The organism is Roseateles toxinivorans (assembly GCF_004362525.1).
Classification (GTDB): Bacteria; Pseudomonadota; Gammaproteobacteria; order Burkholderiales; family Burkholderiaceae_C; genus Paucibacter; species Paucibacter toxinivorans.
Genome location: NZ_SNXS01000001.1, coordinates 450,459 through 506,426, shown reverse-complemented (window position 1 = coordinate 506,426; position 55,968 = coordinate 450,459). Strand labels below are relative to the sequence as shown.

The 55,968-nt window shown below is 66.0% G+C and carries 52 protein-coding genes and 1 tRNA gene (2 of these 53 running past the window's edge); 15 read left to right on the top strand and 38 right to left on the bottom strand.

Annotated elements, in window-relative coordinates:
• The 6 genes from DES47_RS02325 to DES47_RS02300 form a co-directional block, all read right to left on the bottom strand.
• Positions 1-14, bottom strand: the beginning of a protein-coding gene (locus DES47_RS02325; protein WP_133699037.1) for a hypothetical protein. 1,240 nt of this gene lie to the left of the window's left edge; 14 of the gene's 1,254 nt are visible here — the first part of the coding sequence; its start codon is at positions 12-14; the stop codon falls past the left edge of the window.
• Between the two features lie 82 nt (positions 15-96).
• Positions 97-528: an ExbD/TolR family protein gene (locus DES47_RS02320; RefSeq protein WP_208114882.1), complete on the bottom strand. Its 432-nt coding sequence runs from the start codon at positions 526-528 to the stop codon at positions 97-99.
• A gap of 16 nt (positions 529-544) precedes the next feature.
• Complete coding sequence (locus tag DES47_RS02315) at positions 545-973, bottom strand: ExbD/TolR family protein (RefSeq protein WP_133699036.1); 429 nt, start codon at positions 971-973, stop codon at positions 545-547.
• 21 nt (positions 974-994) lie between these two features.
• A complete protein-coding gene (locus DES47_RS02310) occupies positions 995-1,825 on the bottom strand; it encodes a MotA/TolQ/ExbB proton channel family protein (protein WP_133699035.1) in 831 nt (276 codons plus the stop codon).
• Between the two features lie 107 nt (positions 1,826-1,932).
• Positions 1,933-2,583: an energy transducer TonB gene (locus DES47_RS02305; protein ID WP_133699034.1), complete on the bottom strand. Its 651-nt coding sequence runs from the start codon at positions 2,581-2,583 to the stop codon at positions 1,933-1,935.
• A 700-nt stretch (positions 2,584-3,283) separates the two neighbouring features.
• On the bottom strand, positions 3,284-4,465 hold the full coding sequence (locus DES47_RS02300) for an aspartyl/asparaginyl beta-hydroxylase domain-containing protein (protein ID WP_133699033.1): 1,182 nt from the start codon (positions 4,463-4,465) through the stop codon (positions 3,284-3,286).
• A 165-nt stretch (positions 4,466-4,630) separates the two neighbouring features.
• Here DES47_RS02300 and DES47_RS02295 point away from each other — a divergent pair, with 165 nt between their 5' ends.
• Positions 4,631-5,926 carry an aspartyl/asparaginyl beta-hydroxylase domain-containing protein gene (locus DES47_RS02295; protein ID WP_133699032.1) on the top strand — a complete coding sequence of 432 codons (1,296 nt, stop codon included), beginning with the start codon at positions 4,631-4,633 and terminating at the stop codon, positions 5,924-5,926.
• 75 nt (positions 5,927-6,001) lie between these two features.
• Here DES47_RS02295 and DES47_RS02290 read toward each other — a convergent pair whose 3' ends face one another.
• The 7 genes from DES47_RS02290 to tadA all read right to left on the bottom strand — a co-directional run bounded on the left by DES47_RS02290 (position 6,002) and on the right by tadA (position 17,763).
• Positions 6,002-8,896: a TonB-dependent receptor domain-containing protein gene (locus DES47_RS02290; protein WP_133699031.1), complete on the bottom strand. Its 2,895-nt coding sequence runs from the start codon at positions 8,894-8,896 to the stop codon at positions 6,002-6,004.
• Positions 8,897-9,303: 407 nt separating this feature from the next.
• The gene (locus tag DES47_RS02285; RefSeq protein WP_133699030.1) at positions 9,304-11,154 is read right to left on the bottom strand and encodes an ABC transporter ATP-binding protein; all 1,851 of its coding nucleotides are present in this window, start codon (positions 11,152-11,154) and stop codon (positions 9,304-9,306) included.
• An 11-nt stretch (positions 11,155-11,165) separates the two neighbouring features.
• Positions 11,166-12,620: an ABC transporter permease gene (locus DES47_RS02280; RefSeq protein ID WP_133699029.1), complete on the bottom strand. Its 1,455-nt coding sequence runs from the start codon at positions 12,618-12,620 to the stop codon at positions 11,166-11,168.
• Positions 12,621-12,656: 36 nt separating this feature from the next.
• Positions 12,657-13,640: an ABC transporter permease gene (locus DES47_RS02275; RefSeq protein WP_133699028.1), complete on the bottom strand. Its 984-nt coding sequence runs from the start codon at positions 13,638-13,640 to the stop codon at positions 12,657-12,659.
• A 24-nt stretch (positions 13,641-13,664) separates the two neighbouring features.
• Positions 13,665-15,905, bottom strand: a complete 2,241-nt coding sequence (locus DES47_RS02270; RefSeq protein ID WP_243748122.1) for an ABC transporter substrate-binding protein — start codon at positions 15,903-15,905, stop codon at positions 13,665-13,667.
• A gap of 287 nt (positions 15,906-16,192) precedes the next feature.
• The gene (locus DES47_RS02265; RefSeq protein WP_133699692.1) at positions 16,193-17,113 is read right to left on the bottom strand and encodes an LD-carboxypeptidase; all 921 of its coding nucleotides are present in this window, start codon (positions 17,111-17,113) and stop codon (positions 16,193-16,195) included.
• Positions 17,114-17,178: 65 nt separating this feature from the next.
• Positions 17,179-17,763, bottom strand: a complete 585-nt coding sequence (gene tadA, locus DES47_RS02260; RefSeq protein ID WP_133699027.1) for a tRNA adenosine(34) deaminase TadA — start codon at positions 17,761-17,763, stop codon at positions 17,179-17,181.
• 65 nt (positions 17,764-17,828) lie between these two features.
• Between tadA and DES47_RS02255 the strand changes: the two genes are divergently transcribed.
• Positions 17,829-18,854 (top strand): DUF72 domain-containing protein, encoded by a 1,026-nt coding sequence (locus tag DES47_RS02255; RefSeq protein ID WP_133699026.1) that lies wholly within the window; start codon positions 17,829-17,831, stop codon positions 18,852-18,854.
• On the opposite strand, the gene DES47_RS02250 is transcribed toward DES47_RS02255, so the two are convergent.
• A complete protein-coding gene (locus DES47_RS02250) occupies positions 18,848-19,087 on the bottom strand; it encodes a hypothetical protein (RefSeq protein ID WP_243748121.1) in 240 nt (79 codons plus the stop codon). The genes DES47_RS02255 and DES47_RS02250 overlap by 7 nt on opposite strands.
• A gap of 38 nt (positions 19,088-19,125) precedes the next feature.
• Positions 19,126-20,022 (bottom strand): PfkB family carbohydrate kinase, encoded by an 897-nt coding sequence (locus DES47_RS02245; protein WP_133699024.1) that lies wholly within the window; start codon positions 20,020-20,022, stop codon positions 19,126-19,128.
• 94 nt (positions 20,023-20,116) lie between these two features.
• Between DES47_RS02245 and tam the strand changes: the two genes are divergently transcribed.
• Entirely contained in the window at positions 20,117-20,902 is a 786-nt protein-coding gene (gene tam / locus DES47_RS02240) for a trans-aconitate 2-methyltransferase (RefSeq protein ID WP_133699023.1), read from the top strand.
• A 6-nt stretch (positions 20,903-20,908) separates the two neighbouring features.
• Here the strand turns inward: tam and DES47_RS02235 are convergent, their stop codons facing one another.
• The 6 genes from DES47_RS02235 to guaB form a co-directional block, all read right to left on the bottom strand.
• Positions 20,909-21,787: a DMT family transporter gene (locus DES47_RS02235; protein WP_243748120.1), complete on the bottom strand. Its 879-nt coding sequence runs from the start codon at positions 21,785-21,787 to the stop codon at positions 20,909-20,911.
• Positions 21,788-21,863: 76 nt separating this feature from the next.
• Positions 21,864-22,709, bottom strand: coding sequence for a helix-turn-helix transcriptional regulator (locus DES47_RS02230; RefSeq protein WP_133699022.1), 846 nt, complete (start codon positions 22,707-22,709; stop codon positions 21,864-21,866).
• Between the two features lie 235 nt (positions 22,710-22,944).
• A complete protein-coding gene (locus DES47_RS02225; RefSeq protein ID WP_133699021.1) occupies positions 22,945-24,006 on the bottom strand; it encodes a GAF domain-containing protein in 1,062 nt (353 codons plus the stop codon).
• Between the two features lie 187 nt (positions 24,007-24,193).
• A complete protein-coding gene (gene guaA, locus DES47_RS02215) occupies positions 24,194-25,792 on the bottom strand; it encodes a glutamine-hydrolyzing GMP synthase (RefSeq protein ID WP_133699020.1) in 1,599 nt (532 codons plus the stop codon).
• A 19-nt stretch (positions 25,793-25,811) separates the two neighbouring features.
• A complete protein-coding gene (locus DES47_RS02210; protein WP_133699690.1) occupies positions 25,812-27,035 on the bottom strand; it encodes an MFS transporter in 1,224 nt (407 codons plus the stop codon).
• Between the two features lie 71 nt (positions 27,036-27,106).
• Positions 27,107-28,585 (bottom strand): IMP dehydrogenase, encoded by a 1,479-nt coding sequence (guaB, locus tag DES47_RS02205; protein WP_133699019.1) that lies wholly within the window; start codon positions 28,583-28,585, stop codon positions 27,107-27,109.
• 155 nt (positions 28,586-28,740) lie between these two features.
• Here guaB and DES47_RS02200 point away from each other — a divergent pair, with 155 nt between their 5' ends.
• Positions 28,741-29,268, top strand: coding sequence for a DUF4124 domain-containing protein (locus tag DES47_RS02200; protein WP_133699018.1), 528 nt, complete (start codon positions 28,741-28,743; stop codon positions 29,266-29,268).
• A gap of 76 nt (positions 29,269-29,344) precedes the next feature.
• On the opposite strand, the gene DES47_RS02195 is transcribed toward DES47_RS02200, so the two are convergent.
• The gene (locus DES47_RS02195) at positions 29,345-29,659 is read right to left on the bottom strand and encodes an RnfH family protein (RefSeq protein WP_166651811.1); all 315 of its coding nucleotides are present in this window, start codon (positions 29,657-29,659) and stop codon (positions 29,345-29,347) included.
• Complete coding sequence (locus DES47_RS02190) at positions 29,646-30,101, bottom strand: type II toxin-antitoxin system RatA family toxin (RefSeq protein WP_133699017.1); 456 nt, start codon at positions 30,099-30,101, stop codon at positions 29,646-29,648. Before DES47_RS02190 ends, DES47_RS02195 begins: the two co-directional genes overlap by 14 nt.
• Positions 30,102-30,148: 47 nt before the next feature.
• Between DES47_RS02190 and smpB the strand changes: the two genes are divergently transcribed.
• Complete coding sequence (smpB, locus tag DES47_RS02185; protein WP_133699016.1) at positions 30,149-30,607, top strand: SsrA-binding protein SmpB; 459 nt, start codon at positions 30,149-30,151, stop codon at positions 30,605-30,607.
• A gap of 21 nt (positions 30,608-30,628) precedes the next feature.
• Here the strand turns inward: smpB and DES47_RS02180 are convergent, their stop codons facing one another.
• The 7 genes from DES47_RS02180 to DES47_RS29510 form a co-directional block, all read right to left on the bottom strand.
• Positions 30,629-31,819, bottom strand: a complete 1,191-nt coding sequence (locus DES47_RS02180; protein ID WP_133699015.1) for a PLP-dependent transferase — start codon at positions 31,817-31,819, stop codon at positions 30,629-30,631.
• Positions 31,820-31,906: 87 nt separating this feature from the next.
• Positions 31,907-33,295: a 30S ribosomal protein S12 methylthiotransferase RimO gene (gene rimO / locus DES47_RS02175; protein ID WP_133699014.1), complete on the bottom strand. Its 1,389-nt coding sequence runs from the start codon at positions 33,293-33,295 to the stop codon at positions 31,907-31,909.
• 52 nt (positions 33,296-33,347) lie between these two features.
• Positions 33,348-33,947, bottom strand: coding sequence for a polyhydroxyalkanoate synthesis repressor PhaR (gene phaR, locus DES47_RS02170; protein ID WP_133699013.1), 600 nt, complete (start codon positions 33,945-33,947; stop codon positions 33,348-33,350).
• A 108-nt stretch (positions 33,948-34,055) separates the two neighbouring features.
• Positions 34,056-34,556 carry an FxDxF family PEP-CTERM protein gene (locus DES47_RS02165; protein ID WP_133699012.1) on the bottom strand — a complete coding sequence of 167 codons (501 nt, stop codon included), beginning with the start codon at positions 34,554-34,556 and terminating at the stop codon, positions 34,056-34,058.
• 14 nt (positions 34,557-34,570) lie between these two features.
• Positions 34,571-36,145, bottom strand: a complete 1,575-nt coding sequence (locus DES47_RS02160) for a DUF4331 domain-containing protein (protein ID WP_133699011.1) — start codon at positions 36,143-36,145, stop codon at positions 34,571-34,573.
• A 168-nt stretch (positions 36,146-36,313) separates the two neighbouring features.
• Complete coding sequence (locus DES47_RS29515) at positions 36,314-36,763, bottom strand: 2-oxoglutarate and iron-dependent oxygenase domain-containing protein (protein WP_279537273.1); 450 nt, start codon at positions 36,761-36,763, stop codon at positions 36,314-36,316.
• The gene (locus DES47_RS29510; protein WP_279537272.1) at positions 36,730-37,008 is read right to left on the bottom strand and encodes a 2-oxoglutarate and iron-dependent oxygenase domain-containing protein; all 279 of its coding nucleotides are present in this window, start codon (positions 37,006-37,008) and stop codon (positions 36,730-36,732) included. The genes DES47_RS29515 and DES47_RS29510 overlap by 34 nt, the downstream gene beginning before the upstream one ends.
• A 147-nt stretch (positions 37,009-37,155) precedes the next feature.
• Here DES47_RS29510 and DES47_RS02150 point away from each other — a divergent pair, with 147 nt between their 5' ends.
• Complete coding sequence (locus DES47_RS02150; RefSeq protein WP_133699010.1) at positions 37,156-37,749, top strand: RBBP9/YdeN family alpha/beta hydrolase; 594 nt, start codon at positions 37,156-37,158, stop codon at positions 37,747-37,749.
• A 104-nt stretch (positions 37,750-37,853) separates the two neighbouring features.
• Here DES47_RS02150 and DES47_RS02145 read toward each other — a convergent pair.
• From DES47_RS02145 to DES47_RS02135, 3 genes are all read right to left on the bottom strand, one after another.
• Positions 37,854-37,930, bottom strand: a tRNA-Val gene (locus tag DES47_RS02145).
• 55 nt (positions 37,931-37,985) lie between these two features.
• Positions 37,986-40,259: a RelA/SpoT family protein gene (locus DES47_RS02140; RefSeq protein WP_133699009.1), complete on the bottom strand. Its 2,274-nt coding sequence runs from the start codon at positions 40,257-40,259 to the stop codon at positions 37,986-37,988.
• Positions 40,249-41,115, bottom strand: coding sequence for an alpha/beta fold hydrolase (locus tag DES47_RS02135; protein WP_133699008.1), 867 nt, complete (start codon positions 41,113-41,115; stop codon positions 40,249-40,251). Before DES47_RS02135 ends, DES47_RS02140 begins: the two co-directional genes overlap by 11 nt.
• A 51-nt stretch (positions 41,116-41,166) precedes the next feature.
• Here DES47_RS02135 and DES47_RS02130 point away from each other — a divergent pair, with 51 nt between their 5' ends.
• On the top strand, positions 41,167-41,949 hold the full coding sequence (locus DES47_RS02130) for a 3-hydroxybutyrate dehydrogenase (RefSeq protein ID WP_133699007.1): 783 nt from the start codon (positions 41,167-41,169) through the stop codon (positions 41,947-41,949).
• Positions 41,950-41,956: 7 nt separating this feature from the next.
• Here DES47_RS02130 and DES47_RS02125 read toward each other — a convergent pair whose 3' ends face one another.
• Positions 41,957-42,652, bottom strand: coding sequence for an SIMPL domain-containing protein (locus DES47_RS02125; protein ID WP_133699006.1), 696 nt, complete (start codon positions 42,650-42,652; stop codon positions 41,957-41,959).
• Between the two features lie 147 nt (positions 42,653-42,799).
• On the opposite strand from DES47_RS02125, the gene ompR reads away from it, so the two are divergent.
• Positions 42,800-43,534 carry an osmolarity response regulator transcription factor OmpR gene (ompR, locus tag DES47_RS02120; protein ID WP_133699005.1) on the top strand — a complete coding sequence of 245 codons (735 nt, stop codon included), beginning with the start codon at positions 42,800-42,802 and terminating at the stop codon, positions 43,532-43,534.
• A 48-nt stretch (positions 43,535-43,582) separates the two neighbouring features.
• Positions 43,583-44,914 carry an ATP-binding protein gene (locus tag DES47_RS02115; RefSeq protein ID WP_133699004.1) on the top strand — a complete coding sequence of 444 codons (1,332 nt, stop codon included), beginning with the start codon at positions 43,583-43,585 and terminating at the stop codon, positions 44,912-44,914.
• Here the strand turns inward: DES47_RS02115 and ispF are convergent.
• Positions 44,911-45,417, bottom strand: coding sequence for a 2-C-methyl-D-erythritol 2,4-cyclodiphosphate synthase (ispF, locus tag DES47_RS02110; protein ID WP_133699003.1), 507 nt, complete (start codon positions 45,415-45,417; stop codon positions 44,911-44,913). The two genes, DES47_RS02115 and ispF, sit on opposite strands and share 4 nt — an antisense overlap.
• Positions 45,418-45,471: 54 nt before the next feature.
• On the opposite strand from ispF, the gene DES47_RS02105 reads away from it, so the two are divergent.
• On the top strand, positions 45,472-47,706 hold the full coding sequence (locus DES47_RS02105; protein WP_133699002.1) for a patatin-like phospholipase family protein: 2,235 nt from the start codon (positions 45,472-45,474) through the stop codon (positions 47,704-47,706).
• Here DES47_RS02105 and DES47_RS02100 read toward each other — a convergent pair whose 3' ends face one another.
• Entirely contained in the window at positions 47,707-48,450 is a 744-nt protein-coding gene (locus DES47_RS02100; RefSeq protein WP_133699001.1) for a helix-turn-helix domain-containing protein, read from the bottom strand.
• Positions 48,451-48,652: 202 nt separating this feature from the next.
• Between DES47_RS02100 and DES47_RS02095 the strand changes: the two genes are divergently transcribed.
• Genes DES47_RS02095 through DES47_RS02085 form a run of 3 tightly spaced genes read left to right on the top strand, consistent with a single transcriptional unit; the run spans position 48,653 to position 52,091 of the window.
• Positions 48,653-49,222, top strand: coding sequence for an outer membrane protein (locus DES47_RS02095; protein WP_133699000.1), 570 nt, complete (start codon positions 48,653-48,655; stop codon positions 49,220-49,222).
• Positions 49,223-49,246: 24 nt separating this feature from the next.
• The gene (locus DES47_RS02090; protein WP_133698999.1) at positions 49,247-49,780 is read left to right on the top strand and encodes a hypothetical protein; all 534 of its coding nucleotides are present in this window, start codon (positions 49,247-49,249) and stop codon (positions 49,778-49,780) included.
• Positions 49,781-49,790: 10 nt separating this feature from the next.
• The gene (locus tag DES47_RS02085; RefSeq protein WP_133698998.1) at positions 49,791-52,091 is read left to right on the top strand and encodes a penicillin-binding protein 1A; all 2,301 of its coding nucleotides are present in this window, start codon (positions 49,791-49,793) and stop codon (positions 52,089-52,091) included.
• Here the strand turns inward: DES47_RS02085 and map are convergent.
• Both map and ispD read right to left on the bottom strand, forming a co-directional pair.
• On the bottom strand, positions 52,085-52,831 hold the full coding sequence (gene map, locus DES47_RS02080; protein ID WP_133698997.1) for a type I methionyl aminopeptidase: 747 nt from the start codon (positions 52,829-52,831) through the stop codon (positions 52,085-52,087). The two genes, DES47_RS02085 and map, sit on opposite strands and share 7 nt — an antisense overlap.
• Positions 52,832-52,841: 10 nt before the next feature.
• On the bottom strand, positions 52,842-53,552 hold the full coding sequence (ispD, locus tag DES47_RS02075) for a 2-C-methyl-D-erythritol 4-phosphate cytidylyltransferase (protein WP_133698996.1): 711 nt from the start codon (positions 53,550-53,552) through the stop codon (positions 52,842-52,844).
• Positions 53,553-53,668: 116 nt separating this feature from the next.
• Between ispD and DES47_RS02070 the strand changes: the two genes are divergently transcribed.
• Positions 53,669-54,163 carry a cache domain-containing protein gene (locus tag DES47_RS02070; protein ID WP_133698995.1) on the top strand — a complete coding sequence of 165 codons (495 nt, stop codon included), beginning with the start codon at positions 53,669-53,671 and terminating at the stop codon, positions 54,161-54,163.
• Between the two features lie 22 nt (positions 54,164-54,185).
• Positions 54,186-55,968, top strand: the 5' portion of a protein-coding gene (locus DES47_RS02065) for an ATP-binding protein (RefSeq protein ID WP_166651810.1). The gene runs 779 nt beyond the window's last position; 1,783 of the gene's 2,562 nt are visible here — the first part of the coding sequence; its start codon is at positions 54,186-54,188; its stop codon lies off the right edge, out of view.

Sequence of the window (55,968 nt, the reverse complement as noted above, 5' to 3'; positions counted from 1 at the left end):
GCTTTCAGTTTCATGCTCTTGAGTCCTAAAAAAACGCGCATCTGCCTGATCCGAAAGACCCTACAGATGCGCCTTGACCTGCCGCTTAGGGCCAACTTACTTGACGAACTGCTCGTTACCAACCATGCCCAGCTTCTTCACACCCAGACGCTGTGCAGCGGCCATCACGGCTGCCACCGAGTTGTACTCGACCAGCTTGTTGGGGCGCAGATGCACCTCGGGCTGATCGGCCTCGGCGGCCACCACGGCCAGCTTCGCCTCGACGGCGGCCTGATCGGGCAGCGCCTCGCCATTCCACAGCACCGTGCCGTCAAAGTCCACGTCGATGGTGACGACGATGGGCGGCTTGGTCGGAGGCGGCGGGTTGCCGGCCGGCATGTTCAGATTGACCGAGTGCAGCTGGATCGGGATGGTGATGATCAGCATCACCAGCAGCACCAGCATCACGTCGATCAGGGGCGTCGTGTTGACGTCCATCATCACTTCCGGTTCGTCGGAGGAGCCCGAGCTACCTACATTCATTCCCATGCGTTGCTCCTAGGACTCAACCGCCACGAGCCGGGGGCTCGGTGACAAAGCTGATCTTCATGATTGCGGCCCGCTGGCAGGTGTAGACCACGCGCCCGACGGACTCGTAGCGTGCCTTGCCGTCACCGCGAATATGCACTTCGGGCTGGGGGTCCATCACTGCCACCTTCTTGAGACGCTCAAACAGGGCGTCACTGTCGGGCACCAGCGCGGTGTTCCAGTAGACGTCGCCGTCCTTGGTCACCGCGATTTCGATGTTTTCCGGCTTGGTGACGCGAACGACGTTGGTCTCTTTGGGCAGAGTCAGCGCCACCGATTGCGTCACCACCGGGATGGTGATGAGAAAGATGATCAACAGCACCAACATCACGTCCACGAGGGGCGTGGTGTTGATGGTCGAGACCACCTCGTCATCGCCGGAGGAAGATCCGACGTTCATTGCCATGATGGGCTCCGATCGGGCGGCTTAGCGCTTGGCGACGCTGCGGTTGCCCATCAGCACGCCGTGCAGATCGGCGCCGAAGGCACGCACATTGGCCATCACCGCCTTGTTGCGGTTCACCAGCCAGTTGTAACCCAGCACGGCCGGGACGGCCACGGCCAGACCCAGGGCCGTCATGATCAGCGCTTCACCCACCGGGCCAGCGACCTTGTCGATCGATGCCTGGCCGGCCACGCCAATGGCGGTCAGCGCTTGCAGAATACCCCACACCGTGCCGAACAGGCCGATGAACGGCGAGGTCGAGCCCACGGTGGCCAGGAAGCCCAGACCGCCCTGCAGACGGGTGCCGACTTCGCCAACCGAACGGTCAACGCTCATCGTGACCCAGCTGTTGTGGTCGATGTTCTCGGTCAGGGCGCCTTCATGGTGCTCGCTGGCCTCGATGCCCGACTCGGCGATGAAGCGGAACGCGCTGCCTTCCTTCAGGCCCTTGACGCCTTCGGCCAGGCTGGCCTTCTTGAAGAACGTGGCGCGCACGGCCTTGGCTTCGGTACCCATCTTCTGGGTGTCCCACAGCTTGGTGATCAGGATGTACCAGCTGCCCATGGACATCAGGGCCAGGATGGCAAGCACCCCCTTGGACACGGCGTCACCGTGCTTCAGCATGGCTTGCAGACCGTAGGGATTCTCGACGGCGGCGGCAGGTGCGGCGGGCGCGGCGGTTGCGGGAGCGGCATCAGCGGCCACGGCAGAAGCGGCATCGGCCGGCTTCTGGTCTTGGGCTTGAACCGGCGAGACGGCCAGGGTCGCGGCGAATGCAAACGCGGCGATCACAGCGGAGAGACGAGAGATCATGGAGGGGTCTCCTAGAGAAAGAAAGCGAAACTTGGGGTTTGTGAAGAAACGGTGCGCCACGCTGGTTCAGGCAGCGCCCCGCGATGTAGTCGATTCGAAAGCCTTGATCAATCGATCTTGAAAACGAATTCCTGCTGGATCTGCAAATCGGCGCCCGGGCACTCATAACCGGACATGGCGGACTCGATCGCGCTGATCAGGGCGCGCTGAGCCTTGCGGTCATTGCCGCCACGCATGTTCGCGCTCATCACCTCGATAGCCACGACCTTGCCATTCTTGACCGTGCCCTTGACGTTGAAGGTGGCTTCACCGGCCCAGTTCACGCCGGGCATTTCGGGAGTGACCATCTTGGTGCAGGCCACGCCGGCCTTGACAGGGCCGGCCGGACGCGGCGGCGGCGGTGCGGCAACCACCGGCGCCTGCACCGGGCGGATATCGGCCACCGGCGGGGGCGCCGTGGTCGTCTGCGAGATGGTCGGCGCAACGGGGGCCGGTGCGGTCACCTGGACTTCAGGCGGGGGCACGAACGGCGGCGGCGGTGCCTTCAGCTGCGGCGGCGGCGGCGGCAAGGTCTCCGGCGGCGGCGGCGGCTTCTTCTCTTCTTCGATGACCTTGGTCTCGATCGGGCCCTTCACCATCTCGACGGCCTTGCGGGCCAATCCGCTTGCAATGGCCCACACCAGCACAATGTGGATAAGGACAACGATCACGAATCCGGTGACTCGTGACGAGCTGTTCTGCTGCTGCGCAAAGTTCATGCGCGCTCCTTCATTTGACTACGGATCTCGTTCATCAGGCTCATATGCGACGGGAGGGGACGCTTCAGTAAAAAAACCCGATACAGGCGCTGAGCTTCAGATGGCACACCCAAAGCTTTGGTAGCTGAACCTGAGCGCGCCTCAAGCCGACGGCACGCATACACCGAGCGCATCTCTGATCCATGCCAAACCTTTGCGGTTCGCAGGGAGCCGCGCAACAAGGCCGGCCCGAGATGCCTCCTGACGCCAGGATGGACATGACTACTCAACACTTTGGGCGTAAAACCCAAACTCAACAAAAATGCCCGCCGGCTGATGGTTACCCATTTGGCCGTCGGGCGGTCCTTTTCGACAGGCCAGACTGTAACCGAATACAGCCCCAGTCCAACCCCGAAGCGACGCGATCATAAACGCATTCAGGGTGAGCAAGCACATGGGGCTTTCCCGGCCCTTACCGCTGTTACAAGCCTCCGAAATCGGTCGTTTGCACAGCGCCAGCCCGGTAAAACTGCAGGTGGTATTTTATTGGTCTGCCCATTGATTGACAATGCCGCAGTGCAATATACGGCCGCGGGTTTACCCTGATCCTGACCTCCGTCGCCGCAGCGGGACACACCGCCTCACCTGCTGACAAGGCCCTCCAAGCGCCAGGAACAAGGGCGGGCGGCCTCGGATTGATGGAACAAAGTTACATCGCAGACTAGATGCTCCACTCCCCCCTGCCACCCTGGTATTGGTCAATCACGTCGAACATCGCACTGACCATTTCGCGCTCAGCCAAGCTCAGCTCCGGGCGCCAGATCTCGAACAGCAAGACCACGCGCGTCTGATCGCTGCGGTTCCAGGCCTCATGCTCGATGGTGTCGTCGAACACCCAGGCCTTGCCGACCTCGCACTCCCGCGTTTCGTTGCCCACGCGCAGCGCGCAGCCGGGTGGCACGATCAGCGGCAGATGACAGATCAGCCGCGTGTTGATGAGCCCATGGTGGGGTGGGATGTGAGTGCCCGGGCGCAGCAGCGAGAACATGATCGAGGGTGAACGCCCCTTCAGCCGGGTCAGCGGCACCTCGGCCAGGGCGGCCATCGTCTTGGGACAACGCTCGGCGTTCTCTCGTACCGCCTCGCCATTGCGCCACAGATGGAAGGCGCTCCATGCCGGGTTGTTCACCAGGCCATCCTGGCGCTTGCTCGGGCGATTGGACTGCGACTGCACATAGGGCTCAAAGGGTGCGCCCTCGTCGAGAATCGCCAGCAACTCTTCGCGGATGGCGTCGGTCGCAGCCTCCAGACGCTCCAGCCAGGCGAACTGGCCGGGATCGAAGAACTGGTTTTGAGCCAGCCCGGGAAAGTAGTAGACCTTGGGCTGCTGGTAATAGATCTGCTTGCTGCCCGACAGCAGGTCGAGCGACTCGGTGAAGCGCCTGGACTCCGCGCCCAGGTCGGCGCAGGCACGGGCCATCTGCTCACGCAGATGCGCATCGAACTGCTGTGCGTAGCGTTCACACATGGCCTGCGCGCGGGCAAGCTCCTGTTGCAGCTCGCGCGGCAGTTGCGCAGGATTCGGTGCAGCGCCGATCGCCGCCCTGTAGAACATCGAAGCCGCCCTGGCGTCGCCGGCCTGATCCATGCGGTCGGCCTTGAACAGCAGCGCCTGCACATTGCCTGGTTCCAGTCGCAGTGCGGCATCCACGGCCACCAGCGCGCCCCCCTGATCCTGCAGCGCCAGACAGGCATAGGCCAGACCCAGCTGGACCGAGGCATCGGCGACCCCGCCGGCAAGCACGCGTTCAAATGAAGCACGGGCGCTCCCGGGGTCACCGCCCTTGAGCGCGGCCATGCCGGCCTGGGCGATCGTGCGTGCGTCGTTCGGGCTCATCTGCATGGGGTCGGGTCGGGTTTGAAGCGGACCCCATCATGGCCCGAATCCGGCTCCGCTGCCCTCCGGACAAGCCCCGAAAGTGCAGCCCTCCACTGCAACAGCTCAAGCTTAAATGCAAGCCGCACTATCGGCATGCCGGCACGGCGACGGACGGTTCAAAATCACGCCATGCACAATCCACACACCCAAGCCGAGCAGATCAGGCAACTCGAAGCCGAGGCAGCGCAATGCCTGCAGTCCGGTCGCCCCGACCTGGCGCTGAGCCACTGGCAGAGCGCACTGGAGCTCGATCCCAACCATGTCCGCGTGCTGATGGCCCTGGGCCAGCATGCCTTCCGCAGCGGCGAGACGCTGGCGGCAAGAAAGCTGATGGAACGGGTCGTGGCCATCGACGGCAGGGATTGCCAGCAATGGGTCAATCTGGCTCTGGCCTGCCAGCGCCTGCAGGACGAAGCCGGCGAGGAAGACGCCATTCGCGGCGCCCTTCGCGTCGACCCCGGCGATCTGCTGGCTCTGATCCAACGTGCCAGCCTGTTTGAGCGGCAGGGCAAGACACACCAGGCGGCCAAGGCCCATGGAGCCGTGCTGTCCGCATCGCCACCGCTGGAGCGTCTGCATGTCCATCTGCGTCCCGCTGTCACCAAGGCAATGGCCTTCCGCGAGCGCTATGACAGGGAGTTCGGCGCCTTCCTGGACCGCTACCTCGAACCCACCTATCAGGCCTTCGCCGGCGAGCGGATGAATCGGTTCCGCGACTCGCTGGACATCATGGTCGGCCGCAAGCGGCGCTTCGACTCGCAGCCCGCCACCTACTACTACCCGAATCTCGCGCCTACCGAGTTCTTTGAGCGCAGTGACTTCCCCTGGCTGGATCAGGTCGAGGCGGCCACCGACGAGATACGCAGCGAGTTCCTGGACATCCTGCATGCGGAAGAAGGCTTCACGCCCTACCTGACCTACCCGGACGACGTGCCGCACTTCCAGTTCGCGGAACTCAACAATTCGCCGCGCTGGAGTGCCTTCCACATCTATGAGAACGGTGGCTTGGTCGAGGCCAACGCCCCCAAGTGCCCCAAGACCGTCGCGATGCTGGCCGGCTGCCCGCAGCCGAGCCAGGCCGGGCGCACGCCCACCGCGATGTTCTCGCTGCTCAAGCCGAACACGCGCATCCCTGCGCACACCGGCGTCACAAATGCCCGCCTGGTGACCCATCTGCCCCTGATCGTTCCCGAGCATTGCGGTTTTCGTGTCGGCAACGAAACCCGGGCCTGGGTGCCCGGCAAGGCCTGGGTGTTCGACGACACGATCGAGCACGAGGCCTGGAACAACAGCGACAAGCTGCGTGTCGTGCTGATCTTCGATATCTGGCATCCGCAGCTGAGCCTGGCCGAGCGTGCCTTGATTTCGGCCATGTCGGAGGCGACGAATGCCTTCTCCGCCGAGGAGGGCAGCTTCGGCCTTTGAACCCTTGGCATGGCGCGCATGAAGAAAAACGGGGAGCCTAGGCTCCCCGTTTTGACTTGCCGAGACCGGTTCGACTTAGAACTTGTAGGTCGCGCTCAGGAAGATCTTGCGACCCAGGGCGTCATACACCGACGGGTAGGTGTTGCCGTTACCCGCGCCTGTGGCCAGTTGCGAGGTGATGGGCGGATCCTTGTCCAGCAGGTTGTTGATGCCCCCGCTCAGTGTCAGGCCCTTGGTGACCTTCCAGCTACCGGCCAGGTCCAGGTAGTTCTGCGCAGCCAGGTCGCGCTCCACGGCATTGACCGTGCCCTTGAGCAGCGGATTGTCGCTGGCGGTCTGCAGGGTCACCTTGCTCAGGTAGCGCCAGGTGACCGACAGGTCAAAGCCCCAAGGCGAGGCCCAGGTACCGCGCATCTTGTGACGCCATTCCGGGTTCGGGCTGCCGCACTTGTTCGGTCCGTACAGACCGACGCAATCGTAGGTGCCCTGCCCCTTGATCTCTTCGGTTTCCAGCTTCTTCAGCAGGGTACCGACGAAGCTCAGGCCGAGGCTGCCGTAGGCGCCAATGCGGTGACCGTAGTTCAGGCCGAAGTCGAAACCGGAGGTACGGGTGCTGCCCAGATTCAGGTTCGTGCCCACGATGGACGCTTGCGGCAGCAGCCACAGGGTGCCCAGGCGGTCACGGGTGATCAGGCTGCAGAAGATCGGATCGCCATTTTCCAGGCACTTCGCCAGCGTGGTGGTCGGGTCGATATTGCTGATCGTGTCCTTGACCTTGATGTCGAAGTAGTCGACGGTCACGGACAGGTCACGCATCGGCGTCAAGACCACACCGAAGGTCGTGCTCTTTGCGGTTTCGGGCTTCAGGTTGGGGTTGCCACCGGCCAGATAGTTGTACTGACCTGCGGGGCTGTCCTGAATGGTGCCGTACTGGGCCGGGGTGACACCGGTGCGCGCGCAAGCCGCCAGGCTGGCCGTCGGCGTGGCGCCGGCGCAAGGATCGGCATCGTTGTCATACAGGTTGTTGCCCTGGGCCTGGAACAGCTCGACCACGTTCGGTGCACGCACGGCCTGCTGGTAGCTGCCGCGGAACTTGACCGCCTTGACCGGTGCCCACTCGCCGCCGACACCATAGGTGTTGGTGCTGGTGCCGGTGCCGTACTCGGAGTGACGGTAGCTGCCGTTCACGCTCAGCAACTCGGCCATCGGCTTGCCTTCGAGGATGGGCACGCGCACTTCGCCGAAGACGTCGTTGACGGTCGTCTTGCCAGCCAGACCCTTGGTCGGACCGCCCGAACCGGACAGCTCGCCGGCCGCGGTGGCCGGGTCGGTGGACAGTGCCAGTTCGTCACGGCGATGTTCCAGACCGAAGGCCACGCCGACGCCGTTCTTGGCGCCCGGCATGCGTATGCCGTACTCACCCAGATCGGAGGACAGCGAAGCTCCTTCCACGGCCAGATTGGTCGTGCCCTTGCGGAAGCCAGGCGTCTGCAGATAGTTGAGCTGTGCAGCGGTCACGCCGCCCAGCAACCAGGGGTTGTAGGGCACGCAGGAAGGATCGCTGCCATTGACGACGGAAGCGCAGGTGGCGACGCCGTTGACATTCACCACATCCATGGCGCGGTCGATACGCGGCGACAGGAAGTAGTTGTTTTCGTTCTGGCTGTAGATCACCTTGGCGCGGATGGCAAAAGCGTCATAACTCCACTTGCCGATCTCGCCCTTGACGCCCACCACACCACGGAACGAGGTGTTGCGGAACTCGGACTGACGACCACCGCCTTCGACGTTGCGACGCTGCAGCACGTAGTCGGTGCTGTCACCCGGATTCACCAGGCCCAGTGCGGCCTTCCAGCTGGCCGACAGCAGGGGATTGTCGAAGTTCGCCGTGTGCACGCTGCCGAAGGCGCCGCCCGGGGCGATCTGGGCCACGGTCAGGTCATCATGGAACGAGAACTCGCCGTAGACCTTGGCGGTGTCGGTGAGCTCGTAGTTGGCCGAGGCGTTGAAACCATAGCGCTCCGAAGGGCGCTGATAGTGGTTGATCGGGCCGAAGTTGTACTGGTCGGTGGCATTGGCGAAGATGCGTGCCGTGCCGCTGGTATCACCGTTGGTGTAGACCCGACCCGTGGTCAGGTTGGTGATACGGCCGGTCGCATTGGTACCCGAGCCACCGCAGGCGAAGCCGGCTGCGCCTGAGGAGACGGTACAGGCGCTGAAGTCGCGCTCCGATTGCAGCAGGGCGTCGTCCTTCTTGTAGCTGAAGAACAGGGTGGCATTGCCCTTGTTGTCGGCGAAGTTGGAGCCGATCAGCAGGCTGATGTCGGTCGACTTGCCGTCGGCGCTCTTGTCGCCGGGAACCTGGAATTCCTTGGCATTCGTGGCGGCGCGGCCAGCGACCAGGTCGGCCACACCAGCGGTGCCTTGCTGGCCGTGGTTGAAGAAGCTGTGGTTGACGTCGAACTGCACGCCCTGGAACTTGTCGTTCATGATGAAGTTCACCACGCCGGCAACAGCATCCGAGCCGTACACGGCCGATGCACCACCGGTCAGTACTTCAACGCGCTTGATCAGCGCGGCAGGGATCTGGTTCAGGTCGGCTGCGGTATTGGTCGGGCTGCCCAGCGGCAGGCGGCGGCCGTTGACCAGCACCAGGGTGCGGTCGGCGCCGAGGCCGCGCAGATTCACCGTGGCCGTACCGGTCGAGCCGTTGACGACGTTGCCGCCCTGGTCGGCAAAAACTTGCGGCAGATTGTTCAGCAGACTCTCGACGTTGCGCACGCCGTCGGTCTTGATTTCCTTCTCGCCGATCACGGCCACCGGGCTGGTGCCCTCGAGGCTGATCGACTTGATGCGCGAGCCGGTGACTTCGATACGTTCCAGCTGCTGCTGGGCCATTGCAGGCGCGGTCATGGCCCAGCCGCCCATGGCGACAAGCACGCCGGTGCAAATTTTTGACTTCTTGAACATTGGAGCTCCTTAACGGCAGAAGTAGAGGTCGATAGACTCAGTTCGAAAGGCGCTGCCTCAAGCCTTGTAGGCATGGGCCGCCATGTGAACCAATTAACGATTCTCTAGGTCGGCAGGAGCAATCAAATCTAGGGAATTCCTTGACGAAGATTGAGTGCAAACCCCAAGCCCGGCCGAGAACCAGCCAGAAACATTAATAAAAACAAATACTTAGCCTGATATCCAAGCGCTTGGCGCAGTTTGCAAAGTCAATTATTTGGCGATTCTTAATACGTTGACTGCCGCACGAGCCAGCGCCTACGTTGGCTCGAAGCAACATTGCGAGTTCGCGGGCTTGCGCAAATGGCAACAAGCCCCATCGACGGTGGCCGATGGGGCTTGTGGGGCCAGGAGGGATGGGGCCCGGCTCAGGCAGGCACCTGCAGCCGCGGCACGGCCGCCAGCAGGGTCTTGGTGTAGTCGTGCTGGGGGTGTTGCAGCACGGCCTGGGAGGAGCCTGCCTCGACGATGCGCCCGCTCTGCATCACCGCCACCGTGTCGGCGATGTACTCGACCACACCGATGTTGTGGGTGATGAACAGGAAGGACAGGCCCATGTCCCGTTGCAGCTGGCGCAGCAGGTTCAGGATCTGCGCCTGCACCGACACATCCAGCGCCGAGGTCGGCTCGTCGCAGACGATCAGCTTGGGCTCCACCGCCAGCGCGCGGGCGATGGCAATGCGCTGGCGCTGGCCACCCGAAAACTCGTGCGGATAGCGGTCCAGCGCGTCCTGGCGCAGACCGACCTGGTCCACCATCGCCTCGATGCTCTTGCGGCGGGCGCCGGCATCCAGGTCGGGACGCAGGGCCAGCAGACCCTCCTCCAGCACGTCGAACACGCGCATGCGCGGATTCAGCGATGCAAAGGGGTCCTGGAAGATGATCTGGATCGAGCGGCGGGCCTCGCGCAGCGCGTCACCCGACAGCGTGAACAGGTCCTTGCCGCCCAGCAGGGCCTGGCCCTCGATGGTGCCGATCTGGCGCAGCAGCTGGACGATGGCCTTGCCGGTGGTGGTCTTGCCGCAGCCCGACTCGCCGACCAGGGCCAGGGTCTCGCCGGCGCGGATATTGAACGACACCCCATCCACCGCCTTGAAGATGCGCTTGGAGCGCTTCAGGAAGCCGCCGCCGATGGCAAAGCTGACGCGCAGATCACGCACCTCCAGCAGATTGCCGTTGGTGTTGGCCGTCTTTTCGGGCGCAGCGGCTTCCACCACCTCTGGGCGGGCCGCCTCGGCCGGTATCACGATATTCGGCGCATGCAGCCAGCAGCGCACGCTGTGCGGTTTGGGGAAGGCAGGGAAGTCGATCAGCTCCGGCGCCTGGTTGCGACAGGTGTCGAAGGCCCGCTCGCAGCGCGGCGCGAAGCGGCAGGCGTTGAAGGTCTGCCACAGCGGCGGCACGGTGCCGCCGATGGCCGCCAGGCTGCCGCCACGCTTTTGCGCGTCGGGCAGGGCGCGCAGCAGCGCATGGGCGTAGGGGTGCTTGGGCGCGTTGAAGAACTCGGCCGCACTGGCCACCTCGATGATCTGGCCGGCATACATCAGCGCCACACGGTGGGCCATGCCAGAGACCACGGCCAGATCGTGGGTGATCAGCAGCAGGCCCATGCCCTGTTCTTTCTGCAGGTCCTTCAGCAGATCGAGGATCTGCGCCTGAATGGTCACATCCAGCGCCGTGGTCGGCTCGTCGGCGACCAGGAAGTCGGGCTCGGTGGCCAGGGCCATCGCGATCATGATGCGCTGCTTCTGGCCGCCGCTGAGGCGGAACGGATACTCGTCGATGCGGCGCTCGGGCTCGGGAATGCCCACGCGCCCCAGCCAGTCGATGGCCTTGGCGCGGGCGGCGGCGCCGCGCAGCTCGGTATGGGTCTCGATCGCCTCGACCAGTTGTGCGCCGACGCGCATCACCGGGTTCAGGCTGGTCGAGGGCTCCTGGAAGATCATCGCCACGCGGCGGCCGCGGATGCGGCGCATCGCCACCTCGGGCAGCTCGACCAGGTCGGTGTTGCCGTCGATCATGATGCGGCCGCCGGTGACGGCGCCGTTCTCGGGCAGCAGGCGCAACAGGGCCAGAGCCGTCATGCTCTTGCCGCAGCCGGATTCACCGACCAGGGCAAAGGTCTCGCCCCGCTCGATCGCCAGGCTCAGGCCGTCCAGCGCACGCACCACGCCGTTGTCGGTGTCCAGGCCTACCTTGAGGTTTTGTATGTCCAGCATGTCTAGTTTCCTCAGGCGGCTGTCTTGGCGGCTGGCTTGAGCAGCACCTTGGCGCGCACCACGCGGGCGCGAGGGTCGAAGGCATCGCGCACGCCGTCGGCGAACAGATTGGCGGCCAGCACCAGGCTGACCATGAAGCCGAAGGCGGCGGCGAACGACCACCAGACGATGGGGTCGCGGCTCATCTCGGTGCGGGCCAGATTGATCATGCCGCCGAAGCTGTTCATGCTCGGGTCCACTCCGACGCCCACATAGGACAGCACCGCCTCGTAGAGGATCAGGGCCGAGAACTCCAGCACCGTCGAGATCAGCATCAGGTGGGCGACGTTGGGGAAGATGTGGCGCACCATGATGCGGCCGTGGCCGACGCCGAAGGCATTGGCGGCCTGCACATAGTCCAGCTCGCGCAGCTTCATCGTCTCGCCGCGCAGCAGCCGGCACAGGCCGGCCCAGCCGGTGGCGCCGAGGATGAAGCACAGCAGCAGCAGCTTCAGGTCGCTGCGCTCGGCACCGGTCTCGAACAGCTCGGGGTGCTTGTCCAGATAGACCTGGACCATCAGTACGCAGGCAGCGATCAGCAGGATATTGGGCACCGAGGACAGCACGGTGTAGATGTACTGGATGACCTCATCCACCCAGGAGCGGAAGTAGCCGGCCATGATGCCCAGCGTGACGGCCAGCGGCAGCGTCGCCACTGTCGCCAAGGTGCCGATCACAAAGGCGGTGCGTATGCTCTTCAGTGCCTGGTAGAGCACGTCATTGCCGGTGCGGTCGGTGCCCAGCACGTGGTAGTGGTTCATCAGCGCCAGGGTCGGGCCTATCAGCAGGGCCATCACGATGGCGGTCCAGAAGGCCACATGCCAGGGGATGGCCAGCTCGCGCTCGCGCACGCGGCGCAAGCCCTCGCCCATGGATACCTGCCAGTGGCGCGACAGGCTGGACAGCACCAGCACGCTGACGGCCAGCGCCACGGCCAGGCCGCCAGCGGCGCCCAGCAGCGCACGCTGGGCCAGGTCACCCAGCCATTGATTCGCCGGGTCGGTCAGATGGGCGCCACCGTACTTCAGCCGCGGCGAGGTGCGCACGATCTGACCCTCGACAACGGCCGATTCCTTGGTGAAACCCTCGTAGGCCAGCGGTCGCGAGTAGGTCGCCTCGCGGGCATTGACGACGCGCGAGAACAGCGCATCCATCAGCGACTGGGTGCGCGTGTCATAGGCCGGCTTGCTGTTGTCGGCACCGGCGGCCGGCGGCAGCAGGCTGCGGAAATGCACGCTGTCCAGCACGGTGATGGTCAGGCAGAACAGCAGCACCAGCGACGACGACAACGCCGAGGCATGGGTGAAGACCTTGCGCCAGTTGGCGCTCAGGCCCGGGCTGCGCTTGACATAGACGGCGTAGCCCAGCACGGCCAGCACCAGCAACCAGACCGAGACATCGGTCCACAGGAGTACGAACTTTGGCATGTGATGCTCCAGAACTCTGGGAAAGCCTTGTGGGCCTTAGCCCAGCCGCACGCGGGGATCAACCCAGGTGTAGGCGAGGTCGATCAAGATGTAGGTGGCGATGTAGAGCAGGGAGCCCAGGAACACCATGGTCCGCACGATGGCGAAGTCCTGGCCCGAGATCGCCTCGATCACATAGGCACCCAGCCCCGGCAGGCCGAAGAAGCTTTCGAACACCAGGCTGCCCAGGAACACATAGGGCAGATAGGAACCGGCGCTGGTGATGATGGGGATCAAGGCATTGCGCAGCACATGGCGGAACAGCACCACATGCTCGGCCAGGCCCTTGGCACGGGCGGTGCGCACATAGTCCTTGCCGATTTCCTCGAGGAACATCACGCGGTAGAAGCGTGCTTCGGTGCCCAGGCGGGCCACCAGCGACAGCAGCACCGGCAGCATCATGAACTTGATCGCATCCAGCCCCGGCGCATAGCCCGAGATCGGCGCCAGGCGCAGCAGCTTGGAGAACAGGAACTGGCCAACGATGATGTAGAAGAGGCTGGAGATTGACAGCATCACCACGCACAGCACCACACCCCAGAAGTCGAAGCGCGTGTGCCTGAACATGACCAGCAGGAGCGCAAAGGCGGTGCTGGCAAAAACCTGCAGGATGAACAGCGGCAGCGCCATCTGCAGGCTGACGATCATCCGTGACTTGATCTGGTGGCCGATCTCGCCGGCGCTCTCGGCGTCGGCGCGGCCGAAGTTCAGGGTGAACAGCGACACCGAGCGCTCCCAGAAGATGGTCTCGGTGAAGCGCTCGGCCCCCTCTTTGCTCTCGTTGACGTATAGCGGCTTGTCATAGCCGCGCTCGATCTTCCACTTCTCGATCAGCTCGGGCGTGACGCGCTTGCCGCCGATGTTCAGCCGGGCCATATCGTCCGGCGTGTTGACGGTGAAGAACAGGAAGAAGGTGGCCAGGTTCACGCCCAGCAGCACCAGCGCGCCATAGGCGAGGCGACGCACAATATAGGAAATCATCTGGTCAATCCTCGTGAACTTTCGTCAGGCCAGCAGTTCGCCGCGCGCATTCAGGCGCTCGCGCTTCTTGAAGCTGCGCACCGCCCCCCAGACCACCAGCGCAATCGCCAGCAGGCCCCCGATCAGCGGCCACCAGATCGCCTTGTTCCAGTCGGCCGTGCGGCGCACGCGCTCGGCGGCGTCCACCCGGTAGTAGCGCAGGCCGTCACGGATCATCACCGCCGGCTTGGCGTTGTGCACCCATGCCTGGTAGGCACTGGAGGCAAAGGGGAAGTAGCCCCAGGTCCAGGGCGTGTCTTCCTGGGCGATCTTCACCATCTTGTCGATCACGACCTGCTTCTCCGGGCCGTCATCGAGCTGCTTGAGCTGGTTGTACAGCTTGTCGAACTCGACGCTCTCGTAGTTCGAGGTGTTCTCGCCATCGGCCTTGGTCTTGCCGTTGGGGCCGTAGAGCAGGAACAGGAAATTCTCGGCGTCCGGGTAGTCGGCCAGCCAGCCCAGCCAGAAGATCTGGTGCTTGCCCTTGCGCACCTTGTCCTGGAACTGGTTGTTGTCGGTGGCGCGCACCTCCAGCTGCAGGCCGATCTTGGCAAACTGCTTGACCGTCCAGTCCAGGCGCGACTTGGTCTCGGGCGTCGGCGCCGAGTAGTAGTCGTAGTTCAAGACCAGCGGCTGGCCGGACTGGGCGTCGCGTCCGCCGGGGTAGCCGGCCTCGATCAGCAACTGCTGGGCCTCCTCGATCGAGCGGCGCTGGGCCTCGCCATTGACCAGCTTGTGCGTGACCGGGTTGATGCCCTCCGGCGTGCCATGGCGCGAGCCGAACAGGCCGCCGGGCAGCGGGCCCATCGCGGCCTCGCCGGCATCCATCGGGAAGATGCGGCTCCACTCCTCCCAGTCGATGACGATGGCGATCGCCTGGCGCAGCTTCTTCTTCTTCAGCTTCTCCGCGGCCGTACCCATGTCACCGATGACCGGGTCCAGCATATTGAAGGCGATGAAATAGCTGTTGGTGTCGATGAACTTGGGCAGCTGGAAACCCTTGTAGTCGAACTCACGCTTCACGTCTTCCGAGTCCTTGGCCTGGACGATGTACTCCAGACCGGTGTCGGTGCGCTCGACCACCGGAGTGTCGTAGAAGCCCTGCTTGAACTTGGCCTCGCGCGGCACCTTCTCCTTGTCGATCGTGAACACCACCTTGTCGATGAAGGGGGTCTTCTTGCCGCAGTCGGCCAGCAGGCCGGCCTCCTTGTCGCCGGGCATGCCGTCGCAGGGATAGGGTTCGCCGCGGTAGTTCGGGTTGCGCGCCAGCACATGGCGGCGGTCCTGCACATACTCGGTCATCATGAAGGGGCCGGTGCCCACCGGCCAGACGTCAAGCGTCAGGCCGTTCGCGGCCATGCCCTTCTGCGCATAGAAGGCGTCGGCCTCCCAGGGGATGGGCGCCAGGAAGGTCATTGCCATCCAGTAATTCCACTGCGGATACTTGCCCTTGATGCGGATGCGCAGCAGATGCTTGTCCGGCGCGGTGACGCCGGACATCTCGAACTTGCGGAAGTCCAGGAAGGGCTTGTCCATATCGGTCGGCGCCAGACCCTTGCGCAGCTTGGCATCCTCGGCCTTGATCAGCGGGCCGTATTCCTTCAGGCCGACCACGTACTCGGAGAACAGGCCGTAGATCGGGGCGGTGATGCGGGTCGTGGCATGGCGGCGAAGGGCGTAGACGAAGTCGTCGGCCACCAGCTCACGTGTGCCCTGGTGCTCGAACTCCAGCGGCGAGCGCTTCGGTCCCAGCTCACCGGCCTTCAGCGCGTGGTAGCGGTAGTTGCCCTGCTCGTCCTTCGCAAAGGCCGGGTGCGGCTGGTAGAGCACGCCCTTCTTGATCGGCACCTCATAGACACTCTCGGCGATCCTCTCGCCCGGTGCGTCCTCGGGCAGGATCTTGCCGTCCTTGTCGAGATAGATCGGCTTGACGACCTCGGCGGCCGTCTTGGGCACCAGGGTGAAGGGGCGCTTCAGGTAGTGGTAGCCATACAGCGGCTCGTAGATCGAGTAGGTGTAGGGCGTCTCGTTGTTCCAGTACGAGGCCGTCGGGTCCAGGTGGCGCGGCGAGCGCTCCTGCACCGAGGTGAAGAAGGTGTTGGTGGCGGCGGCATCGCTGGGCCAGGGGTTGTTGTCGCAACCGGCCAGCACTGCCATCAGTGCCAAACTTGCAACACCCGCTGCAGCGCGCATTACGTTGCGCGCTCTTGCTTTCAAGCTGCCCATATGGCTCTCCAAAAGTCCCAATCCAAGCGTCATACGGATCACCATGACGCCCCGGCCAAAAAAATTCAGCCTCTGGAAGGCATGGCTTGTGGCCGTGTCGTCCCGAGGCGTGGTCGCGCATTCTAAGCGGTCGCGCAGGGGTGACGCGCCGGCGACACCTAGGGTTTGCCAGTAAGCGACCCCTGAATGCAGGGCTTGCTACGTCAAGTGATTCGTTTCGCTGCGGCGCCTATCGATGCCTTGCGGGACAGCCCTGATGCGTCAGCATCTGCTCTGTCCCCAACTGACTAGAAGTGGTCCCAACCCATGAAGGCGTCCCGGCCCTGCACCGCCAGGGTGACCTTGGCACCGACAGGCAGGCAGACCTTGGTCGGCACATGGCCGAAGGGCAGACCGGTCAGTATCGGCGTCCGGGTGCGGGCGCGCACCGCCTCGATGGCGCTCTTCAAGGTATAGCCCCGGTCCAGCGGTGACTTGCGCCAGGCACTGAAGGCGCCCAGCACGATGGCCTTCTGCGCATCCAGAATGCCTGCCTGCTGCAGCTGCAATAGATTGCGCTCGATGCGGTAGGGATGCTCGTTGACATCCTCCAGGAACAGGATGCCGCCCTTGATGCGCGGCATATGAGGCGTGCCCAAGAGCGAATTCAGCACGCACAGATTGCCGCCCCACAGCGTGCCCTTGACATCGACGCCATCGAAGCCGGCCTCGGTGCGGAAGCCCACGGCCTCCAGCGCGCCGTCCATCGCCTCGGTGAAACAATCCTGCGTCACATCGTCAACGCCGCCGTCGGACTCGGCGCGACCGAAGTCGTCGCAGGCCAGCGGGCCGGCCCAGGTGTGCAGGCCGGCGGCCGACTTGGTGTGGGCCAGGAGGCCCAGCTGCAGCGAGGTCAGGTCGCTCTGGCCGACCCAGCGCGTGCCCTGCTCCACGCTTCGCGCGATCAGGGCCCAGTCGATGCCATCGAGCAGCCGCGTCATGCCATAGCCGCCGCGGGTGGCCAGCGCGATGCTGGGCGCCTGCTCGGCGACGCGGTGCAGCGCGGCCAGGCGGGTCGCGTCATCACCGGCAAAGCGCTGGTGCTTGGCCAGGGCGTCGGCATCGATGCTGACCTCATAGCCCAGAGCCTTCAGTCGCTTGGCGGCCAGCTTCAGTGGCGCGGCCTTGGCCACCACGCCGGCCGGCGTAAACAGGGTCACCATGCTCATCTTTTGATGCTCGGCATCGGTGTGGCCGCAAGTGCCTTCGGTGGTATCACACAGCGTGTGTCGGGTCATGTGTCGTCCAGGTGCAAGGCTTCGCCTTGGGGAATGGGATCGGTATCGCCGGCGGGAGCCTGGCGCCTGCGTTTGGCGGCAGCGCGCCGCTCGGCAAAGAAGTCGCGCAGCAGCTGCGAGCTGGCCTCGGCCAGCACGCCGCCCTGCACCTGGGTGTGGTGGTTCAGGCGCTTGTCGGCGAACAGGTCCAGCACCGAGCCGGCCACACCGGTCTTCGGGTCGGTCGCGGCGAACACGACGCGCTTGAAGCGCGCGTGCATCAGCGCCATCGCACACATCGCGCAGGGCTCCAGCGTCACGAACAGCTCGCACTCGGGGAGGCGGTAGTTGCCCAGCAGCTGGGCGGCATGGCGCAGCGCGACGATCTCGGCGTGTGCGGTCGGATCATGGGTGGTGATAGGCCGGTTGTAGCCGGTGGCGATGACCTGGCCGCCGCGCATGATCACCGCACCCACCGGCACCTCGCCCACCAGCAGCGCGTTGTGCGCCTGGTCCAGCGCCAGACGCATGGCATATGTGTCCGCGGCCAGGGTCTCGGACGCGTCGGGCTGGGCGGTGGATGGGGGGGTGGAATCGGTCATGGGCAGGCCGGGCGAAGTGTAGCAACCCGAGGTGTCGCAGCCGCAGTCAACGCTATGCTTGGACCATGCAAGACGCCTTGTTCCCAGACGAAATCCTGCCCGCCCCGGCCGCCATCGAACGCACGCCCAAGGGCGCGGGCAGCAGCATCCAGCCAGCCACCGTCGATGCCGACACCGTGGCCCTGGCACAGCGCCTGCCGCCGCAGCTGCATCTGGGCACCTCGTCCTGGAGCTATCCCGGCTGGGCCGGCCTGGTCTGGGCCGGCGAGCATGGCGAGTCGCTGCTGTCACGCCAGGGCCTGCAGGTCTATGCCCGACACCCGTTGATGCGCACCGTCAGCATTGACCGCAACTTCTACCGCGCGCTGACCGCTGCCCAGTACGAGCGCTATGCCGCCCAGGTGCCGGACGACTTTCGCTTTGTCGTCAAGGCGCCCAGCCTCGTCAGCGATGCCCAGGTGCGCGACGAGGATGGCCGTGGCCAACAGCTCAACACCGCGTTTCTCGACCCCGTGCTGGCCGTGCAGGAGTTCGTGCAGCCGGCGCTCGAGGGCCTGGGCGCCAAGATCGGCGCGCTGGTGTTCCAGCTGAGCCCGCTGGCACCGCAGCAACTGGCGAACATGCCCGAGGTGCTGCAAAAGCTGGACGCGATGCTCGCCGCCCTGCCCTCGCTGCAGCCGCTGGCCCCCGATGGCGTGATCGCCGTCGAGGTGCGCGACCCGGCCTTTCTGAGCGCCGCCTTCGCCGATCTGCTCAAGCGCCATGGCGCGACCTATTGCTTGGGTGTCCACCCAAAGCTGGGCGACCTGGAGTTGCAGCTGAAGGTGTTGCGGCGCCTGTGGCCTGGGCCCCTGGTCTGCCGCTGGAACCTGAACGCCCGCTTCGGCCCCTTCGGCTACGAGGAAGCGCAAAAGCGATACGGCCTGTTCGACCAGATCCTCGACCCCGACCCCGCCACCCATGCGCTGCTGAGCCGGGTGGTACGCGCCACGGTCGAGGCGGGCCACAAGGCCTATGTCTGCATCAGCAACCATGCCGAGGGCTGCGCGCCCCGCACGGTGCAGGCCCTGGCACAGGCCCTGGCTTACTGATTCGCGGCCGAGGCGGCGGCCGCATTGGCCGCGGCACCCTGCGCCAGCGCCTTCTGCACATCGTCGCGCACCTGCTGAGCCTGGTTCGCAAGCATCGGCGGGGCTCCCTCCATCTGGCCGGCGGTGGTGGCTGCCGGCGTCTGCGCGGCCGGCGTGATCGCGGACATCTGCTTCTTGACGAGCAGCCCCACGATGGCCACCGTCAGCAGCAGACCCAGGACAGTGAAAAGCATGCGCATGGTGTTGCCCTCGTCACGAACGAGCCTCGATGCTAAGCCCATGCGGTCCGAGCCTCGGCATGGGCGCGCAGACTCGGGTCCACGGCCCCCTTGAAGGAGCACATGGCGGAGGCGAACTCGCCTGCGCGTTGCAAGGTCAGGGCCAGCGGCCATTGGCGCAGCCGTCCCAGCAGAAAGACCGCCGAGAAGGCATCTCCGGCGCCAACGGTGTCTATCACGTCCTCCGCGGGCGCCCTGCCTTCCAGCCAGCGCCGTTCGGACGCGTCGAAGCAGGCCCAACCATCGGCGCCGCGGGTGATCAGCAGGGTCTGCAGATCAAAGCGCTCGACCAAGCCTTCGATCGGCGCGGGATGCCCCGGCGTGCCGAACCAGCCCAGCAAGGCCTCCAGCTCGGCCTTATTGACCTTGACGACATCGGCCAGGGCCAGCGAGGCCTCGGCCAAGGCGCGGTTATCCGGGCCGTCGCGCAGATTCAGGTCGAGAAAGCGTTGCGCCTTGGTACAGGCCAGGCCGGCGCGTATCGCCGTGCGCGACAGCGGGTCGCGCTGGGCCAGCGTGCCGAAGCAGATCCAGGCCGGCCGGGCGGCCTCGACGCTGCGCACCAGCTCCGCCGAATCGAGTGCATCCCAGGCGCTGTCGGCGCCAATCTCGAAGCGGTGCTCTTGGCCCTCCATCCGTACATGGACGACGCCGGTCGCCCGCTGCGGGTCGCGCTGCAGGCCGCCGGTATCCATGCCGAAGCGGACAAACTCGGCGGCGATGCTCTCGCCGGCGGCGTCGACGCCTACGCGCGTCACCATCAGCGGCGCGGCGCCCAGGGCGGCGAGGTTGCGCGCCAGATTGAACGGCGCGCCGCCAAGCACCGCGCCATCGGGAAACAGATCCAGCAGCGCTTCGCCGAGCACCACCACGGAGTTCAAGTCGCTCATGCCCCAGTGTCGCGCACAAAGGCGAAGCCGCTACAATTCATCTGAAGTCTTATATAAGACATAAGACTCGATTGAAAATCTCAAGGAGCAAGCCATGAACACCCCGGACTGGAACCCCGCCCTCTACACCCGCTTCGAAGACGAGCGCACCCGCCCCGCCGCCGAATTGCTGGCCCGGGTGCCGCTGACGTCGCCCGGCCGGGTGGTGGACCTGGGCTGCGGCCCGGGCAATTCGACCGAGCTGCTGCTGGCCCGCTACGGCCAGGCCGGCATCTCCGGGCTGGACAGTTCGCCGGCCATGCTGGCCAGCGCGCGGCAGCGGCTGCCCGCCCTCACCTTCGAGCTGGGTGACATCTCGCAGTGGTCACCCTCAGGCCCGCCGGTGGATCTGGCCTACGCGAACGCGGCACTGCAGTGGGTGCCGAATCACGAGCAGCTGATGCCTGGTCTGCTGGCCGCCCTGGCGCCCGGCGGCGTGCTGGCGGTGCAGATGCCGGACAACCTCGACCAGCCCTCGCACCAGCTGATGCGCGAGCTGGCGGCCGACCCACGCTTTGCCCCGGCCATCGGCGACGCCGGCCAGGTGCGGGCGCGCATCCTGCAGGCCGAGCACTACTACGACCTGCTGGCGGCCACGGCCGAGGTCGATGTCTGGCGCAGCACCTACTACCACCTGATGGACGATGCCGCGGCCATCGTGCAATGGCTGCGCGCCACCGGCCTGAAGCCCTTTGTCGAGGCCCTGCCGGGCGAGTTGCGGCCGCTGTTCCTGGCCGAGTACGAGCGACGCATTGACGCGGCCTATCCGGCCCGTGCCGACGGCAAGCGGCTGCTGGCCTTTCCGCGGCTGTTCTTCGTGGCCAGGCGCCACGACAGCTGACCGGTCTCAAGCCGCGGTTCGACCGCGCGGCGCTGCCAAGACCATGGCCAGCAGCACGCAGCCCAGGCCCAGCCACTGCCAGGCGCTGATGGGCTCGGCCAGGCACAGGGCCGAAAGCAGCATCGCCGAGACCGGCAACCAGGCCGTGGCCAGCGAGGCCCGCGCACCGCTGGTGCGCGCGCTGCCGGCATACCAGAGCAGGAAGCCCAGCACTGTCGGCACCCAGGCGTAGTAGACGATGCCCAGCAGCGCCGGCGTGGCGACGGTCAGCGGCGCCGGGCCCGCCGCCAGCCAGGCCGGCACCACCGACAAGAGCAGGCCACCCGCACACATCAGAGTGGACAGGGCCAGGGCCGGCATCGGGCGCGACAGCCGCTTGTTGGCCAGGATGAACACCGCCTCGCAGGCCACCGCGCCCAGCACCAGGGCGACGCCCTTGAGCCGCTGCGCGTCCAGCGCCGGGGCGCCGGACGGTAGCGTCACGACGACGACACCCAGCGCCGCCAGCGCGATCGCCAGGCCCAAACGCACGCCCGGTCGCTCGCCCAGGAACAGCACCGCAAACAGGGCCGCCACCGCCGGCAGCGTACCGGTCACGATGCCGGCATTGGCCGCGCCGGCCAGCACCACGCCCTGTATCAGCAGCACCGTGTAGCCCACGCTGCCCGCCGCCGCCTGCACCAGCAGCAGGGCCGCGTCGCGGGTACCGACACGCGGCAAGCGCGCGCCCTTGAAGTGCATCAACAGCAGAAACACCGGCAGCGCCAGCGCATGGCGCATCGCCGTCGCCAGGAAGGGCTCGACCTCCACCCCGATGATCCTGCTGACCACCACCGTGCTGCCCACCAGCACCATGGCCAGGCTGCACAGCAGCTGGCCTTTCATCGCCTCCGACATCATCCCGATCTCCCCAAGTGAACAGGAGGCAGTCTCGGGAGTTGTTTGGCACGGGTCTTGAACGTTATTGCGATCGTCGGCGGACGGCCGCCTGCTGCCAGGCCCCGGGCGTGAAGCCGAAATGCCGCCCGAACAGGCGCGTCATATGGCTCTGGTCGGCAAAGCCGGAGGCCAGAGCCGCGGTCGCCAGGTCATCACCATCGCGTATCAGGCGCCTGGCCCGCTCCACCCGCTGCTGCAGCAGCCAGGCGTGCGGTGGCAGGCCATAGGCCTGGGTGAAACGCCGCAGCAGCTGGTATTTGCTGAGGCCGGCCATCGTGGCGAGGTCGGTCAAGGTTGGCGGGTCCAGCGCCTCGTCGGCCAGGCGCTCCCGCACACGGGCGGTATCGCCGCCAGCATCCTCCGTGGGCGCTGCGGTCGAATGTCCCTCCAGCAGCAAGCCGCAGGTCTGCACCAGCGCTTCCTCGCAGGCGAGCCGGTCGGCGTCGGTCACGGCCTGACCGGCATTCCAGCGGTCCATCTGGCGCAGCAGCCGCTGCAGCGCAATGCGCAGGCGCGCATCCTGAATCACCGGCCGCGTCCATTCGATGTCGGGCAAGACACGGCCCGGCGGCACCATCGCAGCGATCACGTCCGGGTCGAGATGCACCATATGCCAGCGCCGCGCGGCATCACCCAGTGGTCGGCCGTCATGAACTTCGCCCGGATTGCTGGTGATCAGGTCGCCCGCAAAAGCCTCGACGGCACCGCGTCCGCTGGCCGACCGCTGCGCGCCCTGCTCCAGCAACCCGACGCCGAATGTGCCATGCCAATGCCGGCCGAAGTGGCGGGCGCTGTCGGTCTGCACGCCATAGACCCCGGCCCAGGGCGAGCTGAGCACAATGCAGCGATGGTGTCCGGAAGTAGCCATCAGCTGATCATCTCATCGGTTTCGGTTGACGAAAGAGAACGCGCCGCACACCAATTGCGGTTCTTGCGGCGCGGGATGAGCGCTCGGCTATGGCGCGCGCCTCATGAACGCACTGCTTGAATGGAGGCAGCAGCGTACAGAACCACTCCAATCATGCGCGCGTTTATTCACCGGGCATGACGCCAGCCTGCCGGCGACTCAAGGCCACCACAGCCAAAGGACCGTGCGGCTCAGTTCAGCCGGGGAAGTTGGGTGCATTGCTCCGGGCGCCCTCTCCGCCGCGGCCGTAGATCCACTGCAGGTTGACGCTGGTCACCAGGCAACAAGCCTGCCCCAGATACTCGATGGGCTTCGCGTTGAAGACTTCCTGATGCTCGGTGCCTTGCGCATCCCGCACCCTGAGTACCAGATTGCGGACCTTTCCGTCGGCATTCAAGGTCCTGTAAAACTGCTCCCTGTCCTCCGGCACGAGGCCATAGGCATGCGCAGAGGAGACGCTGCCGATGATGTCGGCACGGTCCATGCCGTACCAGCTGCATAGGGCATCATTGACCTCCAGTATTCGCCGCTCGGCAATCGAGAGAATGGCCATTGGCACCGGTGCACAGTTGAACAGCGCGCGAAAACGGTCAAGCCCAGCTTCGACTTGAAGTTGGGCGGCGAGTCGTTCCCTGTTTCGTTCAATGCCGTCCAGGGCAAGGGACAAGTCCTCCCCGAGTTCGTCGAGCGACCGCAGAAGTTCGGCGTCGAAATAGTCCCGTTGATCTGCGCACAGCATCAACGCCGCCACCACACTGCCGGCGCGCCTCAACGGAATCCACGCGATCGCGCGAACGCCCTGCGCGACGGCCTCCTCCCGCCATCGCCCGGCCCGCGGATCCAACACATAGTCATTGCTGACCAGCCGAACACCGTCAAACAGCACTTGAGCGGTGTAGGTCCCCCGCAGCTCCGGAGTATTCATGTCCAGTGTCTGCGGCACGTTCTCCAGCAACTTGACGGCTGGACCGGCGCTGGCCACGCGGTGAACCAACATGCCGTCCAGGACATAGACGCTGGCCAGCACTGACTTTCCGGTATCAACGCAGATGTCGCAGGCTTCGCGCCACAACTCTGCGTCGGACTGCACGCGCAGGATCATGCGATCGGCATGCGAAAGCGTGCGTAAAAAGCTGTTCAACCTTGCGGCCCTGATCAGCTCCCGCCTCTGCGCAGAACACTGACGCGCCAAAAGCACCACCAGGAGCACGACAACCCCGAGCACCATGAAGGCCACTGAACTGTCTAGGCCCATCATCTGCAACTTCGCCTCAATAGCGACGTACGCTACCAGCGGCGCACCCTGCCAAGCAGGCTACCACGCAGCGTGAAGACTCGACCTGACCCGTCGGCGCAGTGGCCGAAGACCCATCCGTCGGAGCGCAGACTCACGGAGATTCGGCACTACGACTGTCACTCCCTAATTGGCCCGGCACAACGTTAGGTCACTCCCACTCAATTGTCGCCGGCGGCTTGCTCGACACGTCGTAGGTCACACGGTTGATGCCGCGCACCTCGTTGATGATGCGGCCCGACACCTTCTTCAGCAACGCGTAGGGCAGCTCGGCCCAGTCGGCGGTCATGAAATCGCTGGTCTGCACGGCACGCAGGGCCACCACATAGTCGTAGGTGCGTCCGTCGCCCATCACGCCGACGCTCTTCACCGGCAGGAAGACGGTGAAGGCCTGGCTGGTCAGCTGGTACCAGGTCTTGCCGGTGGCCGGGTCTATGGTGTTGCGCAGCTCCTCGATGAAGATCGCGTCGGCGCGCTGCAGCAGCGTCGCGTACTCCTTCTTCACCTCGCCGAGGATGCGCACGCCCAGGCCCGGGCCGGGGAACGGATGGCGATAGACCATGGCCTCGGGCAGGCCCAGGGCCAGGCCCAGTTCGCGCACCTCGTCCTTGAACAGTTCGCGCAGCGGCTCCAGCAGCTTCAGGCCGAGTTGCTCGGGCAGGCCGCCGACGTTGTGATGGCTCTTGATCGTGACCGCCTTCTTGGTCTTGGCGCCACCCGACTCGATCACGTCCGGATAGATCGTGCCCTGGGCCAGCCATTTTGCGCCCTTGGCGCCCGCCCCCTTGAGCTTGCCGGCCTCGGCCTTGAAGACCTCGACGAACTCGCGGCCGATGATCTTGCGCTTCTGCTCCGGGTCGCTGACACCCTTCAGATGACCCAGGAACTGCTCGCTGGCGTCCACATGGATGACCTTGGCATGCAGCTGGCCGACAAACATGTCCATCACCATCTGGCCTTCGTTGAGGCGCAAGAGGCCGTGGTCAACGAACACGCAGGTCAGCTGGTCACCGATGGCGCGGTGTATCAGCGCCGCGGCGACGCTGGAGTCGACGCCGCCGGACAGACCCAGAATGACCTCCTCGTCGCCAACCTGTTCGCGGATACGGGCCACCGCCTCGTTGACGTAGTCGCCCATGATCCAGTCGCCCTTGCAGCCGGCAATATCGCGCACAAAGCGGGTCAGCAGGGCCGCGCCCTGCACCGTGTGCGTGACCTCGGGGTGGAACTGCACGGCGTAGTAGTGCTTCTCCTCATTGGCCATGCCGGCAATCGGGCAGCTGGGCGTGGAGGCCATCAGCTTGAAGCCCGGGGGCATGGCCGTGACCTTGTCGCCATGGCTCATCCAGACCTTGAGCATGCCGTGGCCATCGGGCGTGGCGAAGTCCTCGATGCCCTTGAGCAGCTCGGTGTGTCCGTGGGCCCGAACCTCGGCATAGCCGAACTCGCGGTGCGTGCTGGCCTCGACCTGGCCGCCGAGCTGCACCGTCATCGTGAACATGCCGTAGCAGATGCCCAGCACCGGCACGCCGCTGTCCCACACCGCCTGCGGTGCGCGCAGGTCGTGTTCTTCGTAGGTCGAGGCATGCGAGCCCGACAGAATGATGGCCTTGGCACCGAAGCTGCGGATGAACTCGTCCGACACATCGTTGGGATGGACTTCGCAGAACACATGGGCTTCACGCACGCGGCGGGCAATCAGCTGGGTGACCTGGGAGCCGAAATCGAGGATCAGGATCTTGTCATGCATGGTTGGAGTCCAAAGTTTTTTACAGCGCGTGGCCGCCGGCCAGAACGGCCTTGCGGGCCCGCTCGCGCGTGAAGTGACGCAGGGCCAGCAGCATCGCCGCCAGCTGCAGCAGCGCGCAGAAGTAGTAAGGCAGGCCGATCAACCAATGGCCCTTGGGCAACTCTGAGACCAGGGTCAGGAGGCCGCCGCCGACGACCGGTGCGGCCACCGCCATCAGGCTGTTCAGCGAGGCCATGGCGCCCATCGTCGCGCCCTGGGCACTCGCGTCGGCCGCGTTCGAGAACAGGCTCTGGATCGCAGCCGCCGCCGAGAAGCCCAGCAGATTGCAGAAGATCACCGCATACATCATCCAGCCCTCGCTGGCCGCGCCCCACAGCGCGAAGCACAGGCTGGACGACAGCAGGCCCAGCACGGCCAGACGCTGGGCCGAGAAGATCTTCAGCAGCTTGCCCAGCAGAAAGCCCTGCACCAGCACCGAGGTGATGCCCACGGCAAACAGCGACAGGCCGTTCTCCTTCGGGCCCCAGCCGAACTTGAAGTGGGTGTAGAGAACCCAGGTCGAGTGCAGGATGAACTGGGCCAGCGCGCTAAGGCCTATCACCGCGACCAGGCCACCGACGCCCTTCAACTGGCTCAGGGCCTTCAGCGAGCTGATCGGGTTGACGCGGGCCCAGTTGATCGTCTGCCGGCGCTCCACCGGCAGGGACTCGGGCAGCACGAAATAGCCGTATAGCCAGTTCATCAGCGCCAGCGTGCCGGCCACGAAGAAGGGCAGATGAAGATTGATCTCACCCAGCAGCCCGCCGGCCACCGGGCCGAGGATGAAGCCCATGCCGAACATCGCGCCCAGCAGGCCGAAGCGTTTGGCGCGGTCTTCGGGCGGGGTGATGTCGGCCACATAGGCGTTGGCCACCGCCGCATTGGCCTGCATCGCACCCGAGAACAAGCGCACCGCGATCAGCATCCACAGGGCCGTGGCCATGGCGGTGACGAAGAAGCTCAGGGCAAGGCCGCTGAAGCCGATCAACAGCACCGGCCGGCGGCCATAGCGGTCGGACAGCGCCCCCAGCACCGGCGAACCGAAGAAGTTCGCGATGCCGAAGGCGAAGGAGACCGCCGCGAACCAGAAGGCCTGGTCGGCCTGCGAGCCCGCAGTGAAGGTGCCCACCAGCGGCGGCAGGACCGGGATGATCAGGCCGATCGCCACCATGTCGATCAGCACGGTGATCATGATGAAGGACATGGCGGCCTTGCGGCCGCCCGCCGCCGGGACCGCAGCGACGGGTGTCGTTGATGAATCAGCCACGGATGCCCTTACTCCATGCGGTAGTTGGGCGCTTCCTTGGTGATCTGCACATCGTGGACATGGCTTTCGCGAATGCCGGCCGAGGTGATCTCGACGAACTCGGCCTTGTTGTGCATGTCTTCAATGGTTTCACAGCCGCAGTAGTGCATGGAGGCGCGCAGACCGCCAGCCATCTGGAAGATGATGGACACGACCGAGCCCTTGTACGGCACCTGACCCTCGATGCCTTCCGGCACCAGCTTGGTGGTGTTGGGGTTGTTCGGGTTGTTGGTCGCGCTGTCCTGGAAGTAGCGGTCGGCCGAGCCCTGCTGCATGGCGCCCATCGAGCCCATGCCACGGTAGCTCTTGTAGGTGCGGCCCTGGTACAGGATGACCTCGCCCGGTGCCTCTTCGGTGCCGGCGAACATGCCGCCCATCATCACGCTGTTGGCGCCGGCCGCGATGGCCTTGGCCAGGTCACCGGAGAAGCGTATGCCGCCGTCGGCAATCATCGGCACGCCGGAGCCCTTCAAGGCTTGCGTGACCGCGTCGATGGCCATGATCTGCGGCACGCCGACACCGGTGACGATGCGCGTGGTGCAGATCGAACCGGGGCCGATACCGACCTTGACCGCGTCGGCGCCAGCCTCGGCCAGGGCCAGGGCGGCCGCGCCGGTGGCGATATTGCCGCCGATCACATCAACATTCGGGAAGTTCTGCTTGACCCAGCGCACGCGCTCGATCACACCGGCGCTGTGGCCGTGTGCGGTGTCCACCACCAGGCAGTCGACGCCGGCCTTGACCAGCAGTTCGACGCGCTCCTCGGTGCCCTCACCCACGCCCACAGCGGCGCCGACGCGCAGCTTGCCCTGGGCGTCGCGTGCGGCATTCGGGAAGCTGGTCTGCTTGGTGATGTCCTTGACAGTCATCACGCCCTTCAACTCGAACGCGGCATTGACGACCAGCACGCGCTCCAGCTTGTGCTTGTGCATCAGCGCCTTGCCCTCTTCGAGCGTGGCGCGTTCGCCGACGGTGATGAGGCGCTCGCGCGGTGTCATGATCTCGCGCACCGGGGCGTCCAGGCGGGTCTCGAAACGCAGGTCGCGGCCGGTGACGATGCCGACCACCGTCTTGCCCTCAAGTACCGGGAAGCCCGACACGCCGTGCTGGGCCGACAGCGCCATCACCGCACGCACCGTCACATCGGGTGTGATGGTGATCGGATCCCGCAGCACGCCGGATTCGTAGCGCTTGACCTTGGCGACCTGCGCGGCCTGCTGCTGCGCGGTCATGTTCTTGTGGATGATGCCGATGCCACCCTCCTGCGCAATGGCGATCGCCAGGCGGGACTCCGTGACCGTATCCATCGCGGCGGAAACCAGCGGCAGATTCAGGCGGATATTGCGGGTGAACTGGGTGGCAAGAGAGGTGTCGCGAGGCAACACATGGGAGTACGCTGGCACCAACAACACATCGTCGAAAGTGAGCGCTTTTCCTAAAAGGCGCATGAGAGAGGCTCCTGACGCAAAAGCGGATTATACGGAAGCCGTTGCGACCCCCGCCGATGTGAGGTTTGATACGTGGTGTAAGTCACGCGCCGCGCATTGTCTGGCCGTCTGGCGAGGGCTAAACTGGCCTGTGTCTTTTCTCGGGCTGTAAACACATGACAACCGTGCGCGCGCATCTGATCTTCGCCCTGCTGGGCCTGGCCCTTTGCCAGCCAGCCGCGGCGCAATGGAAGTGGCGCGATGCCGAGGGCAAGGTCCAGTACAGCGACCGCCCGCCGCCAGCCGGCGTGGCCGAGAAGGACATCCTGCAGCAGCCCGCCTCGGCGACCAAGCGCATTCAGGTCATCAGCACGGTGCCGCTCGGTGGTGCCGCCTCGGCGCCTGCCGAAGCCGCCCCCAAACCCAAGGTCGAGAGCAAGGCCGACGCCGAACTCGAGGCCCGCCGCCGCAAAGCCGAGCAGGAGCAGGTGGCCAAGGCCAAGGCCGATGAGCAGAAGAATATCCAGATCAAGCAGGAGAACTGCAGCCAGGCACGCAGCTACCTGCGTACCTTGGAAGACGGCATGCGCGTTTCGCGCACCAACGACAAGGGCGAGCGCGAGATCCTCGACGACAAGCAGCGTGCGGCGGAGATCCAGCGCGCCCGCGGCGTCATGAACAACGATTGCGCCAAGCCACAGTGAAGCCCTAGCCCGTCCGCTTGTATCGCGGCCGGGCCTTCGCCAGCCGGGCCAAGGCTTCCGCCTTGTCCGTGCGGGCTCAGCGGCGCGGGTTGGGCCTCACGCGCTTGCTCTTGTCGCCAGGGCTGCGGTAGCGCAGGCGCCGCGCCTCCTTGGGATCCACGGTCAAGGGTCGGTAGATTTCGATGCGGTCGCGGTCGCGCAGCAGGGTGTCGGGCGGCATCACGCGACCCCAGATGCCGACCTTCCGGGCCGGGTCGAAGACCACACCGCTTTGCACCAGCGCCTGGGCCAGACTGGTGCCGGCCGCCACCCTGAGTTCAAGCCGCTCGACCTGCGCTGCCACAGGGCTGTGCACCACTTCTATCGCCAGCAAAGGCTCAGCGAGGCCCATAGACCTGCTCGGCGCGCTGCACAAAGCAGTCGACAAAGGTGTTGGCCACACGGTCGAACACCGGGCTCAGCACCGCCTCCAGCGCCTTGCTGGAGAAGGCATAGCGCAGATCGAACTCGATCTTGCAGGCCTGTTCGGCCTCACCCCCCGGCTTGCCCAGCGGCAGGAACTGCCAGGTGCCGTCCAGCAGCGAAAACGGGCCATCGACCAATTGCACGCTGACGCGCCGATCCGTCTCATGCTCGTTGCGGGTGGTGAAGGCATGGCGCACGCCGGCGTAGGACAGGCCCAGGCGGGCCGTCATGCCACTCTCGGTTTCGGACAAGACCTCGGCACTGTCACACCAGGGCAGAAACTGCGCATACTCGCGCACCCCGGTCACCAGGGTGTACATCTCGCGCGGCGAGTACCAGAGCAAAACTGACTTCTTCACGTGCTTCATACAATGCAGGGATTGTATTGGCGCCCTTCGCCACAAATTAAGCCCCCATGTCCATCGCAGAAAACCGTCGTGCCCGTTTTGACTACCACATCGAGGAACGCTTCGAGACCGGCCTGGTGCTGGAAGGCTGGGAGGTCAAGGCGATCCGTGCCGGCCAGGTCCAGCTGACCGATGGCTATGTGACCATACGCAATGGCGAGCTCTATCTGATCGGCTGCCGCATCAATGCGCTGCGCACCGCCTCGACCCACGTCAACCCCGAGGCCGACCGCACCCGCAAGCTGCTGATGCACAAGGCCGAGATCAAGCGCCTGATCGGCAAGGTCGAGCAGCGTGGCTTCACCCTGGTGCCGCTGAACCTGCACTACAAGGGCGCGCGGGTGAAGGTCGAGATCGCACTGGCCAAGGGCAAGGCCGAGCACGACAAGCGCGACACCGAGAAGAAACGCGACTGGGAGAGAGAGAAGGGCCAGCTGATGCGGCACAAGGTGTCGGCCAAGAGCTGAGCGCGCCCTGCCCTCAGGCACTCAAGCAGCCAGCTGCCGCAGCGCCTGCTCGATGTCGGCGCGCAGATCGGCCTCGGCCTCCAGGCCGATCGCAAATCGCACCAGGTGGCCACCCGCATAGGGCAGCGCCAGGTTTCGACTGTGCGTCATGTCGTAGGGCACTGCCAGGCTCATCGGCCCGGCCCAGGAATAGCCGATGCCGAACAGCTGCAGCGCATCGACGAAGGCATCGACCTGCTCTTGGGTGTAGTCGGCCTTGAACACGACCGAGAACAGGCAGCCGGCGGCCGTGCAGGTCTCGGCCCAGAAGCTATGCCCCGGCGAGCCGGGCAGCGCCGGATGCAGCACCTGGGCGATCTCGGGCCGCGTCGCCATCCACTCGGCCAGGGCCCGCGTCGTGCGGTCCTGGGCGTGATAGCGCAGCTCGACGCTGGGCAGGCCGCGCAGCACCAGCTCGACGTCATTCATGCCCACGCCCACGCCCAGCTGGCGGTGTGCATGGCTGATGCGCTTGTGCAGCCCGTGGTCCGCGGTGACGATGGAGCCCATCAGCACGTCGGCGCCGCCCGAGGGGTACTTGGTCAGCGCGTTCATCGACACGTCGACGGCGAGGCCTCCTTGGCGGTTCTCCAGGTCGAAAGGATTGAAGGCAAGACCCGACCCCCAGGTATTGTCCAGCGCCACCAGCACGCCCTTTTCGCGGCAGGCCCGCACCAGGCCCAGCAGATCCGGATACTCCATCGTGATCGAGCCGGCCGCCTCGACCCACACCAGCTTGGTGGCCGGCGTCAGCATGGCGGCCAGTGCGGCGGCATCCAGCGGGTCATAGACGCGGTGGGTGACGCCGAAGTCTTCCATCAGGCCTTCGGAGAACACGCGGTTCTGACCGTAGACGTTGTCCGGTATCAGCACCTCGTCGCCGGGGCGCAGCAGGCCGAAGTTGATGGTCGTGATCGCGGCCAGGCCGCTGGGTGCCAGCAGGCAGTGCTTGCCGCCCTCCAGGGTGGCCACACGGGCCATCAGGGTGAAGCTGGTCGGGGTGGCATGCAGGCCGTAGATATAGCCCTCGTCGCGCGCCACCGGGCGGCGCATCTCGGCGCAGTCCTTGAACAGAATCGTCGAGGCCTTGTACACCCCGGTCGGGATGGCCGCATAGCCTTCGGGGGCTTGGTAGGGGTGGTGGATCTGTTCGGTGCTGGGGGCGCGCTTCATCGGTCGATTCGATTCCAAGGTGTTGTAGCCCGGATGCAATCCGGGACAAGACAAGGCAAGACGCCCCCGGATTGCATCCGGGCTACGTCAGATGGGCTGGGCAATCAAGTCATGCCCGTCGGTGGACACGACTCGGGCCTTGGTGAACTCACCCACCTTCAGCGTCTTCGAGGCCTTCTCCGGCGGCAGCAGGCGCACCACGCCATCGATCTCGGGGGCGTCGGCATAGCTGCGGCCGATACCACCCTTGCGACCCATCGCCGGTGCGGAATCGACCAGCACCTGCAGGGTCGCACCGATGCGGCGCTTCAGCTTCTCGGTCGAGACGGCCTCGGCCACCGCCATGAAGCGGGCGCGGCGTTCCTCGCGCACTTCCTCCGGCAAGGCGCCGTCAAGGTCATTGGCCGTGGCGCCGCCGACCGGCGAATAGGCAAAGCAGCCGGCGCGGTCGATCTGCGCCTCGCGCAGAAAGTCCAGCAGCGATTCGAACTGTTCTTCGGTCTCGCCGGGGAAGCCGGCGATGAAGGTGCTGCGGATGACAATCTCGGGGCAGATCTCGCGCCAGCGCAGGATGCGCTCCAGATTGCGCTCGCCGCTGGCCGGGCGCTTCATGCGCTTGAGCACCTCGGGATGGGCGTGCTGGAACGGCACGTCCAGATAGGGCAGCACCAGGCCTTCGGCCATCATCGGGATGATCTCGTCCACATGGGGATAGGGATAGACGTAGTGCAGGCGCACCCAGGCGCCATGCTTCTTGGCCATCTCACCCAGCGAGGCCACCAGATCGAACAGCTTGGTCTTGACCGGCTTGCCGTCCCAGAAACCGGTGCGGTACTTGATGTCCACGCCATAGGCGCTGGTGTCCTGGCTGATGACCAGCAACTCCTTCACGCCCGATTCGAACAGGCGCTGCGCCTCGCCCAGCACTTCGCCGATCAGGCGCGAATCGAGGTCGCCGCGCATGCTCGGGATGATGCAGAACGAGCAGCGGTGGTTGCAGCCCTCGGAGATCTTCAGGTAGGCGTAGTGCTTGGGCGTCAGCTTGATGCCCTGCGCAGGCACCAGATCGACAAAGGGGTCGTGGGGCTTGGGCACATGCAGATGCACGGCGTCCATCACCTCCTGCGTGGCGTGGGGCCCGGTCACCGCCAGCACGCTGGGGTGCATCTCGCGCACCAGGCTGCCCGCGTCGGCGCTGCTCGCACCGGCCTTGGCGCCCAGGCAGCCGGTGACGATGACCTTGCCGTTCTCGGCCAGCGCCTCGCCAATGGTGTCCAGGCTTTCCTTGACGGCATCGTCGATGAAGCCGCAGGTGTTGACGATCACCAGATCGGCGCCGGCAAAGGTCTTGGAGGTTTCGTAGCCTTCGGCGCGCAACTGCGTCAGGATCAGCTCGGAGTCAGTGAGTGCCTTGGGACAGCCGAGGGACACGAAGCCGATTTTGGGGGCGGAGGCAGCCGCAATGATTTCGCTCATAGGCGCGATTTTGACTCATCCCGCTGACACCGCAGGATGAGCCGGCCCGGATTCAGGTCTTGGGCGGGAAGCCGGGCACGCCAGGAATCCCGGGGAAAAGGCTGCCGGCCTGCTTCTGCATCTGCTCCTGCATCTGCACGAACAGGTTCTTGCTCTGCTCCAGATAGCTGCCCATCAGGCCCTGCATCACCGGCGCCTGGCCGTTGAGGAACTGGGTCCACATCTCGGGGCTGAAGCTCTTGGGGTCGTAGAGGCCCTTGGTCGGGTCGCTGAGCTTGGTCTGCAGGTCCACCAGGGTCTGCATATTCTTCTCAAGGTAGGCGCCCATCATGCCCTGCATCGCATGACCGTAGAAACGGATGATCTGGGCCAGCACCTGGGTGCTGAACATGGGCATGCCGCCGGTTTCCTCTTCCAGGATGATCTGCAACAGGATGCTGCGCGTCAGGTCTTCAGAGGTCTTGGCGTCGCGCACCTCGAAGATGGTGGCTTCCAGCACCATCTTCTTGACGTCGGCGAGCGTGATGTAGCTGCTGGTCTGGGTGTCGTAGAGCCGGCGGTTGGGGTACTTCTTGAGGATGCGCACCCCCGGCTTGGCCGATGCGGTTTCGTCCTTGGCGTCCGCAGACGCGCTGCGGCGAGCAGTGACCATGTAGCAAGCTCCTTGTGCAAGTGCAGCAAAGATTCTAGGAGCCCGCTCCGAGCGCCCCCGAAAGGGTTTACCCGCGCGGGCCCCTCCGGCGGGCGCTGGGTGGAGCTTTCAGGCCCCTCGCCTGCGCCGGGCAGCAAGCGCCAGGCCGACCAGACCGGCCAGCATCAGGGCATAGCTCTGCACCTCGGGCACGGCTACCGTGATGGCGCCGCTGTACGAGCCCGCGCCCAGCGGGTTGCCGTCACCGTCCAGCACAGCGCCGAACACGGTCAGGCTCAGCGGGGTGCCGCTGCTGACCTGGGCCTGGAACATGAAGTCGGTCTGGCCCAGCTCGGGGAAGTAGCTGAAGTCCTGCCCGTTCAGGCTGGCGCTGAAGAAGCTGACCGGCCCGGCAAGGCTGGACAGGGTCACCGACACCAGGCCATCAACGGCCGCCGGCTTGAAGCTGAAGGTATCGACAAACAGGCCGTCAACCGCCTGGGTGAAAGCACCCGACTGCAGGCCCGGCCCGGCCGGCATCAGCAGCACCGGATCGGGTGGCGCAGCCCATGCCAGGCTGGTGGAGCCGGCAAGGGCGATGGCACCGAAAATGCGTTGATGAAATTTCATGATGGCGTCCTTCTTCACTTGGCGCCCGGGATCGGCGTGTCGAGGTAGGGAAAGGCCGGCATCAAGGGCCGGGTCGCCTGGTCCACCGCGTCATGCAGACTGAACGCGGTGCTGCCGAGCGGCACGGCGGTGGGTTTGCAACTGGCGCCGAAGCCCAGCGCATTGGCATTGCCATTGGCCATGCACAGGCCACCCATCATCGCGATCAGCGAGATATCGACCACATCGTCCTTGGGCCGACGGCCATTCGGATAGCCGGCAAAGTCCGAGCCACCGGCCAGGATGCTGCCGACGATGCCCAGCCGGTTCTGGTTCGCAAAGGGCACGGCCGGTATGGCCGTGTTCAGGCGCTGCATTTCCGACGGCGTGATCATGCCCAGCTGGTTGACGCCCTGAATGCCGGTCAGGAAGGTTGTCACCAGGTCATTGCGCCCGGCGTTGCTGGGGGCAAAGGCGCCGGCAGCCTGGCCGAAGGCGACCTCGATCAGCGCCGGCAGCGTCGGATTCGTCACATAGTCGGCGAACTGAAGATCGTCCTTGGGGCTGGAGCTGTTGAAGCGGTCCTTGTCGGGCAGACCGATCACCACCTCGTTGACCAGGGGCATGCCCAGGCGCGAGACTTGCGTCCAGCCACCGCCCGGAATCAGGGTCGTGGCATGGCCCTTGGCAGGGCTTGGCGTCAGGTACTGGCCCTGGCGCAGGCTGGCGCTGGTCCAGCCGCCAATCACGGGGTGTGTGGCATCCGCGACCAGGCAGCTGGCTGCCACCTCGATCGCCAGTTCGGTCACGTTCTTGTCGGCCAGATCGTCCTTGCCGGCAGCGATCAGGCCCGGATCGGTGATCACGCCCAGCGGCGCATTGACCAGATCGAAGATCACGCCCAGATTGACGGCGAACGGGTCCTTGCGCTGGCCGACGAAGACCCGTCCTGGCGTGGCGCAGCCGGGGATGTTGACCTCATGCACATGCTGGGCGGCGTAGCCCGGATAGTCCGGAATGGTCTTGCTGCCGATGTTGTCCACCGGCTTGTCGAACACCGCAGAGCCGCTGCCAACGTGGGTCAGGGCCGCGCTCAGGCCGGTGCGGCGGTCGCCGCGGATGACGTTCACGCTGAAGCTCTCGTTCAGGTTCAGCGCCGCGGCGTTGGATGCGCTGACGACACCGGCCTGGATGATGGGAATCGGCACCGACTTGTTGTTGATCAGCAGCGCGATCGCCTTCAATGTGTTCTTGAAGCGGAACTGGAAGGTGATGTCTTCCCGCGCATCGCCGTTGTTGTCGATATGAATCTCGTAGAGCGCGTTCGGGTCCAGCGAGAAGTAGTTGGGCCCGCCATAGCCGTCCTGCAGCGGCAGGTAGTTGGCAATCAAGGTCACGAAGCCGGCCCGGCCGCCCGAGCCGTCGGCGGCCACGCCCTCGTAGCTGTTGAACATATAGAAGTCGGCGGCGTCCACCTTGGGCTGGGTGGTGATGAACGGCGCCTCGCGGTGGCTGGATGCCTGCGCGACGCTCAGATAGCCGCCCAGGCAAGCGCCCAGGCACAGCGCGGCGAGCCGCCGCCGCGATGCGGTTGAGTCAGTGGTCTTCATGCGTTGGTCCTCGAAGTGATTGGCCTTCCCGGCCTGCTTCACAGCAGGCGCGGAGTCGTGAGCAGCGCTCCATGGCAACGCGCTCAATCACCGTACGCGGACCCCGGACCGGCGGATGCGGGCCGCCAGGCCGCCGGGAACTTCGTTCTAGGGGGGTCGCTCGGGGCGCTACAGCACCTGCTGCTGCAGCTCCGGGAACACCTTGCCAATCTTGCCCAGCAGGTAGTCGCCATAGCTGCCGGCAAAGGTGTGCACATTGCTCTGGTCCCAGCGCGAGCCGCTGTCCTCCTCGGGCGCGGGCCGGCTGGGATAGTTGAACAGGCGGAACAATATCAGCGGGTCGGCCGTGTAGCGGTCCGCGAAGTAGTCGGCCGGCAGCTCGAGGCTCAAGGCGATGCCGCGCATCAGCGCATGGCCCAGGCCGGTGACGGCTTCCAGATAGGCCAGCACCGTGTCACGAAAACCCGGCAGATCCGGCCACAGATTGGGCCCATGCACCGGCGTGCCGGCGCGCACCAGCGGATGGTCCGGGCCAAGCTCGCTGCCCAGGTACAGGCCCTCCTTCCAGTCCGGCATGCCCGAGGTCAGCTCGCCGCCGGTCTTGAAATAGCCCGCCATGCCCGCCCGCCCAACGCCATGCGCCATTGCAGCTTGGTGGTTTCGTCCAGCGCAAAGAACTGGCGGCTCAGGCGCTCCAGCTCATCAATCAGCGGCTGCGGCACCGCATGGCCGACGGCATAGAAGAAGCCGTGGGCGCGGCAGGCCAGGGCAATCTGCTGCGCCACTGCGCCCAGCGCCTCGGCGCCGGCTCGCGGGTCCGACAGCGCCTGGACGTTGATGACCGGAAGTTGTTGTGTTGCCATGGGAGTGATGGTCAGGGCTGATGCCATGCAGGTCGCGAAGCACTCTTCATGAGCTTATGACGGATTAGCAAATACAAAAACCATCGTTCCCTGAACAAGCTGTTGTTGGCAAGCTGGCTGGAACGTGACAACAGCCAGGAGCTCACCATGAGCACGCCCTATCGCCCACCTCGTCTACTGATCATCCCCGGCCTGCGCGACAGCGGGGTGGCCCATTGGCAGACCTGGCTGCAGCAGCAGTACCGTGATGCACGCCGCGTCGTGCAGCGCGACTTCAGCCGACCCGATCTGCAGCGCTGGGCCGACCGCATCCACAGCTCGCTGGACAGCGCCGGTGGCGGCGAGTGGATCGCCGTGGCCCACAGCTTCGGCTGCCTGGCGCTGGCACGCCACCTGCACGAGCACCCTGACTCACCGATACGCCAGGCCCTGCTGGTGGCACCTGCCGAGCCCGACAAGTTCGGCCTGGCCGAGCTGCTGCCGCATCAGCGCCTGGGTCCGCCCAGCACCCTGGTGGCCAGCCAGAACGACCCGTGGATGAGCGCCTCCAGCGCGCTGCGCTGGGCCAGCCGCTGGGGCTCGACCTTCACCAACCTTGGCGCGGTGGGCCATATCAATACCGAGTCGGGCTTCGGCCCCTTCCCCTTCGCCAAGCGCTGGGTCGAATCCGCCAAGGCCCGTGCCGCGCGCGACCATAGGTCGCATCACGCCGCCTTCGGCGAATGGTCGTTCGCGGTCTGAAGCTTCAACGCCTCACCCGCCGTGACGGCGCAACGCCGATTTGATTCGGAAAACAAAAAAGCTCCAGACCGATGAAGTCTGAAGCTTTTTGATCCTACCAATTTTGGTAGGCGCGATTGGACTCGAACCAACGACCCCCACCATGTCAAGGTGGTGCTCTAACCAGCTGAGCTACGCGCCTAAGAGCCTCGCAGTATATACCGGAAAATCAAGGCGCCGCAAGATTTGCGGAAAAATCATTTTCGTCTTGCGCCGCGCACGCCGTTGACCTGGCACACGCTGCGCAGCACCTGCTGCAGTCGGGCCGAGTCCGCGACCTCGACGGTGAAGGTCATCCAGGCGGTGTCACCCTTGGCGCCGCGGGTCGCCTTCATCGACTGGGTGTTGACGCTGGTGACGTTCATCTTCTCCTTGGCGAACACGTCCAGCACATCGCGCAGCAGGCCCTGCCGGTCGGTTGACTCGACCATCACATCGACCGGATAAACGCTGGGCGCCGTGCTGCTGGCCGTGCCCCAGGTGACCGGGATCTGCCGCTCGGGTGCGCTGCTGGCCATCTGGCGGAAGTTGCTGCAGGCGATGCGGTGGATGGCCACACCCTTGCCGCGGGTCACGTAGCCACCGATCGCATCCGGTGGCGCCGGGCGGCAGCAGCGGGCGAGACTCGTCAGCAGCGAATCGACACCGACCACCAGCACGCCGCCCTTGGGCGCGGCGCCACCGGTGCCTGGTCGTGAGTAGCGCTTGGCCAGCCATTCGTCCTCGGGCTGCACAGGTTCAACCGGGCGCAGCAGCGTCTCGATATTGCGCAGCGAGAACTCGTCCTTGCCAACGACCTCGAACAGCGCATCGGCGCTCTTGAAGCCCAGCTGCGAGGCCAGGTCTTCGAGCTTGACGGCCGTCTTGCCCTCGCGCTGCAGCAGCTTCTCGACCAGCTCGCGGCCCTTGGCCACCGTCTGCGCCTGGGCCAGCGCATTGAACCAGGCCCGCACCTTGGCCTTGGAGCGCTGGCTTTGCAGATAGCCCAGCTCGGCATTCAGCCAGTCCAGCGACGGGCCGCCCTCCTTGATGGCGATGACCTCGACCGTCTGGCCACTTTTCAGCGGTGTGTTCAGCGGCACCATCACCCCGTCGACCTTGGCGCCACGGCAGCGGTGGCCCAGATCGGTGTGCAAGGCATAGGCGAAGTCGATCGGTGTGGCGTTGGCGGCCAGTTCGACGATGGTGGCCTGCGGCGTGAACACATAGATGCGCTCGTCGAACACGGCCGGTGCGCCGCCGGTCTGCCCGGTGTCGGATTCGACGCCGGATTCGACAAAATCCCGCTCCCAGGCCAGCAGCTGGCGCAGCACCGCCTTGCGCGCCTGGGCCACCTGGTCCTCGAAGTCACCCACCGCGCTGACGCCGGCGTAGCCCTTGGCGCCCGCCTCCTTGTAGGCCCAGTGCGCGGCTACGCCGTGCTCGGCATGCTCGTGCATCGCGCGGGTGCGTATCTGCACCTCCATCGGCCGCTCCTGCGCGTCCAGCACCACGGTGTGCAGCGACTGGTAGCCATTCGGCTTGGGCTTGGCGATGTAGTCGTCGAACTCCCCGGCCACCGGCTTGTAGTGCTCATGCAGATGGCTGAGCACCGCGTAGCAGTCGCGCAGCTCGGGAACGATCACACGCAGCGCGCGCAGATCGAACACGCGCTCGATGTTCAGGCCCTTGCCCTGCATCTTCTTCCAGATGCTGTACAGATGCTTGGGCCGGCCCTGCACCTCGGCGGCAATGCCCTGGGCCTTCAGCTCGTCCTGCAGCGCACAGCGTGCACTGTCCACGCCCTGAGCGCGCTCGATGCGCTTTTCGTCCAGCGAGCGGGCGACGCGGCGGTAGTTCTCGGGGTCGAGGAAGCGGAAGGACAGGTCCTCGATCTCCCATTTGATCTGCCAGATGCCCAGGCGGTTGGCCAGCGGCGCGAACACCTGCAGAGACTCGCGCGCCAGCGCCCGTGGGCATTCGGTCTTGGTGGCGGCGAAGAAGCGCAAGGTCTGCAGCCGCGAGGCCAGGCGCAGCAGCACCACGCGAAGGTCACGCGAGAAGGCCAGCAGCATCTTGCGCACGCGCTCGGTCTGCACCGCCTTCTGTTCCTCGCCGACCTGGGCCTCGCGCGCGGCGCGCTGGATCTGCACCAGCTTGCGCGTGTGCGTGACCAGGCTGGCATAGGACTCGCCAAAGGCCTTGCTGACCACCTCCTCGGGCTTGGCCAGATAGTCGCCGGCATAGACCAGGTAGGAGGCCGCGCGCATCGAAGGCGCGGCGCCGATGGACAGCAGGATCTCGGATACGCCATCGGCATGGGCCAGTGCCTCCTCGCCGGTGTCCAGCATCTCGCCGGACAGCAGCGGCTCGGCAAAGGCGCGCGCACGCTCCAGCGGTGAGGCTTCGCCGACGGGGCCGGGGCCGCTGGCCTCCAGCAGCGCGACTATTGGGGCGGCCGTCTCAGGGCGGGCCGCAAGCTCAGTCTTCATTCAGGAAATCTTGCACCACTTGGATTTGTTCATCGCTCACCAAGGTCGGCGCATGGCCGACGCCGGCAAACTCGTGCAGCCGCGCCTTGGGTCCGCGCTGAGTCATGGCCTGGGCGGTGGCGGCCGACAGCAGATCGGAGTCCGCTCCGCGCAGCAGCAGGGTCGGCTGGCGCAGCGCGTCATAGGCCTGCCACAAGGCCGCCTCGCCGGCCGACGCCAGCTCGGGCGTGACGCCGCGAAACGGCACGGCGATCTGCGGATCGTAGTGCAGCTTCAGACCTGTCCCTTCCGCTTTGAACATCGGCCTGGACAGCGCCAGCCATTGCTCCGGCGTGTGCGGGCCGAAGCTCTGCGAGATCGTCCACAGATAGGCGGCACCCTGCTCCACTGTCTCCACATGCAGGGGCATGCCCAGATAGGTGCCGATGCGCTGCAGCGCCTGGTACTGGATCGCAGGGCCCACATCATTGAGCATCAGCCGGCGCACCGGGGACTGCGGCAGCGCAGCGAGGCCCAGGCCAATCAGCCCGCCCATCGAGGTGCCCAGCCAGTCCACCTGGGCCACATCGAGCCGGGCCAGCAGAGTGACCATATCGGCCACATAGGCCGGGATCTGGTAGCCCTGCGGGTTGGCCAGCCAGTCCGACTGGCCGCGGCCCACCACATCGGGGCAGATCACCCGGTAGCGATCGCTCAGGCGCTGCGCCAAAGTATCGAAATCGCGCCCCTGCCGGGCCAGCCCGTGCACGCAGACCAGCACCCTCGGGTTGCTGCGCTCGCCCCACTCCCAGTACGCCATCCGATGCAGGCCGGAAGCGCCCAGACATTGCACATTGTTCAGCCTCGGTTCCGCCATGATGTGATCCTTCTTTGATAATGGATCGTAGCAACCCTTAGGAGTACTGACATGTTGAAAGGTAAATGCGCCTTGGTGACCGGCTCCACCAGCGGCATCGGCCTGGGCATCGCTTTGAGCCTTGCCCGCCAGGGCGCGAACATCGTGCTGAACGGTTTTGGTGACGCCGAGGCGCCCAAGGCCGAGGTCGCGGCAGTGGGCAAAGATCATGGAATTCGGGTGGGCTACCACGGCGCCGACATGAGCAAGCCTGCCGAAATCGAGGCCTTGATGGCCTACGCCCAGGCCGAATTCGGCGGTGTCGACATCCTGGTCAACAACGCCGGCATCCAGTATGTGGCGCCGGTGCAGGACTTTCCGGCCGAGCGCTGGGACGCCATCATTGCCATCAACCTGAGCTCGGCCTTCCACACCACCCGTCTGGCCGTCCCGGGCATGCTGGCCAAGGGCTGGGGCCGCATCATCAACGTCGCTTCGGCCCATGGGCTGGTGGCCTCGGCGCAGAAGTCGGCCTATGTGGCCGCCAAGCATGGCTTAGTGGGCTTCACCAAGTCGGTGGCGCTGGAAACGGCCACCAGCGGCATCACCGTCAACGCGATCTGCCCCGGCTGGGTGCTGACGCCTCTGGTGCAAAAGCAGGTGGACGCCCGCGCCGCCGCCGAGGGCGTGGATGGCGAGGAGGCCAAGCGCCGCATGCTGGCCGAGAAACAGCCCTCGCTGCAGTTCACCACGCCCGATGAGCTGGGCGAACTGAGCGTTTTCCTGTGCTCTTCCGCCGCCAACAATGTCCGCGGGCAAGCCTGGGCCATGGATGGCGGTTGGACCGCTCAGTAGCCTGGCCTTATTTGGTCATCTGCACCGTGCCGTTGACCGAGACAGTGACCGTGGCCTTGCCGGCCTCCACCGGCAGGGCCTCGTCGGCCGCGGCGCCCATGGCCTTCGTCCGCGGTGAGGCCATGGCCGCGTAGCGCATCGGCTCATCGCCGCTGATGCTGATCTCGGCAATGCCGTAGCCGGTATAGCCGAACTGCTTGGCATAGTCGGCTGCCTTGGCGCGGTAGCGGGCGATCGCCTGGGCCGAGACCTCGGCCTCGGCGCGCTCGCGCTGCTCGCGCGACAGGTTGTAGCCCACGCGGGCAATCGTCATCGTGCTGATGCGGCCGGTCAGCTGGGCGATGGCCGGGGCATCCTTGCCCTCGACCAGGAGCTCGGCCGTGCCCTGCCAGCCGGTGATGCCGCCCTTGCTGCTGTAGCGCGGGTAGAGCGAGAAATTGCCGGTCTGCACCTCGACCAGGCCCGGCCTGGCGGCCTTCTTGGCTTCGGCCAGGGCCGCGTCCAGCGCCTGTTTCAGTCCGGACTGCACCGTCGCCGCATCGGTGCCTTCACGGGTGGTGCTGAAGGCCACGGCCAGCACATCGCGCGTCACCTCCACCGAGGCGCTGGCATTCAGGCTCAGCAGGTCACGCCTCACCGGGTCGGCGGCCTGGGCCGTGACGGCGCCAAGCGCCAAGGACAGCAGTGCAACAGTCTTTTGCATCTTCAAAACTCCCTGAAATCCGTAACAACGCAGTTTGACCGCCAAGGGTAGCGCTCAAAGCGCAAGATTTGTAACCGAAGGTCAGTTACAAACTCAAGACCGGCAAAGCTCGCCACAATGGCGCTGTTACAAATTTCGAGGCCTGCCATGAGCACCGCTGCACCCGCCCGCCCCAACCGCATTGCCGTCGTCGATGACGATGCGCGCATCCGCGACCTGCTGCGCCGCTATCTGACGCAGGAAGGCTTCGAGGTCCTGCTGGCCGAAGATGGCAAGTCGCTGAACAAGCTGCTGACCCGCGAGACGGTGGACCTGATCGTGCTCGATCTGATGCTGCCCGGCGAGGATGGCCTGTCGATCTGCCGGCGCCTGCGCGCCGCCAATGACCTGACGCCCATCATCATGCTCACCGCCAAGGTCGAGGAGGTGGACCGTATCGTCGGCCTCGAGGTCGGTGCCGATGACTACATGCCCAAGCCCTTCAATCCGCGCGAGCTGCTGGCCCGCATCCACGCCGTGCTGCGCCGCCGCCCGGCGATGGAAGCCCCCGGCGCCCCGACCAAGGAGGCGATGACGGTCAATTTCGGCCCGTTCGAGTTCGATCTGGCCCAGCGCCGCCTGACCAAGGATGGCGAGCAGCTGCAGCTGACGACCGGCGAGTTCTCGATGCTGAAGGCCCTGGTACGCCACCCGCGCCAGCCGCTCTCGCGCGACAAGCTGGCCCAGCTCGCCCGCGGCCGCGAGTTCGAGCCCTTCGACCGCAGCCTGGACGTGCAGATCTCGCGCCTGCGCAAGATGCTGGAACCCGACCCGACCCAGCCGCGCTATATCCAGACGGTCTGGGGCGTGGGCTATGTCTTCGTGCCGGATGGCACGTCCTGACCCCCGCGTGACCCCGTCCCCGGCTCGGACTCAGGCAAGATCGGGCCCATGTCCGTGAGCAAGCTCGCCCTGAGTCTCTTCTGGCGCACCTTCTTCCTGCTGGCCATGCTGCTGGCCGGGGGAGTGTTCGCCTGGGTGCAGACCTTTCGTGCGCTGGAGGCCGAGCCGCGCGCGCTGCAGTCGGCCCAACAGCTGGCCAGCCTGGTCAATCTGACGCGCAGCGCCCTGCTGCAGACCGATGGCATCAACCGCATCGCCATGGTCAAGACGATGTCGGACGAGGACACGGTCAAGGTGCTGCCGCGCGAAAAAGGCGACCGCTGGCAGGCCTATGAGTCAGACACCTTCACCCGCAGCATTGCCGACGGCCTGCGCGCCCAGTTGGGCCCGGGCACCGTGGTGGCCAAGAGCGTCAATGACCAGGCCGGCCTGTGGGTCGGCTTCAACATCGACACCGACCCGTTCTGGCTGCGCACCGACCTGGCCCGCGTGCAGCCGGTGAGCCTGGAGATCTGGGGGCCCTGGGTGGCGATTGCGCTGATCGCAACCATTCTCGGCTCGGTGGGCATCGCCCGGCTGATCAACGAGCCGCTGCGCGAGCTCAGTTCGGCGGCCAGCCGCATCCGCGAGGGCGAGTACGACTCGCGCCTGGACGAGAACACCCGCACCAGCGAGATCCGTGAGGTCAATATGGGCTTCAACCGCATGGCACGCGAGCTGGCCAAGGTGGACGAGGACCGCGCCGTGATGCTGGCCGGCATCTCGCACGACCTGCGCACGCCACTGGCACGCCTGCGGCTCGAGGCCGAGATGAGCGTGCACGATGAGGAGGCACGCCGCAATATGGCGCTGGACATCGACCAGCTCGACGCCATCATCGACAAATTCCTTGACTACTCACGCCCCGGCGAGGTGATGCTGGAGCCGGTGCCGCTGGCCCTGCTGGTCGAGCGCGAGATCAACGCCTTCCGCAACCCGGAGCAGATCCGCATCCGGGCCCAGGTGCCGGGCGACATCATGGTGCTGGCCGACGACACCGAGCTGGGCCGGGTGCTGCAGAACCTGTTCGAGAATGCCCGCCGCTACGGGCTGAGCGCCGCAAGCGGCATGGCCGAGGTCGAGGTCAGCGCCGAGCGTGTCGGCGCCTTTGTCAATATCCGCGTGCGCGACCACGGCGCCGGCGTGCCGCCGGAAAAGCTAGCCCAGCTGACCACGCCCTTCTTCCGCGGCGACACCGCCCGCACCGCCGCCACCGGTGCCGGTCTGGGCCTGGCCATCGTCGAGAAGGCGCTGCAGCGCATGGGCGGCAGCCTGGAGCTGCAGAACGCGCCGGGCGGCGGCCTCTTGGCCATCGTGCAGATGCGCCGCACCGCCGCTTAAGCCGCGTCGCTCACCGGCCGGGGCACCAACAGGCACACGGCCCGCGTCTCGATCGCCCTGCCCTCGCCCACCGGCCCCATCTTCTCGGCCGTCTTGGCCTTCACATTGATCTGGCCCGGGTGCAGCTGCAGCACTTCGGCAAGCCTAGCCACCATGGCCGGAATGTGCGGCGCCATCTTGGGCGCCTGGGCAACGATGGTGGCATCGATATTGCCCACCACCCAGCCGGCGGCGGCCACCCGGGCCTGGGCCTCGGCCAGCAGCACCATCGAGTCGGCGCCCTTGAACTCGGCCGCGGTGTCGGGAAAGTGACGGCCGATGTCGCCCAAAGCGGCCGCGCCCAGCAGCGCGTCGGTGATGGCATGGGCCAGCGCGTCTGCGTCCGAATGGCCCAAGAGGCCGTGGCTGTGGGGAATGGTGATGCCGCCCAGAACCAGGGGGCGGCCGGTGACGAGCGCATGGGTGTCCCAGCCCTCGCCGATGCGAAACGGTGCGTGTGTCATGCCGACAGCGTAGCGCATCGGTTATGGTCGCGGCTTTGCGCCGCGCTGAAGCCCATGCTTGAACACCTAGCCCCACGCTTGCTGAGCGCTTTGCTCGCAGCCTGCGCCATCGGCCTGCCGACGGCCGCGCAGGCCCAGGCCGCCACTCGGGATGCCGCGCCGCTGCGCCCCCGTGTGGCCCTGGTGCTGTCGGGTGGCGGCGCGCGGGGCCTGGCCCATATCGGCGTGCTGCGCGAGCTGGAGGCGATGCGCGTCCCGGTGGACATCGTGGTGGGCACCAGCATGGGTGCCGTCGTCGGCGGGGCCTTCGCCGCCGGGCGCAAGGTTGACGAGCTGGAGGCCTTTGTACGCCAGGCCAACTGGGACGGCATCCTGGCCGACCGCCCGCCGCGCCAGGAACTGGCCTTTCGCCGCCGCGAGGAGGACCTGGTCGTGCCCTCGCGCATCGAGCTGGGCCTGGGCCGGCAAGGCATCGCGCTGCCGCCGGCCGCGGCCGGCAACAGCGCCTTGGAGTTCACTCTGGAACGCCTGGTCGCCGAGGGCCGCGGCGACTGGCCGGTGAATCAGCTGGCCCTGCCCTTTCGCGCCCTGGCCACCGACCTGGCCACCGGCGAGCTGAAGCAGCTGACCGACACGCCGCTGTTCCTGGCCATGCGCGCCTCGCTGGCCGTGCCGGGCGTGTTCGCCCCGGTGCGGGTCGAGGGCCGGCTGGTCGTCGACGGCGGCCTGGTGCGCAATCTGGGCGTGGACGTGGCCCGCGAGATGGGCGCGCAGATCATCATCGCCGTCAATGTCGGCACGCCGCTGATGGACGAGAAGGACATCACCAGCGCCGTCAGCGTGGCCAACCAGATGCTGCAGATCCTGACCGAGCAGAACGTCAAGCGCTCGGTGGCCGAGTTGAAGCCCGTTGACGTGCTGATCTCGCCCAAGCTGGGCGATGTGAGCTTCATCGACTTCAAGCGCTTCGACGCCGCGATTGCCGCCGGCCGCGAGGCGGCCCGGGCGGTGGCGCCTCGGCTGCAGGCCCTGGCCTTGTCGGCCGAGGCCTATGCCGAGCAGGAACTGGCCCGTCAAATCACCCCGGTGGCCTTGGCAAGGGCGCTGCCGCTGGCAAGTCTGAAGGTCCAGGGCACGCGCCATGCCGATCCCGAGACCGTGCGCGCCGAGACCGGCCTTGAGCTGGGCAAGCCCGTGACCCTGGCCGAGGTCAACAAGGCCGCCGCCGCCCTCTATGGCAGCGGTGACTTCGACCGCGTCGAAACCCAGGTCAGCGACCAGGACGGCAGGCGCCACGTCAATATGAATCTGACCGAGGCGCAATGGGGCCGCAGCCGCATCCGCCTGGGTCTGGAGCTTTACAGCAACTTCGGCGAGAGCAATCGCTTCACCCTGGTGGCCATGCATGTGGCCTCGCTGCTCAACGACTGGGGTGGCGAGCTGCGCAGCGTGGCCCGCCTGGGCAACCGGCGTGGCTTCAGCAGCTCGTTCACGCAACCGCTGGGGCCGGGTTCGGCCTGGTATCTGAGCCCTGGCTTCAGCTACGAGGACTCAGGCTTCGACGCCTTCGAGCAGGGCCGCATCACATCGCGCTGGGGCGCGCGCGAGCGTTCGGTGTCGCTGGCGCTGGGGCGCCGGCTGGGACAATGGGGTGATCTGCAGGTCGGCGTGGGCCGGGTGCAGTCCAGCGCACGGCAGCTGCTGCCCGAGGTGGCCGATCAAAGCGACGCCCAGGTCTCCGTCGCCGCCTACTACGCGCAATGGCGGGTGGACACGCTGGACTCCGTGACCTTTCCCAGCCGCGGCAATCTGATCGACGCGCGCATCGAACGACTGCGTCTGCCGCAGGGCAGTCCGCACCATCGCCTGAACTTCCTCGGCCTCAGCGCCTTCAGCTGGGGCAGCTGGGCCGGCCATGTCTACACCGAGTGGGCCCATTCGCAGCTGGGCTCGACGAGCTCGCTGGGCGGATTTCTGCGCCTGTCGGGCCTGCCTGACAACTCGCTCAGCGGCAGCAGCATAGGCTTCGGCCGCTTCGTGATGGCCAAGCGGCTGGGCGAAATGCCGGTGGGCCTGGGCGGGGCCATACGCGCCGGCTTCTCGCTCGAAGCCGGCGCAGGCCGAGAGCGCAGCCAGGCCCTGGGCCGGGCCGACCTCCGGCTGGCGACCAGCATGTTCCTGTCGGTCGACACCCGTTTCGGCCCGCTCTACCTGGCCGTGGGCAGCGCGCGCTCCAGCGGCAATGTGATCAGCAATGCGGCCTATCTCTACTTAGGTCCATTCTGGTGATCAGGGTGCCGCCCCCCTTCGCATCGCCGTGAACGGACTAAACTCCCAGGAGCGCAGCCCCACCAGCAGGGTGTAGCCGTCGCGCTCGACCGGTTTCAGGCGCTGGTCGTCCTGGTGCTTGTGGGCCAGCTCGCCGGCAAGCTGGCGGATCTTCTGCACCAGTTCCTGGGCGCTGCCCTGCGACAGTCGGCCATGGACCAGCAGCAGGGTCTCGCCCTCGCCGTCGAAATTGCCCTTGAAGTAGTCATCGACAACATGGTCGCGGAAGAACTGCTGCACGGGCCCGTCGGCACGCCAGCGGAAGGCCCGTGACACACGCATGCGGTAGCGGTTCAGCGGCTTCAGCTCGATCAGGCCTAGGCGGTCGAGCTTGACCAGGTACTGGATGCACTCCGGCGCGGTCAAGGTGTAGGTGTCAACGATCTGCTCGAAGGTCCACTGGCCCAGGCAGCAGATCGACACCAGCAGCAGCCGCGGGTCGCTGACCAGCGAGCGCTCCTGAGCCAGGGTCAGGGTATCGGCATGGGGCGTGGCATCGGCCGCCTGGCGCAGCAGGTCTTCCATCGAGATGCCCACCGCCTTGCAGACCTGGGCCAGGCGCGACAGCGACATATCGCCCTGGGCAAACACCCGCTTCATGCTGGACTCGCTCATGTTCAGCGCCTTGGCCAGCACCTTGTAGGTCATGCCCACGCCGCGCATCTCGGCGCGCAGGACCTGCATCACGATCTCGGGCGAACTCATGCTTGCCTCCTCCTTGACATTGAGGTGGCCATAGTAGCGGATATCGGTACGTCAAGCGCCAAACACCGACCTCACGTACAAGAAGCTGGTACGCAACGCCCATGACGGCAACACTGCGACCCGTCGTGATCGTGCCCCGCAACGCAAGAGATTCCCCGGCTTCGCAGGCAGATGACGCGCTCAACCCTTAGGAGTACTGACAATGAACAAGTTCCAAATCCTGCTTGCCTCCGCGCTGACCGCTGTTGCCGGTGCCGCATCCGCCCAGGCCGCCGGCCAGTCCTATATCGGTGCCAGCATCGGCCTGCAGAACAAGTACAGCATCGAATGTGTCGGCGGCGCGGCCTGCGACAAGACCGGCAGCTTCGGCGGCAAGGTCTACGGCGGCTACAACATCGATCAGTTCGCCGTCGAAGGCATGGTCTTCAGCACCGGTCGCGCCAAGGGCAGCGTGCTCAAGAGCGGCAGCCTGGTGGCCGGCGAGGTGCGCAATATGGGCCTGGGCGTGTACGGCGTGCTGCCGCTGACGGTGGACAACTTCACCCTCAAGGGCAAGCTGGGCCTGGCCTATGTCAACAGCAAGGCCACCTACGCGGCCGGTGGTTCGCAGTCCAAGAGCTCGTTCGCGCCCGTCTTCGGCGCTGGCGTCAGCTACGCGATCAACAAGCAGTGGTCCGTCAACGGCGACTGGGACCATATCCGCGCCAAGTACAGCAGCGACGGCAAGGCCCGCGTCAACATGCTGTCGGCCGGCCTGAGCTACAAGTTCTGATGGCAACAGGCAACAGCTGACCCCATGAGACACCTTCTGATCGGCCTCTTGTCGGCGGCCCTGCTGTTGCCTGCGACGCAGGCCGCCACCGTGGCGGCTGCCGCCTCACCCAGGGCCGGGGCCACCGCCCAGGCCCTGGCCCAGGTGCTGCTGGACGGCTTTCAGCAGAGCGGCCGAACGGCCGCCACCCATGGCGTCATCAAGCAGGACGCCCTGCCCTGCATCGCCGCGTTGGATGCCACGCGCTTCGAGCGCACCTTGCAGGCCATCGTCACCCAGACCCTGACCGCGGCCGAGCGCGAGCATGCCGATCGCGTGTTCGCGCGCCCCGCCGCAGCCGGCGAACTGCCGCGGCTGATTGCCCGCTTCCAGGGCCGTCCGGAACCCAGGGCCGTGGCCGTCACACTGGATACACAGGACCGTGAAGCTCTCACCCAATTGCAGGGCCAGGGCACCCTGGACAAGCTGCTGCGCTCCCTGCTCGAAGACCCGGCCGCCCGCGAGGCCCTGGTGGCCGAGTCCAAGGCCTTGATGCAGCAGTGCGGCCTGCAGCCCTGAAGCGCAAGCGATGCGTGAACTCAGAAACCACGGCATGCCGCAGGTGATTCCTCTCACCCGCTGGGGCCGCGCCTGGCGACTGCGCAGCAAACTGGTCTGGCTGCTCTGGCTGGCCACCGGCCTGCTGCTGGCCAGCGTGTCGCTGACGGCGCTGGCCTTCTCGCTGGCCGCACCGCAGCTGCCAGACATCAGCAATCTGACCGACTACCGCCCCAAGCTGCCGCTGCGCATCCACAGCGCCGACGGCGTGCTGCTGGGCGAGTTCGGCGCAGAGCGCCGCATCTTCACACCGCTGCAACAGATCCCGAAGACCCTGCATGACGCGGTGCTGGCGGTCGAGGACGCCAGCTTCTACGAGCACCAGGGCATCGACTACAAGGGCGTGCTGCGCGCCTTCGTCAGCAATCTGGGCAGCGCCAAGAGCCAGGGCGCCTCGACGATCACGATGCAGCTGGCGCGCAACTTCTACCTGCCACTGGAGAAAAGCTACACGCGCAAGGTCTATGAGGCCCTGCTGACCCTGAAGATCGAGAACGAGCTCAGCAAGGAGCAGATCCTCGAGATCTATATGAACCAGATCTATCTGGGCGAACGCGCCTACGGCTTTGCCGCAGCCAGCGAGATCTACCTGGGCAAGCCGCTGAAGGACATCACACTGCCCGAGGCCGCCCTGCTGGCGGGCCTCGCCCAGTCGCCCCATGCGCGCAATCCGGTCGTCAACCCGCAGCGCGCGCTGGAGCGCCAGCAACATGTGCTCAAGCGCATGCTGGACACCGGCAAGATCACGCAGGCGCAATGGACCCTGGCCCGCGCCCAGCGCTACAAGCTGCGCCCGGCCATCACGACCGAGCGCAATGGCCCGCGCTATGCACGCTATGTGGCCGAGGCTGCGCGGCGACTGGTGCACGAACAATATGGCGAGGACGCTTATGGCCGCGGACTGAATGTGGTGCTGACGGTGTCGTCCGCCGAGCAGCGCGCCGCCGATGAGGCGCTGCAGCGCGGCCTGCTCGATCACGAGGCCAAGCAGCCCTATCGAGGCCCAGAGGCCTGGGTGGCGCTGCCCCGCGAGGCCAGCGCCATCGAGGCCGTCGTGGCGGACACGCTGGAGCGGCACCCCGACCAGGGTCAGCTCAGGGCCGCCGTCGTGACACAGGTCGGTGCCGAACGGCTGAGCGCCGTGCTGGCCAATGGCGCGACGCTGTCGGTCAAGGCGTCTTCAAAGCTGCCCATCCGCGTCGGCTCGGTGATACGACTGCGCCAGTTGCAGGCCGGTGGCGAGTGGAGGCTGGCGCAACTGCCCGAGGTCCAGGGCGCCCTGGTCGCCATGGACCCGGCCACCGGCGCGATCCGCGCCATGGTCGGCGGCTTCGATGGCGGCAAGAACCAGCTGAACCACGCCACCCAGGCCTGGCGCCAGCCGGGCTCTACGATCAAGCCCTTCATCTACTCGGCCGCGCTGGAGCAGGGCCTGACGCCCAGCACCCTGATCAGCGACGCGCCGGTGCGCATCGCCGCCGCCGAGGGCCAGCCGGCCTGGGAGCCCAAGAACTACGACGGCCGCTACGAGGAGCCTATGGATCTGCGCAGCGCGCTGGCCCGCTCACGCAATATGCCGGCGATACGTGTGCTGCAGACGGTCGGCGTCGAGCGCGCCCAGGTCTGGCTGACCCGCTTCGGCTTCGAGGTCGCCAGGAACCCCGCCTATCCGAGCATGGCCCTGGGTTCCGGCGCGGTGACGCCAATGCAGATGGCCGGCGCCTATGCGGTGTTCGCCAATGGCGGCCACAGCGTGCAGCCGCTGTTGATCAGCAAGATCAGCGATGCCCAGGGCCGCGTGCTCAGCGAGACGCGGCTGCCGGCGCTTGACGAAAGCCGCCGCGTGATAGCGGCACGCAATGCCTTTCTGGTCAGCGATATGCTGGCCAGCGTGACCCGCCCCGGCGGCAGCGCGCCCGGCGTGCAGCAGCGCCTGGGCCGCAGCGACGTGCGCGGCAAGACCGGCACCACCAACGATGTGTTCGACGCCTGGTTCGCCGGCTTTCAGAAGCAGCTGGTGGCGGTCGTCTGGATGGGCTATGACCAGCCGCGCAAGCTCGGCGACCACGAGAGCGGCTCGGCCCTGGCCGTGCCGGTGTGGCTGGACTTCATGGCCCAGGCGCTGAAGACCGTGCCGCGGGCGCAAGACCCGGCCCCCGATGGCCTGGTGCAGCAGGGCGGCGAGTGGTACTACGACGAATACACCCCCGCCACCGGCGTGGCGACAGTGGGGCTGGATGCAGCCGTGGCCGCGGTAGTCAAGCCTCAGTGATGAGTTACGACAATCGGCGCGCCGCGGGTGATGATCAAGGTGTGCTCGAACTGGGCCGACAGATTGCCCTTGACGCCGCTGAGCGTCCAGCCATCGCCGGTCTCGTCGGCATAGGTGCTCTTGGTCGATAGAAAGGGCTCGATCGTGATCACCATGCCCTCGCTCATCACCCGGGTGTCGCTGGCGTCAAAATAGCCCGGGATATGGGCGGGCTCCTCGTGCAGCGAGCGGCCCACGCCATGGCTGCACAGATTCTCGATGACCCTGAACTTGTGCGCCCGCGCGACCCGCTCGATGGCAAACCCGATGCGGTTCAGCTTGGCGCCGTGGCGCACCTCCTTCAAGGCCTGGTCCAGCGCATAGCGGGCGGCGAACACCAGCTGCGTCTTCGTCGGCGTGGTCGGCGGCACGATGCGGGTGCCGCCGGTGTCGGCGAAATAGCCGTCAAGCTCGGCCGACACATCGACGTTCACCACATCGCCCTTGACGATCAGCCGCGGGCCGGGAATTCCGTGGGCGGCCTCCTCGTTGATGCTGATGCAGGTGGCGCCAGGGAAGTTGTAGCTGGTGGCCGGGGCCGACTTGGCGCCTGCCTCGGCCAGCCACTGCGCACCCATCTGGTCCAGTTCCAGGGTGCTCATGCCCGGGCGCATCGCGTCCAGCATGCGCTTGAGCACATCGGACACCACGGCGCCTGCGGCCTTCAGGCCGGCAATGTCGGCATCGGATTCAACTGTCATGACGTTCTCCCTATCGACTCTTCAGCAATCGTTCGGCCAGCGCGAAATCAGCCGGCCAGGTGACCTTGAAATTCTCCAGCGCGCCCTCGACCAGCATCGGCTGATGGCCCAGCGCCTCGACGGCGCTGGCCTCGTCGGTGACACCGGCATCGGCGCCCGCCAAGGCCGGGCGCAGCAGGCCCAGGCGGAACATCTGCGGCGTCTGCGCGGCCCACTTGGCCTGGCGATCGACAGTCGCCATCACACGACCATGGCTGGCCTGCTTCAAGGTATCGGCCAGCGGCAGGGCCAGCAGGCCACCGACCTCGTCATCGGCGCAGGCGGCTATCAGCACTTGCACCCACTCCGCGCGCAGCAGGCAGCGTGCGGCGTCATGCACCAGCACCCAGTCATGAGCTTGCGCGCCCCGGGCCAGCAGCTCCTGCAGGCCATTCGCCACTGTTTCGGCGCGGCTGGCACCACCACAGCGCGCCACCCAGGCCCGCTCGCCGGCAAACTCGGGCAGCAGCGCTTCGAATTGATCGTCATCGGGGGCCAGAACGACCAAGGTCGCGACAAGGTCGGGCACCGCAGCCAGCGCCTGGAGCGTGTGCGCCATCATCGGCCGGCCGGCCAGCGGCACATATTGCTTGGGGCCGGCGGCGCCCGAGCGGGCGCCGACGCCAGCGGCAGGCACCAAGGCAAAGCAGCGAGGCTGCAGCCCCACAGGAAAGGTTGTCATGCAGGGATTCTAGGAGGCTTGTCACACCATGATCGGGCGCTTGTTGAAGGCCACAAAGCGGCGTAGCCTAGACTCGCGTGCTTTGCCGGCCCCTGCCTGGCCCCTGTCACGCCACCATGATTCGTTTCACTCTCCTGCTCATTGCCTGTACCCACGCCCTGCTGGCACTCCCTGCGGCCCGGGCGCAAGCTGTTGCACGCAGCGATGAAGCGCTGGCCCTGGCCCTGCTGGCCAAGGCGCGGCAGCACCTGAGCACGCATGGGCTGGACAAGTCCGTGGTCGAGTTCAACCGGCTGGACAGCCCCTTCAACAGCAAGAGCAGCATCAACCCCCATGGCGATCTGTACCTGTACTCGGTGGCACCGGACGGCTTCCAGGTGATACATGGCAAGAACCCGAAGATACGGGGCAAGGTGATGCTGGAGATGCGCGACGCCGACGGCTTCTACCTGATACGCGAGTTCGTGCGCGTCTGCTTCGACACCAAGGCCGGCAAGGGCTGGGTGGCCTATAAGTGGCCCAACCCGGTGACCCAGCACATCGAGCCCAAGCGCGGCTATGTCGAGCGGGTGTCGCCCGACCTGTGCCTGGGCACAGGCATCTACCAATAGGCCGCGGTCAGGCCACAAGCGCATGGCCGCCCTCCTCTCCGCACTGAAGCAGTTCGCCGAAACGCCAAGAGGCGCGCGCCAGGTGCTGCTGTCTTTTGTCGCCCTGACCGTCGCAGCGATTGCGCTGCAGACCGGCTGGGCGATCCAGCAGGACCGCCAGCTGACCATGGATACCGAGCAGACCCACGGCCTGACGGCGGTGCGCCTGCTCGAAGAGCATGCCAAGCAGACCCTTCGCGACGCCGAGGGCAATCTCGATGCGCTGGTACGGGCCATCGATGCCGCGGCCGGCGGCAAGCCGGCGGACAGCGACCTGATACGCAGCGTGCTGGCCAAGGCCCAGCCGTTCAACAGCGTGCTGAAGTCGCTGCAGTATGTGGACCCCAAGGGCGGTGCCTGGGTCAATTCGATCGACTACCCGGCCTACCAGACCGATGCCGACGACCGCAGCTACATCCCCTTCCTGCTGAGCCACCCGGGCCATGCAGAGGTGATGCTGGGCCGCCCTTTCCCACGCTATTACGACAGCGAACCGGTGTTGCCGGTGGCGCGCAATATCCGCCCGGCCGGCGCGCGCTACGAGGGCCTGATCAGCACCGACATCAGCATTGCCTACTTCTCGCGCTTCTACAACCGCGTGGCCAGCAACGGCCATGCGCTGGTGGCCCTGTACTCCGACGCCGGCCATGTGATCGTGCGCGTGCCCGACGACAAGGCCTGGCTGGGCCGCGACCTGTCGGCCACCGAAAGCTTTGGCAAGATCAAGGCGATGGGCAGCGAGGGCTCGGTCCAGGCCTCGGGGTTTCTGGACGCCAGCGGCGGAGCGCCCCGGCTGTACTTTTTCAAGAAGGTCGAGGGCTATCCGGTCACTGCCATCTATGCCCGCGAGCTGAACGATGTGCTGGCCGCCTGGCGCATCCGCAGCCGCGACCGGGCCGGCTTCTCGGCCGCCATCCTGGCCCTGGTGGGGCTGTTGAGCTTTTTCCTGCTGTGGCATATGCGCTGGCTGGGGCGCTCACGCGCTTCGCTGAAGACCAGCGAGGCCAAGTTCTCCAACATCTTCCACCACTCGCCGGTGCCCCTGGCCCTGATGCGCATGGCCGACGACACCTTTGTCGAGGCCAATGACAGCGTGCTGCGCCTGTTCGGCTACAAGTCGGACGAGTTCATCGGCCGTACGCCCCAGCAATTGGGCATCTGGGCCAGCGTTGCCGAGCGCCGGCCCTATCTGGAGCTGCTGGTCGCGCAGCGCCATCTGGACCAGTACGAGGTACGCTTCCTCGACAAGGCCGGCAAGGCCATGATCTGCCTGGTGTCGGCCCAGCTGTTCGAGACCGATGACGGCGACATTGCAATCATCTCGCCGATCGACGTCAGCAAGCAGCGCGAGACCGAGTCCAGCGTGCGCGCGCTGGAGCTGCAGCTGCGCGAGGCGCAGAAGATGGAGGCCATTGGCACGCTGGCTGGCGGCATTGCCCACGACTTCAACAACATCCTGGCCGCCATCCTGGGCAATGTCGGCCTGGCGCGCATGGAAGTTGACAAGAGCCATCCGGCGCGCAGCTTCCTCGACGAGATCAACCGCGCCGCGGTGCGCGCGCGCAGCCTGGTGCAGCAGATCCTGGCCTTCAGCCGGCGCCAGCCGCAGCAGTTGGTCGCTCAAGGCTTGCGCCCCATCGTCGATGAGGCGATGGCGCTGCTGCGCGCCACCCTGCCCGCCCGCGTGGCCCTGGACCTCGAGCTCAGCGACGAGCCGATGAGCGTGCTGGCCGACGCCACCCAGCTGCAGCAGGTGTTGATGAATC

Excerpts from the sequence above, each read along its gene's own strand:
- DES47_RS02320 (WP_208114882.1), bottom strand. The coding sequence starts at position 528 with ATGGGAATGAATGTAGGTAGCTCGGGCTCCTCCGACGAACCGGAAGTG.
- DES47_RS02315 (WP_133699036.1), bottom strand. The coding sequence starts at position 973 with ATGGCAATGAACGTCGGATCTTCCTCCGGCGATGACGAGGTGGTCTCG.
- DES47_RS02310 (WP_133699035.1), bottom strand. The coding sequence starts at position 1,825 with ATGATCTCTCGTCTCTCCGCTGTGATCGCCGCGTTTGCATTCGCCGCG.
- DES47_RS02305 (WP_133699034.1), bottom strand. The coding sequence starts at position 2,583 with ATGAACTTTGCGCAGCAGCAGAACAGCTCGTCACGAGTCACCGGATTC.
- DES47_RS02300 (WP_133699033.1), bottom strand. The coding sequence starts at position 4,465 with ATGCAGATGAGCCCGAACGACGCACGCACGATCGCCCAGGCCGGCATG.
- DES47_RS02295 (WP_133699032.1), top strand. The coding sequence starts at position 4,631 with ATGCACAATCCACACACCCAAGCCGAGCAGATCAGGCAACTCGAAGCC.
- DES47_RS02290 (WP_133699031.1), bottom strand. The coding sequence starts at position 8,896 with ATGTTCAAGAAGTCAAAAATTTGCACCGGCGTGCTTGTCGCCATGGGC.
- DES47_RS02285 (WP_133699030.1), bottom strand. The coding sequence starts at position 11,154 with ATGCTGGACATACAAAACCTCAAGGTAGGCCTGGACACCGACAACGGC.
- DES47_RS02280 (WP_133699029.1), bottom strand. The coding sequence starts at position 12,620 with ATGCCAAAGTTCGTACTCCTGTGGACCGATGTCTCGGTCTGGTTGCTG.
- DES47_RS02275 (WP_133699028.1), bottom strand. The coding sequence starts at position 13,640 with ATGATTTCCTATATTGTGCGTCGCCTCGCCTATGGCGCGCTGGTGCTG.
- DES47_RS02270 (WP_243748122.1), bottom strand. The coding sequence starts at position 15,905 with ATGGGCAGCTTGAAAGCAAGAGCGCGCAACGTAATGCGCGCTGCAGCG.
- DES47_RS02265 (WP_133699692.1), bottom strand. The coding sequence starts at position 17,113 with ATGAGCATGGTGACCCTGTTTACGCCGGCCGGCGTGGTGGCCAAGGCC.
- tadA (WP_133699027.1), bottom strand. The coding sequence starts at position 17,763 with ATGACCGATTCCACCCCCCCATCCACCGCCCAGCCCGACGCGTCCGAG.
- DES47_RS02255 (WP_133699026.1), top strand. The coding sequence starts at position 17,829 with ATGCAAGACGCCTTGTTCCCAGACGAAATCCTGCCCGCCCCGGCCGCC.
- DES47_RS02250 (WP_243748121.1), bottom strand. The coding sequence starts at position 19,087 with ATGCTTTTCACTGTCCTGGGTCTGCTGCTGACGGTGGCCATCGTGGGG.
- DES47_RS02245 (WP_133699024.1), bottom strand. The coding sequence starts at position 20,022 with ATGAGCGACTTGAACTCCGTGGTGGTGCTCGGCGAAGCGCTGCTGGAT.
- tam (WP_133699023.1), top strand. The coding sequence starts at position 20,117 with ATGAACACCCCGGACTGGAACCCCGCCCTCTACACCCGCTTCGAAGAC.
- DES47_RS02235 (WP_243748120.1), bottom strand. The coding sequence starts at position 21,787 with ATGAAAGGCCAGCTGCTGTGCAGCCTGGCCATGGTGCTGGTGGGCAGC.
- DES47_RS02230 (WP_133699022.1), bottom strand. The coding sequence starts at position 22,709 with ATGGCTACTTCCGGACACCATCGCTGCATTGTGCTCAGCTCGCCCTGG.
- DES47_RS02225 (WP_133699021.1), bottom strand. The coding sequence starts at position 24,006 with ATGATGGGCCTAGACAGTTCAGTGGCCTTCATGGTGCTCGGGGTTGTC.
- guaA (WP_133699020.1), bottom strand. The coding sequence starts at position 25,792 with ATGCATGACAAGATCCTGATCCTCGATTTCGGCTCCCAGGTCACCCAG.
- DES47_RS02210 (WP_133699690.1), bottom strand. The coding sequence starts at position 27,035 with ATGTCCTTCATCATGATCACCGTGCTGATCGACATGGTGGCGATCGGC.
- guaB (WP_133699019.1), bottom strand. The coding sequence starts at position 28,585 with ATGCGCCTTTTAGGAAAAGCGCTCACTTTCGACGATGTGTTGTTGGTG.
- DES47_RS02200 (WP_133699018.1), top strand. The coding sequence starts at position 28,741 with ATGACAACCGTGCGCGCGCATCTGATCTTCGCCCTGCTGGGCCTGGCC.
- DES47_RS02195 (WP_166651811.1), bottom strand. The coding sequence starts at position 29,659 with ATGGGCCTCGCTGAGCCTTTGCTGGCGATAGAAGTGGTGCACAGCCCT.
- DES47_RS02190 (WP_133699017.1), bottom strand. The coding sequence starts at position 30,101 with ATGAAGCACGTGAAGAAGTCAGTTTTGCTCTGGTACTCGCCGCGCGAG.
- smpB (WP_133699016.1), top strand. The coding sequence starts at position 30,149 with ATGTCCATCGCAGAAAACCGTCGTGCCCGTTTTGACTACCACATCGAG.
- DES47_RS02180 (WP_133699015.1), bottom strand. The coding sequence starts at position 31,819 with ATGAAGCGCGCCCCCAGCACCGAACAGATCCACCACCCCTACCAAGCC.
- rimO (WP_133699014.1), bottom strand. The coding sequence starts at position 33,295 with ATGAGCGAAATCATTGCGGCTGCCTCCGCCCCCAAAATCGGCTTCGTG.
- phaR (WP_133699013.1), bottom strand. The coding sequence starts at position 33,947 with ATGGTCACTGCTCGCCGCAGCGCGTCTGCGGACGCCAAGGACGAAACC.
- DES47_RS02165 (WP_133699012.1), bottom strand. The coding sequence starts at position 34,556 with ATGAAATTTCATCAACGCATTTTCGGTGCCATCGCCCTTGCCGGCTCC.
- DES47_RS02160 (WP_133699011.1), bottom strand. The coding sequence starts at position 36,145 with ATGAAGACCACTGACTCAACCGCATCGCGGCGGCGGCTCGCCGCGCTG.
- DES47_RS29515 (WP_279537273.1), bottom strand. The coding sequence starts at position 36,763 with ATGGCGGGCTATTTCAAGACCGGCGGCGAGCTGACCTCGGGCATGCCG.
- DES47_RS29510 (WP_279537272.1), bottom strand. The coding sequence starts at position 37,008 with ATGGCAACACAACAACTTCCGGTCATCAACGTCCAGGCGCTGTCGGAC.
- DES47_RS02150 (WP_133699010.1), top strand. The coding sequence starts at position 37,156 with ATGAGCACGCCCTATCGCCCACCTCGTCTACTGATCATCCCCGGCCTG.
- DES47_RS02140 (WP_133699009.1), bottom strand. The coding sequence starts at position 40,259 with ATGAAGACTGAGCTTGCGGCCCGCCCTGAGACGGCCGCCCCAATAGTC.
- DES47_RS02135 (WP_133699008.1), bottom strand. The coding sequence starts at position 41,115 with ATGGCGGAACCGAGGCTGAACAATGTGCAATGTCTGGGCGCTTCCGGC.
- DES47_RS02130 (WP_133699007.1), top strand. The coding sequence starts at position 41,167 with ATGTTGAAAGGTAAATGCGCCTTGGTGACCGGCTCCACCAGCGGCATC.
- DES47_RS02125 (WP_133699006.1), bottom strand. The coding sequence starts at position 42,652 with ATGCAAAAGACTGTTGCACTGCTGTCCTTGGCGCTTGGCGCCGTCACG.
- ompR (WP_133699005.1), top strand. The coding sequence starts at position 42,800 with ATGAGCACCGCTGCACCCGCCCGCCCCAACCGCATTGCCGTCGTCGAT.
- DES47_RS02115 (WP_133699004.1), top strand. The coding sequence starts at position 43,583 with ATGTCCGTGAGCAAGCTCGCCCTGAGTCTCTTCTGGCGCACCTTCTTC.
- ispF (WP_133699003.1), bottom strand. The coding sequence starts at position 45,417 with ATGACACACGCACCGTTTCGCATCGGCGAGGGCTGGGACACCCATGCG.
- DES47_RS02105 (WP_133699002.1), top strand. The coding sequence starts at position 45,472 with ATGCTTGAACACCTAGCCCCACGCTTGCTGAGCGCTTTGCTCGCAGCC.
- DES47_RS02100 (WP_133699001.1), bottom strand. The coding sequence starts at position 48,450 with ATGAGTTCGCCCGAGATCGTGATGCAGGTCCTGCGCGCCGAGATGCGC.
- DES47_RS02095 (WP_133699000.1), top strand. The coding sequence starts at position 48,653 with ATGAACAAGTTCCAAATCCTGCTTGCCTCCGCGCTGACCGCTGTTGCC.
- DES47_RS02090 (WP_133698999.1), top strand. The coding sequence starts at position 49,247 with ATGAGACACCTTCTGATCGGCCTCTTGTCGGCGGCCCTGCTGTTGCCT.
- DES47_RS02085 (WP_133698998.1), top strand. The coding sequence starts at position 49,791 with ATGCGTGAACTCAGAAACCACGGCATGCCGCAGGTGATTCCTCTCACC.
- map (WP_133698997.1), bottom strand. The coding sequence starts at position 52,831 with ATGACAGTTGAATCCGATGCCGACATTGCCGGCCTGAAGGCCGCAGGC.
- ispD (WP_133698996.1), bottom strand. The coding sequence starts at position 53,552 with ATGACAACCTTTCCTGTGGGGCTGCAGCCTCGCTGCTTTGCCTTGGTG.
- DES47_RS02070 (WP_133698995.1), top strand. The coding sequence starts at position 53,669 with ATGATTCGTTTCACTCTCCTGCTCATTGCCTGTACCCACGCCCTGCTG.